Raw genomic sequence first — 57,029 nt, 5'->3', positions numbered from 1 at the left:
CTCACGCTCCCACTCCCGCTCCCGCTGAGGCTGGAGGGCTCTCCCCCAACCTGCGCGTCCTCCTGACGCTCGCGGCGGCGACCGTCGCTCTCGCCGGGGTGTACTTCGCCCGAGAGGTGTTCGGGCCCGTCGCGCTCGCGATCGCGATCGTGGTGATCTGCGAGCCCCTCCGCCGACCACTCGATCGGCGCGGCTGGCCCCGGTGGGCCGGAACGACAGCCGTCATCGCCCTCGCCTACCTGATACTCCTGGCCATGGGCGCGTTGCTGTGGCTCGCGGGGACGCAGTTCGCTCGACTGATCAGCGACCTCACCTCCGAGGGCGGTCTGACCCGCGCCGCGGATCAGCTCATCTCTTCACTGCGATCCCTCGGGCTGGACGCGGAGTCGTCGGACGCTGCGGCCTCGGTTCTCGATCCCGCGACGCTGCTCGCCGTCGCGCGCAGCGTCGGCGGCACAGCGCTCAGCGTGGCCACCGCGCTGTTCTTCGTGTGCGCATACATCATCTTCATGGCCGTCGACGCCGCCCGCTACCGTCAAGCTCCCGTGCTCTTCGCAGCGAGCAAGGGTGCGACGATCGAGCGCATCGTGCGCCTCAACTCCGGCATCCGCAGGTACTACGTCGTGAACGCCACCTTCGGCGCCATCGTCGCGGTCCTCGACGGGCTCGCGCTGTGGTGGATGGGAATCCCGGTTCCGATCGTCTGGGCGATCCTCGCGTTCGTCACGAACTTCATCCCCAACATCGGGTTCGTCCTCGGACTCGTCCCACCGGCCATCCTCGCGTTCATCGTCGGCGACTGGCCTCTGCTCCTCGGCGTCATCGCCGTCTACTGCGTCGTCAACGTCGTGCTGCAGGTCCTCGTGCAGCCCAAGTTCGTCAGCGACGCCGTCGACCTGAGCCTCACACTGAGCTTCCTGTCGGTGATCTTCTGGACCTTCATCATCGGACCGCTCGGAGCGATCCTGTCCATTCCGCTCACCCTGCTCGTGCGCACTCTGGTGCTCGAAGGCGATCCGAGCACGACATGGCTTCGGTGGCTCTCCGGTGACCGGAATGCGGTTCCTTCAGAGGAGCACCCCGCAGAGGAGCGACCTGCGACGAGACCCCGGCGTCGACGGTCCGCACGCGACCTCCGATCAGGCGACCGCTAGGACACGGCCTCCGTCAATCGGATGCGCCGCTCCCCGGCGCTGCATCTGCGGCCGCTGCGTCCTCGTCCCGGCGTGGCTTGGCGCCCGCACCGGCGCCGAGCGAGATCGTCGAGAGCAATCCGAGCGACAGGAACCCCGCCGCCGTCCACGCGGCGAACCGGGTGCCGTCGGAGAACGCCGACTTCGCATCGTCTGCGATCTCGGCGGTCTCGGGCTGCGCCTCGAGCCCGCTGATCGCCGCGCCGGCGCTGTCGACGACGGACGACACGATCTGATCGCGTTGCTCGACCGGAAGCCCCCGTGCATCGAGTGACGATGAGAGGATCCCGGCCGTGCTCGTGAACAGCACGGTCCCGAGCACGGCGACACCGAGAGCAGCACCGAGCTGGCGCGACGTCGACTGGGTGCCCGACGCCGCGCCGCTGTCATCGACCGGCACGTCGGCGAGCACGACACCCGTCAGCTGAGCTGTGGCGAGGCCGACACCGAGTCCGTAGACGAAGAGGAACGGGATGAGGGGCACCCACGACGCGTCTGGGGCGATGACGAAGCCGACGCCTGCGACGCCGATGATCTCGGCCAGAAGTCCCGCCCGCACGACCCAGACCGGAGCGATCTTGCCGCTCGCCGCGCCCGCCGCACCGCTGGCCACGAACGACCCGCCGGCCAGGGCGAGCAGCAGCAGGCCCGTCTGCAGCGCATCGAACCCCAGGACGAACTGCAGCCACAACGGCAGCGCGAGGATGATGCCGAACTCGCCCAGAGACACCACTGTCGCCGCTATGTTGCCGTTGCGGAACGACGGAATGGAGAACAGACGCAGGGCGAGAAGGGTCGACCTGCCGCGGCGCTCCCGGTGCACGCCCCACGCGATGAAGGCGACGAGGGCGACGACGGCCAGCGCGAAGGCGAACGGGATCGGAGACACGTCCGACGGCCAGGTCCAGTCGCCGATCTGCAGACGCTGGTCGACGAGCCACCACCCGTAGGTACGCCCCTCGATCAGACCGAACACGAGACTCGCCATCGTGATCACCGCGAGGATCGCTCCGACGACGTCGATCTTCGACGTCCGATCGCTGCGCGATTCGGCGACCGTGAGCAGCACCCCGATGATGATGACGATCCCGAGCGGGATGTTGATGCCGAAAGCCCAGCGCCAGGAGAACGCCGTCGTCAGCCATCCCCCGAGCAGAGGGCCCACAGCTGCCATACCGCCGATCGTCGAGCCCCACACCGCGAAGGCGATGCCGCGCTCGCGGCCTCGGAACGTCGCATTGATGATCGACAGTGTCGTCGGCAGGATCATCGCCCCGCCGACTCCCTGCGCGAGACGGGCGAGGATCAGCATCCCGCCGTCCGCTGCGAACGCCGCGAGCACCGAGGACGCCGCGAAGACGACGACGCCGATGAGCATCACGCGCCGTCGTCCGAAACGATCCGCCAGACTGCCGAACACGAGGAGCAGGGCGGCGAACACCAGCGTGTACGCCTCCTGCACCCACTGCACCTGGGTCGAGGTGATACCCAGATCGTCGACGATCGCCGGAATCGCCACATTCACGATCGTCGAATCGACGATGATCAGCGACACGGCAATGCTGATGAAGACCAGGCCCACCCAGCGCAGGCGAATGTAGCGTTCCATGACTACTAGCCTAGCTAGCAATTAGACAGGTGTCACGAATCTGCTCACCGCCTCTGAGCCGCAATCAGTCGGCGTGCGTCTCCGCGGCCGGACGATCGACGATCCTCCGAACACCGCCCCTGGCGAGCATGAGCACGATGATGAGCGCGGTCACCTGCAAGAACCCACCCAGATACACGGCGTCACCGAAGACCCACGCCACGATCTCGAGCACGAGGAACTTGCTACCGGGAAGGACGAGGAGCAACGCGGCGACGTTCAGCACTCTGACCCAGCGGCTGTGCGTGCCGCGGATGCGCGCCATGATGCGCTTCTTCACGTAGAGCACTCCCTCGAGCACGACCTTGAGCAGCACCGCCGTCAGCAGGCGAGAAGGAATGACTCGGAGATGACCTCGGGGAACAGCTGGATGAAGACGCCGAGCACCACGAGGTAGACGAAGATGTCGACGAGGTCGACGGGACGGAGCCGCACGGCCTCATCGTAGCGAGGACTCGAACACGATTAGATTGTGCACAATCTAATCGTGTGCAATGCTTGAGAGATGGCCGTGACCGATGAGATGGTGTGCTTCTCGCTGTATTCCGCAGCCCGAGCGACGACGCAGGCCTACCGAGCCCTCCTCGCACCCTGGGGTCTCACCTACCCGCAGTACCTGGTGCTCGCGATCCTCTGGATGGAGGGCGAGCAGACGATCGGGTCGCTGGGCGACGCGATGCAGCTCGATTCGGGCACCCTCTCCCCCCTCGTGCGTCGCCTCGAGCAGGCGGGCTACGTGATCCGAGCCCGCAGCTCTGCCGATGAGCGGGTCGTCACGGTGGGGCTGACCGAGGCGGGCACGGCGCTGCGCACCGAGGTCGCGCCTGTCCACACCACGATCGCAGCCCTCGCCGGAATGCAGGACGACGACCAGCGTCACCGCCTGATCGCCGAGCTGCAGGAGCTCACCGGGCGGCTGCAGAAGACAGGCGCCACCCCGCACCCGTGACGCGCACACCGCGCGCCGACTGACCACAACCGGAAGGAATCCACACCATGGAAGCTCTCTACACCGCCGAGGCCCTCGCCACAGGAGCCGGCCGCGACGGCCGCGTCGCCACGAGCGAAGGCAACCTCGAGCTCGACCTCGCCATCCCCAAGGAGATGGGCGGCAGCGGAGACGGCGCCAACCCCGAGCAGCTGTTCGCCGCCGGTTACGCCGCGTGCTTCCACTCCGCACTGCAGTCGGTCGCCCGCACGCAGAAGGTGAAGATCTCCGACTCGTCGGTCGGTGCCCGCGTGCAGATCGGATCCAACGGCGAGGGCGGTTTCGGGCTCGCCGTGCAGCTCGAGGTCGTCATCCCCGACCTCCCCCACGAACAGGCCCAGGCACTCGCGGACGCCGCCCACAAGGTGTGCCCCTACTCCAACGCGACCCGCGGCAACATCGACGTCGAGATCACCGTCACCGACGACTGATCCACCCCGAACATCCCCCACGATCGATCCCACGAGGAGACACAATGCGCGCACTCACCCATGACACCTTCGGCGATCCCGAACAGGTTCTGACCGTCACCGAACGCCCCACCCCCGAGCCCGGCCCGGGTCAGGTGCGGCTGAAGATCGTGCTGTCGCCGATCCACAACCACGACCTCTGGACCATCCGGGGCACCTACGGCTTCAAGCCCGAGCTGCCCGCGGCATCCGGCACCGAGGCCCTCGGCATCGTCGACGCTCTCGGCGAGGGCGTCGACAGCCTGGCAGTCGGACAGCGGGTCGCCACCGGCGGCACGTTCGGCGCCTGGGCCGAGTACGTGGTCGCGAACGCCGCAGGTCTCATCCCGGTTCCCGAGTCGCTGAGCGACGAGAGCGCGGCACAGCTCGTCTCGATGCCGTTCAGCACCATCAGCCTGCTGCAGTTCCTGGGGGCCGAGAAGGGCGACTGGATCGTCCAGAACGCGGCGAACGGCGCGGTCGGACGCATGCTCGCCCAGCTCGGCGCCGCTCGTGGCGTCAATGTCATCGGCCTCGTGCGCCGCTCGGCCGGCGTCGACGAACTCCGCGAACAGGGCATCGAGAACGTCGTCTCGACCGACGACGACGGCTGGCGCGAGCAGGTCGCCGAGATCACCGGCGGCGCGCACATCGCCTTCGGCATCGACTCCGTGGGCGGATCGTCTGCGGGAGACGTGCTGTCGCTCCTCGGCGAGGGCGGCACACTCGTCGCTTTCGGCGCCATGAACTCGCCCACGATGGAGATCGCCTCGGGAGACGTCATCTTCAAGCAGGCGACCGTCAAGGGCTTCTGGGGCAGCAAGGTCATCCAGACGATGGATGCCGCCACCCGCGGCGCTCTGTTCGGCGAACTCATCCAGCGCGTCAGCGACGGCACCCTGACCCTGCCGGTCGCCGGGGTCTTCGACGCCGCAGATGCGGCCGACGCTGTGCGCGCGAGCAACACCGCCGGCCGCGTGGGCAAGGTGCTTCTGAAGTTCTGATCTCGGCGAGGCGCAGGGTGTTGCGCATTACTTGACAGTGGCAATTAATGCCGCATACGCTGACGGTGACATCGAAATCGATCGAACACACCGGAGTGCGATGACCGACACACTGCGCCTCACCTGGGACGCCCCCGCCACCCAGTGGGAGGAGGCGACTCCACTCGGCAACGGCCGCATCGGCGCCATGTCATTCGGCGGGCCGGGCGGTCGCTATCAGCTCAACGACTCGACGATCTGGTCGGGGACACCCGACGGCCCCGCGCGCGCACTGCAGAACGTGCGCGCGAAGGGCGCCGGCCCCGAACGTCTCGCGGCGGTTCGCGAGGCACTCAGCGCCGGTGACGTGCGCATCGCCGAGGACCTCCTCATGGCCTTCGAGGGTCCCTACTCCCAGGAGTTCCTGCCCCTCGCCGACCTGCACGTCCGCGTGCACGAAGCCGATGAGGATGCCGACCTGTCCGCTCCGTGCCGCGTCCTCGATCTCGACTCGGCGACGCTCACCGAGACACTCCGGACCCCGAACGGGGACGTCATCCGTCGATCCTGGATCTCGGCTCCGGCACAGGTCCTGATCATCGAGCTCACCTCGACCGTCGAGTTCGCGGCGACCATCGAGCTGTCCACGCCCCTGCGCGGTCGCATCGTCGATGCGCACGATGCGCACGACGCCCTCGTCCTCGACGTCCAGGCGCCGATCGACGGCGCTCCGCTGCACGAGGACTCGGTCGATCCCCTGCGCTGCACCGATGACGACACCGAGTTCGATGCCTATGCGGCCGTCGCCGTGTCGCTCGACTCGGACGGCGAGGTGCGTCGAACCGGCGATCACCTCATCGTCCGCCATGCCCGCCGCCTGCTGATCGCCCTGTCCACATCGTCGCGCGCCGGTTTGTGGTGGGCCGACGCCGACGGGGACTGGCGGACCGCCTCTCGGGAGGCGATCCGGGATCGCGCACGAGCGAGAGCGGAGACCGCGGCTCAGCGCGACGTCTCCGCCCTCTTCGCCGAGCACGTCGCCGACCGGCGACGCATCACTCGGGCGCGATTCGCGATCGGCAGTCGGCGTGAGGGCGAGTGGAGCGTCGACCGCGATGTCCTTCACGGCTCCGACCCTCTGCTGCGCGCGACCGTCGCCGCCGAGTTCGGGATGTACCTCCTCGCCTCCAGCTCTCGCGCAGGCAGCCCCGCCGCGAACCTGCAGGGCATCTGGAACGACCAGCTGCAGCCCGCCTGGTCGTCGAACTACACGATCAACATCAACACCGAGATGAACTACTGGGCGGCTCCGATGCTGCTCGACCCCGATGCGCTCGAGCCGCTCCTCTCGCTCGTCGAGCTGCTCGCACGCACGGGCACCGACACCGCGCGCGAGCTCTACGGGGCGCGCGGGTGGGTCGCCCACCACAACAGCGACGTCTGGGGCTGGAGCCTGCCCGTGGGCGACGGCCACGGCGCCGCGAGCTGGGCGATCTGGATGATGGGCGGAGTATGGCTCACCCACAATCTGTGGGACGCGTACGAGTTCGGCGGAGACACCGAGCTGCTGCGCGCACGGATCTGGCCGCTGATGCGCGGTGCGGTGGAATTCTGTCTCGACTGGCTCGTGCCGGGTGCCGACGGCCACCTGGGCGCCTCCCCCTCGACTGCGCCCGAGAACTCCTACGTCGCCGCCGACGGCCGGCCGACTCCCCTCGGCCTGACCGCGACCTCGGACCTCAGCCTCATCGGCTCGCTGTTCGAGCGCGCACTCGTCGCGATCGATGCGCTCGGCCTCGACGATGCGCTCGAAGCCGAGGTGAGAGAGGCGCTCGCAGCTCTCGCACCTCTGCAGATCGGCTCAGACGGGCGCCTGCTCGAATGGTCCGCGGAGGTCGAAGAGCACGAACCTCTGCATCGGCACCTCTCCCCCGTCGTCGGGCTGTTCCCCCTCGACCTGGTGACACCCGAGCGCACCCCCGAGCTGTTCGACGCCTCCGTGCGGCTGATCGACGCCCGCGGTCCCGGCGCGATGGGCTGGTCGTGGGCCTGGAAGGTGGCACTGCGCGCCCGAGCACGGCAGGGCGAGGTCGCCGCCTCGCTGCTCGAGGAGGCACTCACCCCGTTCGACGGCGACGCCACCCGGCACGGCCCGGTCGACGGGTCGGAGTGGGGCGGCCTTCTGCCCAACCTGTTCAGCACGCATCCGCCGTTCCAGATCGACGGCAACCTCGGCTTTCCTGCCGCGATCGCCGAGATGCTCGTGCAGAGCCACGGCGGCACGGTCCGCCTGCTTCCCGCGCTCCCCCTCTCGTGGGATCACGGAGACGTCCAGGGCATGGCTGTGCGCCCCGGCCTCGTGCTCGACATCGCCTGGGTGGGCGGGCGGGTGACCTCCGGCATCCTCCGCAATCCCGGTGACCACGACAGGCACGTCACCGTCTCGGATGACGACCGGGTGGCGGAGATCCTGGTGCCCGCCGGCGGGCAGGTCGACCTCGCGCGTCACGGTTTCGGCTCTGTCGAGGCAGACGAGGCGGAGTCCCGTGCACGGTGAGACGCGTCTCATCGACGCGCCCACCACTCAGACCGAGCCCGAGGATTTCGACGTCTTCTGGGCGGACACGATCGAGAAGACCCGCAGCCGTCCCCTCGATCTCACCGTCACCGCGCACCCCACGCGCCTCACGCAGATCGATGTGTTCGACGTGTCGTTCCGAGGATTCGGCGGAACACCCATCCGCGCCTGGCTGCGCGTGCCGCACGGCGCCGCAGGACCACTTCCGGGGCTGGTGCAGTTCTTCGGCTACGGCAACGGCCGTGGCCACGCACTGCGCGATCTGCGATGGGCATCGGCCGGCTACGCCCACCTCGTCGTCGACGCCCGCGGCCAGGGGCACGGCGACACCGACGACGACCACGCCGACGGCGGCCCCTCGGCCGGCGGTTTCCTCACCCGCGGCATCCGCTCGCGCGAGGAGTACTACTACCGCCGGGTCTATGCGGATGCCGTGCGAGCCGTCGACGCCCTCCGCGCCATCGACCTCGTCGACGCCGAACGAGTCGGTGCAGTCGGGGCGAGCCAGGGCGGGGGGATCGCGCTCGCGATCGCCGGCCTCGTGCCGGACCTTGCCGCCGTGATCGTGCAGGCCCCGTTCCTCTGCGAGCTCGACCGGGCGGCGGTGCTGAGCCCCGAGCATCCGTACGCGCTGCTCACGCAGTACTTCGCCGACCGTCGCAATGACACCCCGGCCGCTCTCGAGACTCTTCGGTATTTCGACGGCATCACCCATGCGAAGCGCGCGAACGCCCCGGCGCTGCTCAGCACGGGACTCCTCGACGGCATCGCACCACCCGACACGGTGCTTCCCGCGTTCACCGCATACGGCGGCCCCAAGACCGTGGTGCTCTGGCCGTACAACGGACACGAAGCCGGCGGAGACCTCGACGAGGAGAACGCGCTGGAGTTCGCAGCCGAGCATCTCGGTGCGCGCGCGCCCGACCGCCTCGCGGCGGATTCGCTACGATAGCCGACACGACCCGAAGGACCCGATGGACCACGACACCGTAGCGCGTACCACCCTGATCCGCTCGGCGTCCGACGCGGGATCCCGGGTCTTCGAGACGATCCTGACGCGCAGCCCCATCAGCAGGATCGACATCGCCCGCCAGACCGGACTGTCCCAGGCCGCCGTCACGAAGGCCGTCGCCCCGCTCGTCGCCGCCGGCCTCGTCGATGCACCGCCGGCCTCGCACCGCGACGGCACCCCCGGGCGGCCCGTGAGCCCGGTGTCCATCGTCCTCGAGGCGATGGTCATGATCGGCGTCAAGGTCAACGTCGACGAGGTCATCGCCGTCGCCACGGACCTCGCGACCACCGTGCTGGCCAGCGAGCGGCGCGCCCTCCCCGCCGACGATCCCGGCACCGTGATCGAGACGATCTCCGAGATCGTCGATGCCCTCGAGACCCAGCTCGGGGCGAGCGCCTCGGCGATCGCCGGCATCGGCGTCGCCGTCTCGGGCGACGTCGACAGCTCCACCGGCATCGTGCGCGAGTCGAACATCATGGGCTGGGCCGATGTGTCGCTCGGAGACCTCCTGCAGGAGCGCCTTCCCTGGCCCGTCACCGTGGAGAACGACGTCCATGCCCTGACGATCGGCGAGCACTGGTTCGGAGTCGGTCTCGGCACCGCATCCTTCGCCATCGTCACGATCGGACGCGGCATCGGCAGCGGCCTGCACCTCAACGGCGAGGTCGTCAGCGGCGCGTTCGGCGTCGCGGGTGAGATCGGCCACCTGCCGCTCGCCGACCCGTCTCTCGTCTGCCCGTGCGGCCGCCGCGGCTGCGTCGAGGCGGCCGCATCGACGGGCGCGATCGAGTCAGCCGTATCGGCCGCCCTCGGACGCCCGATCGCCATCGATGAGGCCGTGGCCCTCGCCCATGCGGGCGACCCTGACGCCGATGCCGCGTTCCGAGAAGCCGCCCGCCTCATCGGCACGGCGATCGCCACCCTCGTGAACCTCACCGGCCCTGAGGTCGTCATCATCGGCGGAGAGGGCGTCTCCGACTTCGATCTCTTCGAGAAGACGCTGCACGATGCGTTCGACGCGCACGCGTTCGGCGCTGCGGCGCGCTGCCGCATCCTGACCCGGCCCCACACGTTCGAGGACTGGGCGCGAGGCGCATCCGCCGCCGCCATCCAGTCGCTCGTGCGCTGACCGTCGGCCACAGCTCTTCGACCGGAGGGAGCGGATGCCGTCGGCATCCGCTCCCTCCGCTGCGCATCCGCTCCTGCGACGGCCAGACGCAGAAGTGCGCGAGACGGATGATCCGTCCCGCGCACCTCATGGTCGATCAGAGTGCGTCGTAGGCCGCCTGCAGCAGCTCCAGGTAGCGTGCGAGTCCGAGCCCCTCGATGTCGGCGACGTAGGCGTCCCACGCGGCGTCGTCTGCGATGTCGCGCTGTCCGGTGACGAACTCCGCCTGCGCCTGCGTGATGTAGGTGGCGATGTTCGTCTGCAGCTCCGCGAGCTCGGCAGAGGTCTCGAGGTCGGGCCACAGCTTCTCGACCGGGAAGAGCACGCTCTCGTCGGGTGCGAACGGCTCGTACTCCTGCGTCGCATAGAGCAGACGTCGCTCGTAGCCGTCCGGCGTGTAGATGTCCTCAGGCACCACCTGCGCGTTGCGGAACTCGAGCGAGTCCCAGTACTGCGACATCGAACGCCACGCGGCATTGGAGGTCTCGTCGTAGGTGACGGGACGGAAGGTCGGCTCGAGCTCCGGGTCGAGCGCGAGATCGCCCTCTTCAGCCGGCACCCAGGCCTCGCCCTCGGGCCCCATGGACGCGCGGATCTGCCCCTCGTCCGTGGCGAGGTAGTCGAGCAGCTTGATCGCCTCGATGCGCTCCTCCTCGGTCGACTTGTTCGTGAGGGCGAAGGTCCCCACCGGGTTCACGGGCGATCGCCAGGTGGCGAGCTGCGTGCCGTCCGGTCCTGCGAGGGGTGCCACCGCGTCGTAGTTCTTGTCGCGACCGTCCGGCGAGTCCGCCGAGACGAAGACGTAGGGGTGCAGAGTGACGGCGGAGCCGAGGATCTGCGCATCCGCACTGTCACCGAGCGCCTTCAGCGCGTCGCCGTTCTGAGTGAACGCCGCCGTGTCGAGCAGCCCCTCCTGGGCGAGCGTGGTGATGTACTCGAGCCCTGCGCGCCAGCTGTCCGAGGTGGCGTTCAGCACGACCTCGTCGCCGTCGAGCACGAGCGGCGGCGGACTGGACGGCCCGCCGACGGGTGCATAGGTGAAGGCGTTCATCAGGTAGTTGATGATGGGCTCCGACGCCGATCCGCTCAGCGGCACCTCGTCGGCCGCGCCGTTGCCGTTCGGGTCGCCGTCCTTGAAGGCACGCAGCACCGTGCGCAGCTCCTCGGTGGTGGTCGGCTGCTCGAGTCCCAGCGCGTCAAGCCACGTCGTGTTCATCCAGAGCTTCGACGGGTAGCTGCAGTGGAAGCACTCGCTCCACTGGGTGATGGCGTAGATGTGACCGTCCGGCGCGGTGACCGACTGCTCCCAGTCGGGTTTCTCCTCGAAGCGCTTCTTGAGGTTCGGCGCGTGCTCCTCGATCAGGTCCTCCAAGGGCATGAGCACGCCCTGTTGGCCGTATTTGAGGATCTCGTTGCGTGAGAATCCGTCGACCCACGGCACGAGGAAGTAGGCGTCCGGATAGTCACCGCTGGCGAGAGAGATCTGGCGCTTCTCTCCCGCGACGCTGCCGTCGTAGGTGGTGGTCTGCCAGTCGAAGTCGATGTCGAACTTCTTCTCGACCTCCTGGGTGAAGAGGTTGTCCTTGAGCGAGCCGTTCTCGCCCTGTGGGCCGAATGCGACCAGCTGGCCGTTGTCGTCGCTCGACGGGGTGCAGGCGGCGAGCGCCAGTCCCGTCGCGACGACGGTGACCGCTGCGATCGCCCCTCGTGTGATGCGGTGTGTCATTGCCGGAATCTCCTTTGACCGGTTCAGGTGTGCGGGTGTGTGTGGTGGGTCTGAGTGGGGTCTGATCAGCCTTTGACGGCGCCGACCATGATCCCCTTGCTGAAGTGCTTCGCGACGAACGGGTAGACGATGAGCATCGGGACCGTCGCGATGATCACGGTCGAGTACTTCAGCAGGTCTGCGAGCTCTCTGCGCTCGAGCTGTGCAGCGAGATCGCCACCGCCTCCGCCGTCGTTGAGGATGAGGATGCCTCGGAGCACCAGCTGCAGCGGCTGCAGATCGGCGTCGCGCAGGTAGAGGAGGGCGTCGAAGTACGAGTTCCACTGCATGATGGCGTACATCAGCGCGATGACCGCGAGGAGAGGCTTCGCGAGCGGCAGCACGATGGTCCAGAGGATCCGCAGTTCGCTCGCGCCGTCCAGCTGCGCGGCCTCGTACACCTCGTCGGGGATCGACGTCCGGAAGTAGACCATCGCGATGATCACCTGCCAGACACCGATCGCGTTGGGGAGGAGCATCGACCATCGCGTGTCGAGCAGACCGAGCGACTGCACCACGATGTACATCGGGATGACTCCGCCCGAGAACAGCATCGTGAACACGACGCCTCCGGTGAGCGTCTTGCGGCCGAAGAGGTTGGCCCGCGACAACGGGTAGGCGATGGCGACGGTGCCGGCGACGCTGATGATGGTGCCGGCCACGGTGTAGAACACCGAGTTGCCGAATCCTCGGAGAATCGCCGGGTTGTTGAGCGCCTCCGTGTAGCCGCGGAGCGTGAACTCGACGGGCCAGAACAGCACACGCCCGGATGAGACCGCCTGGGGACTCGAGAACGAGCTGGCGACGATGTTCAGCAGGGGCAGGAGCACGACGAGCAGGAAGACCGTGAGCAGCAGGTAGGCGGCGATCACGAAGACGCGATCCGCGCGGGTCTCTTTGACCTTCACGCCGGAGGTCAGGGGGTCGCGCCGGCGCCGACCGCGTCCTCTGCCGGACGAGACGACGATCTCCTCGGTGAGGAGAGGCTGTTCTCTGATCACAGTGCTCACCACAACCCGCTTCCGGTCACTCGCTTGGATATGCCGTTGACGACGAGCAGCAGCAGCAGGCTGATGACGGCGTTGAAGAGCCCGATGGTGGCTCCGAGGCTGAAGTTCGCATTGAGAATGCCCGTCTTGTAGACGTAGGTCGGGATGATCTCCGAGGTCGAGAGATTGAGCGCGTTCTGCAACAGGAACGCCTTCTCGAATCCGATCGCCATGATGTTGCCGACACCGAGGATCAGGATGATCGTGGCGGTGGGCAGGAGCGAGGGGAGGTCGACGTACCAGATCTTCTGCAGTCGCGAGGCGCCGTCGATCTTCGCGGCCTCATAGAGCGAGGTGTCGACCGAGGCCAGAGCCGCGAGGTAGATGACGGCCGAGTAGCCGGTCGTCGTCCAGATGTCGGTCGCCACGTAGATGTGGCGGAAGAAGTCGGCACTCGCCAGCAGGTCGACCTGTCCCGCACCGAAGAAGCTGAGAGTGCGCCCGAGGATCCCCACTCTCGGTGACAACAGCAGGATCGTCATCGACACGATCACGACCGTCGAGATGAAGTACGGGGCGTAGGTCACGAGCTGCACGGTGCGCGTGAAGAACCGCAGCCTGACCTCGTTCAGCATGATCGCGAGGATGATCGGAAGAGGGAAGCTCGCGATGAGTGTATATACCGCGAGGATGAAGGTGTTGCCGATCAGCTTGGGGAACACCGGGTTGCGGAACAGGGCCGCGAAGTTGTCGAACCCGACCCACGGGCTCCCCCACACCCCATCGATCGGGTTGTAGTTCTTGAACGCGATCACAGCGTTGGCCATCGGCACGTACCGGAACACGATGAACCAGATCACGGGCAGTAACAGCAGCAGGTACAGCTGCCAGTATCGGCGCAGACTGCGGGCGAACCGGGAACGTGCGTCGGTACGTCGAGGAGCCGGCGTCGAGACCTCGACCGGTGGTGCGTGCTCAGCACTGAGCTTCATGATCGCCCTCCCAGGGCAGGGTTACTTTACGTCGTAATAAAATCACGCGCAGCGAAAAAAGTAAACGCCGACTTTTGTGGCGGAGATTTCTGCGGATCGCTTGCACCCCCCTCGCAAACGTGATTTATTGACGTTGTCAAGTAACTACCGGAGGGTCTTATCCCATGACTTCCCGTGCCGACACCGTCGTCGCACTCCGCGCCTCAGGCGTCGCATTCGTTCTCCAGATCGCCGTCCCCATCCCCCGTGTCCTGCACTGGGGCGCAGACCTCGGCGAGTCCACAGCGGCGACGGCATATGCGCTCGCGCTGACCGCCAGCCCCGCTCAGCTCAACAACTCCCCCGACATCCCCCGCTCGTTCTCCGCTCTGCCCACGGAGTACGAGGGCTGGTCAGGAACACCCGCACTGTCCGGACACGCGCAGGGCCGCGCGACGACGCCGCGACCACGGCTCGTTCGGCACGACGCGGTCATCCCGTCAGACGGAGTCGGCGGCCGCATCGCGCTCGAGTTCGAGGACGAGGTCTGCGGCATCCGCACCGAGCTGCGGTATCACCTCGACGCACACGGAGTGCTCGCCGTCGACGCCTCCCTGACCAGGGCCGCAGAACTCAGCCCGCGGATCGGAGACACCGCGTATACGGTCGGCGCGTTCCTCGCCCTGCTTCCCCTTCCCGAACGCGCGACGGAGATCCTGGATTTCACGGGCAAGTGGTGTCGTGAGCGGTCTCCGCAGAGGTCGCCGTTCGGGTTCGGAACACACCTGCGGTCCGCACACCGTGGCAAGCCCGGCCATGACTCTCCCTTCCTCTTCGCGGCCGGCACCGAGGGCTTCGGATTCGGTCACGGCGAGATCTGGGCCGTGCACCTCGCATGGAGCGGCGAGCAGCAGTACCTCGCTGAGCGCCTTCCCGAGGGCGCCGGGGCATTCAGCTCGGTCCTCGGCGCCGGCGAGGACCTGCACCCCGGCGAGATCATCCTCGAGGACGGCGAGCGCTATGACGCGCCGACCGCCCTGTTCGTCTGGTCAGACGACGGCCTCGACGCGATCAGCGATCGACTGCACCGGCGGCTTCGCGCGCGGGACTCGCACCCGCGCGGCCCGCGCCCGTTGGTCCTCAACACCTGGGAGGCCGTCTACTTCGATCACGACCTCGCCCGCCTGACTGCCCTGATCGAGAGGGCTGCAGAGGTGGGCGTCGAGCGCATCGTCCTCGACGACGGCTGGTTCCGCGGCCGACGGGAGGCGGATGCCGGCCTCGGCGACTGGTTCGTCGATGAGGACGTCTGGCCGCAGGGACTCAGCCCGCTGGTCGATGTCGTCCGCGCACACGGCATGCAGTTCGGCCTGTGGTTCGAACCCGAGATGATCAACCTCGACTCCGACCTCGCCCGGTCGCATCCTGACTGGGTCCTCGGGCCCGCCGAAGGGTTCGGGCCCGAATCCCGATCACAGCACGTGCTGGACATCGCCAGGCCCGAGGCATACGACTACCTTCTCGAACGCATCGACGCGCTGGTCCGCGAGCATTCGATCGACTACCTCAAGTGGGACCACAACCGCGACCTCCTCGAGGCGGTGAGTCGCGGCACCGATGGCGATCGTCCGAGTGTGCATCGGCAGACCGAAGCGCTATACCGGCTGCTCGATGAGCTCCGCCTGCGCCACCCGGAGCTCGAGATCGAGACGTGCTCGGGTGGCGGCGGTCGGGTCGACCTCGGAATCCTCGACCGCACCGACCGCGTGTGGGCATCCGACTGCAACGATCCGGTCGAGCGGATCCAGATCGAACGGTGGACGCGCACGATCGTGCCACCCGAACTGATCGGATCTCACCTCGGGGCCGCTCGCTCGCACACCACGGCGCGGACCACCGATCTGTCGTTCCGTCTCGCCACCTCGCTCACGGCTCACGCCGGCATCGAGCAGGACCTCACATCGGTGGACGACGACGAGCTGGCCGCCATCGCCCGCTGGGCCGGCATGTACCGGGAGTTCCGCGACCTGCTGCACAGCGGTCGCGTGGTGAACGCAGACCTCGCCGATCAGGCGACCTCGCTCTCGGGGATAGTCGCCCAAGACGGTTCCGCGGCGCTGTTCACGTGGAGCAGGTTCGCGACCTCGGCGGCGGGTCAGTCGGGTCGAGTGCGCTTCCCCGGGCTCGATGCGCACGCGGCGTACAGCGTCCGGATCCGCGAGGACCTCGGCTCCGCGAGTCGGCACGGGGGCGACCCCGTGTGGGTGACCACCGCTCTGGCGGGCGCGATCGACGTGCCGGGAGTGGTCCTGAGCACTGTGGGGGTTCCTCTCCCGACCCTCAACGCGCAGCAGGCGATGCTCATCGAGATCCGGCGCACCGACAGCTGACACCCCGATTCTTCCTTCCCATCCACACGACAGAGCAGTCGAACGAGAGGAAAGCAATGAAGACCCATCGACAGAGAAGGCGAGCGGCCTCGATCACCGGGGCACTCGCCGCAACCGCACTCGTCCTGAGTCTCGCCCCCGGCGCGACCTGGGCGACCGCGGCGACGCCCACCCCGACGCCTGCGCCGGAAGCGACCCCGGTCTCCACGCCGTCACCACCCGCGGAGGACTCTCCCGAGACGCCGCCCCCGGCGGAGGAATCCCCCGAGACCACGCCCCCGACGGAGGATCCGACGCCGACGGAATCCTCCGAGCCCGCCCCCTCGGCCTCGCCCGATTCCACCCAGGCGCCGCCGGCGAAGGAGGCGGCGAAAGCCACGTCGGACGCCGACGACGGGATCTCCGAGCTGTCCGCGAAGCCCTACATGGGCTGGAGCAGCTACAGCATGCAGGTCTACGAGGGCGGCCAGTGGATCACCGCCGATCAGATCATGGCGCAGTCCGATGCCATGCACGACAAGCTGCAGGACTTCGGCTACGAATACATCAACATCGACGCAGGGTGGAACGGCGGCCAGGACGAGTACGGACGCCCGATACCCAGCACGACGCTGTTCCCCGACGGGCTGGATGCCGTGATCGACCACGTGCACGGCAACGGCCAGAAGGTCGGCCTGTACCTCATCCCCGGCATGAGCCTGGAGACCGCTCAGAAGGCGCTTCCGATCCACAACGCGCCGGGCTGCACCACCGAGAACCTGCTCAAGCAGCCCCTGCAGCAGGGCGACTACTGGGGCTTCGGCTACCGCTTGGATTTCGACAACCCCTGCACGCAGAAGTACATCGACTCGATCGCCGACCTGCTCGGCGAGTGGGGTGTGGACTTCATCAAGTTCGACAGCGTGACGCCCGGATCCGGCATCGGCGACCTCTCGATGGATGCTCGCGAGGAGGTGGCCGCCTGGTCTGAGGCTCTCGAACGCAACGGCATCTGGTTCGAGCTGTCGTGGGCGGTCGACATCAACTACGCCGACTACTGGAAGCAGTACGCCGACGGCTGGCGCATCGACTGGGACGTCGAGTGCTATTGCGGCGACGAGGCGCTGACGACCTGGGAGAACGTCGCGCGTCTGTTCCCGCGGCTCTCCGACTGGTGGCGCCACGCCGGACCCGCCGGATGGAACGACCTCGACTCCCTCAATGTCGGAAACGGCAGGATGGACGGCCTCACCCGCGACGAACGGCGCACGGCGACGACACTGTGGGCGACATCTGCCGCCCCGATGTACCTCGGCAACGACCTCACGAACCTCGACGAGTTCGGCCTCGACCTGATCACCAATCGCGAGGTCATAGCCGTGAATCAGGCGGGTGTCCCCGCGCGACCGGTCTTGACCGGCACGAAGCAGCAGGTCTGGTACGCACTCAACCCCGATGGCACATATACGGTCGCGCTGTACAACCTCGGTCGTGCAGACGCCGACATCACCGTCGACTGGTCTGACATCGGTCTCGACGGATCCGCGAAGATCCGCGACCTCTGGGCCGGCAAGAACCTGGGCACGGAGGCCGACGGCTTCACAGCCGAGAGCGTGCCGATCCATGGTGTGCGTCTGCTGAAGGTGACGCCAGCGAAGCAGGCCGTGCTCACGGTGAACGATGATTCGCTGCGCGTCGGCTACGACGGAGACTGGATCCGCAACGACGGCAACGAAGTCCCGGCGACATCGCAGCCGTTCACCGTCGCCGTGTCCGACACCCCGGGGGGTGGCACGCCCACCCCGCCCGCCACAGGTCTCACGGTGACGCTGAACGACGACGATGCACGCATCGGCTACAGCGGCTCGTGGGGGGACAGCAACAATCGAGGACTCGGCGATCACGGCGACGATGTGCACTACGCAGAGACCAACGGAGCGGCGTTCGAGTACACGTTCCAAGGCACCGGCATCCAATACGTCACCGAGAAGCACGAGTCGCAGGGAGAGGTCGAGATCTACCTCGACGGTCAGCTCGTGGAGACCGTGGACACGTCGCTTCCTGCGGCGGACGGCCGACTCTCGCAGCAGGTCGTCTACGGCGTCGCCGACCTCGCGAGCGGGAGCCACACCCTGCGTGCGGTGAAGAAGTCCGGCTCCTTCATGCTCCTCGACAAGCTGGTCGTCACGCTCGACAGCCAGCTGAGCACGACCTCGGGAGCCTTCAACAAGGCCGCGCCCGCCGATGTCGCCGTCGACGTGCTGCGGGATCCCGGCGAGCTCGCCTCGATCAGCGTCGCCGGCGATGCGCTCGAGCGCGACGTCGACTTCACGCTGTCAGGCAGCACGGTCACGATCCGCTCGTCGTACCTTGCGACGCTTCCCGTCGGCGATACGACCCTGGACTTCGACTTCACGGGAGACCACCTCGATGACGTGCACGCCACCGTGGCTGACGGAGCGTCCGTGGCATTCAGCTTCCGCGGAACCGGCGTCTCGTGGATCGGTCCGAAGGGCCCTGACCAGGGCACGGTCGACGTCTACATCGACGACAAGAAGGTCGAGAGCATCGATACTCACAACGAATCGCGCGTCTCGACCCAGGAGCTGTTCTCCGTCTCGGGTCTGAAAGACAAGGAGCACACGATCAAGATCGTGAAGACGTCGGGAGACGTGCTGCGCACGGACGTGTTCCGGTACACGGTCAAGAAGGTCGGCTGATCACCGCCGGGGCGGGCCTCGCGCCCGCCCCGGCAGCACCGTGCGCCTCTCGGATGTCCGCGCCCGGGTGCATACTCTGCGGCATGGAGATCACACTCGCACAGCCCGCGGGACTCGTCGTGAGCCCCGCATTCAGTCATGTCGCCGTCGTCCCCCCAGGGGCCACGACGATCCACATCGGCGGCCAGAACGGCGTCGACGAGACCGGCGCGCTCGTCTCGGCGGATGCCGCCGAGCAGTCGCTCCGAGCGGTTCAGAACGCCCGCATCGCCCTCGAGTCAGCCGGCGCGAGCCTCGACGACGTCATCAGCTGGACCATCTACATCCATCAGGATGCTGATCTGCGCGCTGCCTACGGCGCCGTCGCATCCACGCTCGCGCGCGACGGCGCCCCTCCCCTGGTGACCGCAGCCCTGGTGGCCGGTCTCGGCGTCCCCGGAGCAGTGATCGAGGTGAGCGCGATCGCCGCTGTCATCCGCGAATGACCTGACCCGGCGTCAGCTGTTCAGATTCTGCCCCGCACCGGCGTCCGCTCGGCCGAGTCGCCGCCCTCCGGCATGGCCATCTCGGCGCGAACACCGAGCAGTCGCACCTCACGGTCGTGGTCGAGCGTGTCACCGAGAGCGAGAGCCGCATCGACGACCTCGGCCCGCTCGGTCGTCGGCTCTGACAGCTTGCGACCGAAGGTCTTCGTCTCGAACGGTGCGTAACGCACCTTGAGGTGCACGCGGACGACCGCGCGCCCCTCGGAGGCGCAGTCGTCGAAGGCCTGCCCGGCCAGATCGACCAGCGCCGACCGCACCTCCGCGGGCGTCGTGAGGTTCTGCTGGAAGGTCGTCTCACGGCTGTGGCTGCGTGCCACCCAGGGGGTGCTGTCGACCACGGCAGGTCCGAGACCCGACCCCAGACCGTGATACCAGACGCCCATCCGGGGACCGAACTCCGCGGTGAGCTGGCCCTCATCGGCCTCAGCCAGCTCACGGACGGTCGTGATGCCGTGGGCTGCGAGTCGCTTCTGCACCTTCGGCCCCACACCCCAGAGCCCCCGCGTGGGCTTGTCTCCCATCACCTCGAACCAGTTGTCGGCGGTCAGCCGGAACACGCCTCGGGGCTTGCCGAACTCGGTGGCGATCTTGGCGCGCACCTTGTTGTCTCCGATACCGACCGAGCAGTGCAGCCCGGTCGCCTCGAGCACCGCGCTCTGAGCGAGGCGCGCGATCCCCTCGGGATCGTCCGTCGTGACGCCGAGGAAGCACTCGTCCCAGCCGATGACCTCGAGCACCACCCCTGGCAGCGCGCGCAGCGTCGACATCACCTCCGTCGACGCCGACTCGTAGGCGTCGTGGTCCACCGGAAGGAAGACAGCGTTCTCGGGGGCCTTGCGCGCCGCGATCCTCAACGGCATCCCGGATCCGATGCCGAACTCGCGCGCCTCGTACGACGCCGTCGACACGACGGCTCGCTCCGTGGGATCCCCCCTGCCGCCGACTATGAGGGGAATCCCCGCGAGCTCGGGTCTGCGCAGCACCTCGACCGCAGCGATGAACTGGTCCATGTCCACGTGCAGAACCCAGTCGCTCATGCATCGAGTGTGGCCCGTGGCACTCGGGAAGTCACCCCTCGCACACGATCAGCGTGCGGTGCTCAGCTGATCGAGATGCCGATCGCCGTCGCGATCACGGCGAGCAGCGGCAGAGTGCCCTGCATCGCGGCCGCCCGCAGCTTGGTGCGGTCGGAGAGCACGAGCACCAGTGCTGCGGCGAGCATCATCCCCGTGCCGGCGAAGACCAGAGTCAGCCCGATCGTCGTGAGGCCGATGATCACGAACCCGACGCCGAGCAGCGCGGTCAGCGCCAGGAACAGGTTGTAGAAGCCCTGATTGAAGGCGAGGGCCTTCATCGTGACGGCGTCGGCCTCGCTGGCGACGCCGAAGATCCTCCTCGTCTCGGGTTCGGTCCACTTGAGCGATTCGAGCGCGAAGATGAAGACGTGGAAGGCGGCAGCGGCCGCGGCGAGGACGAGTCCGACGATGAGCATGACTCGATGGTATCGACCCTCGCGTGCCGTCAGATCAGGAAGATCGGCAGCAGCCCGGGGTTGTGCGCGTGCACGAGCACGGCGAAGACGACAGCGTCGAACAGCAGATGCACGGTCACGACATAGGCGAGCGAGTGCGTCCGCATGAAGATGAACCCCTGCAGAAGCGCGAACGGGATCGTGAGCAGCGGACCCCACTCGCGGTAGCCGAGCTCCCACAGGAAGGAGACGAACACGATCATCTGCAGCACGTTGGCGAGGGCATCGGGAAAGTGTCTGCGCAGCAGTGCGAACACGGTGCAGATGAAGAACAGCTCGTCCCAGATGCCGACTGCGCCGACGCCGACGAACAGCCGCGCGATGAGCTCGGGCGAGTCGACGACCGGCCAGTTCTGATAGACCCCGCTCGTGATGAAGTAGAAGGGCAGGATCAGCCAGCCGAGCACCAGGACCGCCACCAGCCAGCCCCATTGCAGGCGCCCCCATCGCCGGTGTGCACGCCAGGGGAAACCGATCGCCCGATCTCGGAAGACGAAGCGCGAGACGACGTACGGCACGGCGACCGCGCCTCCGAGCGCCAGCGTGAAGCGCAGCATCGCCGGGTTGTCGAGCTCCGCCGCCAGCGGGATGACGCTCACGATGAGCATTCCGAGCGCGATCAAAGAGAGGTCCCGGGTGAGCGAAGGCCGACGACTCACGCCGATCACGCGAGCGCTCTCAGGCCGCGCGCCGACGGTCGCCGTCTGATCCGGGGACGAGGGCACACGCCGTTCGACCAGCCAGGCGGCGCCGACGCCGAGCGCGAGCAGCGCCCAGCCGAGCCAGGCGATCTGCACGACGAAGAACGCCGGTGCCGCAAGGCACACGAGCAGCGCAGGTGCGACGGCGGGCCAGGTGGTCGACGTGCGCTGGATGTCGATCACGCGCGCGGCTTCCGCCGATATACGAGATCGCGGATGTCGCGTCCCTTGGCGATCCCCTTGCGCTCGAAAGCCGTCATGACTCGTCCGTCGAACCGCTCCGCCCAGTCACCGTCGAAAGCGCGCTCGAACAGCGGCTCGTCGTCGAGCACGTCGCGCATCTGGAGGGCGTAGTCCTCCCAGTCGGTCGCCAGGCGGAGGAGACCTCCGTCGCGAAGCGCGCGGGCGGCGGTGTCACCGAACCCCTGGCGGACGAGCCGGCGTTTGGTGTGCTTCTTCTTGTGCCACGGGTCGGGGAAGAAGATCCAGACCTCCGCTGCGGCTTCTTCGGGCAGGTAAGACGAGAGCACCTCCGGCGCATTCGCCTCGACCACACGCACGTTGCGTGCGCCCTCGCGGTCGGCATCGAGCATCGTCCTCGCCAGCCCGGCGCGAAAGACCTCGACGGCGAGGAAGTCGTCATCGGGGCGCGACGACGCCGCAGCGACGATGGCGTGCCCCTGGCCGGATCCGATCTCGACGTACAGATCGGCCGTCCGCCCGTATTCGACGGTCGGGTCGAGCCTCGCTTCAGGGTGCACCGAGGTCCACGCGACATCACGAGGGACGTCCAGGAGGTAGTGCGGTCCGAGCTCTTCGAACGCGCGTTCCTGCGCGTCGGACATCCGGCCGCTGCGGCGCACGAAGGAGACCGGTTCGTCGCGGAAGGTTCCGGGTTCGGGCATGCTTCCAGGGTAGTCGGCGGCGATCGACGCCACAGACCGCGGATCAGGGCGCGGGCGCAGTGACGAAGTCGATCAGCTCTTCGACCCGGCCGAGGAGCGCGGGCTCGAGATCGCGATACGTGTGCACCTTCGACAGGATGTGCTGCCAGGCCCGACCGGTGTCGCCCTGCGTCTCGTATGGCCAGCCGAACGCACGACAGATCCCGGTCTTCCAGTCCGTCCCCCGGGGGATCTCCGGCCACTTCGCGATTCCGAGAGCCCGCGGGGTGACGCACTGCCAGACGTCGACGAACGGATGGCCGACGATGCGTACGTGTTTTCCATGCGGTCCGCGCGCGACCGCATCGGCGACGCGCGACTCCTTCGACCCCGGCACGAGATGGTCGACGAGCACCCCGTAGCGCCGGGAGGCGGTCGGCGGCTCGGCGGCGAGCAGCTCATCGAGCAGATCGACTCCCTGCAGGAACTCGACGACCACGCCCTCGACCCGCAGATCTGCGCCCCACACCTTCTCGACGAGCTCGGCGTCGTGCTTGCCCTCCACCAGGATGCGGCTGGGCAGTGCGACCCTGGCTCGCTGGTCGGCGGCCACGAAGGATCCGGATGCCGTGCGCCGGAGTCCCTGCTCCTTCGCTGCGGGGACGGTGAGGCGCACAGGCGATCCGTCGATCAGGAACCCGCCGCCCAGGGGGAAGAGTCGCTTGCGCCCGACTCGGTCTTCGAGCTCGACGTTGCCGCCCTGCACCCGCGTGACCGCTCCGCAGAATCCGTCCTGTGCGACCTCGACGACGAGATCGAGCTCGGCGGCAACCTGAGGAACCGGCTTCGCTGCGCGCTCCCGCCAGCCGGCCGCGAGCACATCAGATCCATACCTGTCGTCCATGCCATCCAGCGTATGTGTCTCCGCTGAGGGCGAACGGCTATCCCCGCTCGGAAGCTGTCGCGTGTCGGTCTCAGTGCATAGACTCGTGCCATGGGGCTCGGCTGCCGGTCGGAGGGAACACGATGAAGACACGGTGGCTCGCGCTGGCCGCGCTGACCGCGGCAGCGGCCGCAGGGGCGTTCTCCGCCTCGGCCGCGTCTGCGACCGATCCGGTCACTCTCGACTCGGGGTACGTGACCGACGACGCCGACGTCCTCAGCGCGAGCGAAGAGGATGCTGTCGAGGCGCGACTCCAGACGCTCAGCGACAACTCCTCTTCCGACCTCTTCGTCGTCCTCGTCGACGACTTCACCTCGCCGTCCGACAACGTCGCCTGGGCCGACACCGTCGCAGAGAGCAACAACCTCGGCTCCGAGCAGAATCTTCTCGCCATCGCGGTGGATGGACGCAGCTACTACATCTCGGCCGCCCCCGACGGTCCGCTCAGCGACAGCAAGCTCGACGATGTCGAAGACAAGATCCAGGGCCTGGCCGCACAGGAGGACTGGGAGGGCATGATCGTCCTCGCTGCCGACGAGATCGAGGGTGACGGCGGGGCGGGCGCTCTGCGAGCCACCCTGATCGTGGTCGCTGTCATCGCACTCGGCCTCGTCGTGTGGCTCGTCATCGCGCTCGTACGCCGCTCGCGGAGGAACGCCGAGATCCGCAGGCGCGGGGCCATGCCGGAGAAGCCCGATCCGAACGATCCGTTCTCGACTCTGACCGACGAGCAGGTGCAGACGCAGGCAGGTGCTGCCCTCGTGCAGGCCGACGATGCGATCACCTCGAGCCGGGAAGAGCTCGGCTTCGCCGTCGCACAGTTCGGCGAAGCGGCCACCTCGGCGTTCACCGGCGCAGTCGAGACCGCCAAGGCCAAGATGTCGGAGGCCTTCGATCTCAAGCAGAAGCTCGACGACGAGATCGAGGACACCGTCCACGATCGTCGCGCGTGGCACATCCGCATCATCCAGATCTGTGACGAGATCGACGATGTTCTCGACGAGAACACCGAGGCGTTCGACGCCCTTCGCAAGCTCGAGCAGAATGCACCGCAGGAGCTCGAGCGAGTGAAGGGTGAGAGGGCAGCGCTCCAGCCTCTCCTCGACGGCGCGGCTGCTGCTCTCTCGGCCCTCGCCGACACCTACGACTCGACGGCTCTGTCGACCGTCGCAGACAACCCGGCGCAGGCCCAGGAGCGCGCGCTGCTCGCAGACCGTTCGATCGAAGCCGCAGCACAGGCGATCGCCGCGGGAAGGTCGGGCGAGGCCGCCTTCGCGATCCGCACGGCCGAGCAGTCCGTCGCACAGGCGGCTCAGCTGGTTCAGGCGATCACCGCGCTCGGCTCCGAGCTGACGGACATCGAAGCGCAGGCGCAGGCCCTGGTGACCGAGCTGCAGGCAGACGTCGCCGCCGCGCAGCAGCTGCCAGACCCTGACGGAGCGATCGCCTCGGTCGCCACGGCGACCGTCCGCCAGCTGCAGCTGGCCCAGACCGGCCTCGCCGGAGCCTCACGCGACCCCCGGCGGGTGCTCGACGCCCTCACTGCCGCGAACACGCAGATCGATGCCGCGATCGCCCAGGGCACACAAGCGGCGGAGCGTACCCGCCGAGCGCAGCAGATGCTCGAGCAGACGCTGACCCAGGCCGGCTCCGAGATCCGCGCGACCCGTGACTACATCGAGACGCGCCGCGGCACGGTCGGGTCGACCGCACGCACCCGGCTGTCGCAGGCCGAGGCCTCCCTCACCCAGGCACTGAACCTGCGCGCGACCGACCCCGTGGCGGCGCTCACCGAAGCCGGTCGCTCGCTCGATCTCGTCCGTCAGGCCACGTCGTCCGCGCAGGCCGACGTCGAGGCGATGAATCCGAGCCGGTACCAGAACGACAGCTGGGGCGGCGGAGGCGGCAGCATCTTCGGCGGATCCGGTTCCGGCGGCTCCGGCCTCGGCGGCGACATCCTCGGCGGCATCATCGGCGGTCTGCTCTCCGGTGGTGGGGGCGGCGGTGGCTCCTCCCGCAGCAGCAGCTGGCGCTCCAGCGGAGGCGGCGGTTTCCGCAGCTCCGGTTTCGGCGGAGGCGGCGGCAGCCGCTCCAGTGGCCGCAGCGGCCGTTCGGGAGGGCGACGCTTCTGAACCGCACACACATCGACCCCAGACATCGAGTCCGACCCTCTGAAAGGAACCACGCATGACCAAGCAGTCCATCTTCGGACGTATCTCGACCCTCGTCCGCGCGAACATCAACTCCCTCCTGGACTCTGCGGAAGACCCGCAGAAGATGATCGACCAGCTGGTTCGCGACTACACGAACAGCATCGCCGATGCGGAGTCGGCCATCGCAGAGACCATCGGCAACCTGCGCCTGCTCGAGCGCGACCACGAAGAAGACGTCCAGGCGGCCACCGAGTGGGGCAACAAGGCCCTCGCCGCCAGCCGCAAGGCCGACGAGATGCGCACCAAGGGCGACGCGGCCGACGCCGACAAGTTCGACAACCTCGCGAAGATCGCTCTTCAGCGTCAGATCAGCGCCGAGCGCGAGGCGACCGGGGCCGAGCCCCAGATCGCGGCACAGACCGAGATCGTCGACAAGCTCAAGTCCGGCCTCAACGGCATGAAGGACAAGCTCGGCGAGCTCAAGAACAAGCGCAGCGAGCTGCTCGCCCGCGCGAAGGTCGCCGAGGCGCAGACGAAGGTCCAGGACGCGGTCTCGTCGATCAACGTCCTCGACCCCACCAGCGAGCTGGGCCGTTTCGAAGACAAGGTCCGCCGCCAGGAGGCCCTTGCCCAGGGCAAGATCGAACTCGCGGCCTCCAGCCTCGACGCGCAGTTCGAGAGCCTCGAAGACCTCGGTGAGCTCACTGAGGTCGAGGCTCGTCTCGCCGAGCTGAAGGCGGGCGGCTCCGCCCCTCGTCAGGCCATCGAAGGCTCCTGATACACCTGCGGGTGCCTCGGATCCTCGTGTCCGAGGCACCCGCTCCTCTTCACAGCTGGAGGCACCCATGGTGCGTTTCCTCGTCGTCCCGCAATGGCAGGGCTCCCCTGCCCCGCGCGCGATGCTCCTCGTCGACGGCGCCTCGGCGATCGCCGGCGACCTTCCGCGCGCAGCCACCACCGTGCTCGATGTGCCGGTGGAGGCGGGTGAGTCCCTGGGCACGGGCGTTCGACGCCTCAGCGCGCTTCTTCGCACCAGAGAACTCGTCGAGGCGAGCATGACGGCCGACACGGTGATCATCGGCGGCGACTGCAGCGTGACGGTCGCCGCCCTGGCGGCTCTTCCCGGCGGCACCGATGACCTCGCAGTCGTGTGGTGCGACGCGCATGCCGATATGCACACGCCCGACACCTCCCCCTCCGGCGCGTTCTCGGGCATGGCGCTCCGAGCCGTGCTGGGCGAGGGAGAACCTCAGCTCACGCTCGCGCCCGGAATCGCACGCGATCGAGTGGTCACGGTGGGCATGCGCAATCTCGACGATGCCGAGGTCACTGCTCTCGACGGACTCACGCAGCTCTCCGTCGAAGATCTCGACTCGCCTGATGCCCTGGCCGACGCGGTCGAGGCGACCGGCGCACGCCGCGTATGGGTGCACATCGACGTCGACGTGCTCGACCCCGCCGAGATCGCCGGCGTCTCCTCCCCTGCCCCGTTCGGGCTCGCGCCTGCGGCCCTCAGCGCAGCGATCCGCGCGCTGCGATCACGTGTGCCGCTGGCCGGCGCGACCATCGCCGGATTCGCCCCCCGGTCGCCCGCCGATGCGGTCGACGACCTGGGAGCGCTGCTCCGCCTCGTCGGTGCGGTCGCATGACGGCTGACTGGCGGCCCGCTGCCGAGCTCGCCTTGGCGCGCGGTCGACGACTCGACCGGAGAATCCCCTCGTTCCTCCTCCGCTCGCCGGTCAGCCGGATCGGATACTGGTGGGGCACGGCCGTCGGCTGGATCTGGGGCTCACTGTGGAGCACGGGCCCCGTGGAACGACGAGCAGGCCTCTGGGTGTTCCGAGGGATGCCGAACTGGACGTTCAATCGCGGCGGGGTCTGCGTGGGCGGCTGCTTCCTCACCGGTGACGCCCGACCCAGCGACGCGATGCTGCGCCACGAGGCGGTGCACAAAGCACAGTGGCTGCGCTATGGATTCCTGCTTCCGGTGCTCTATCTCTTCGCAGGCCGGGATCCCCTGCACAACCGCTTCGAGATCGAAGCGGGGCTCGAAGACGGCAACTACGTCCGCCGCAGCCGCCCTCAGCCGTAGACGGGCAGCCGTAGACGGGCAGAGCCCTGATCCGTAGAGGGCAGAGCTCTCAGCTGCACACAGGCAGAGCCCTCAGCCGTAGACGGGCGGAGCCCTCAGTCGTAGACGGGCAGAGCCCTCAGCCGTAGACGGGCAGAGCCCTCAGCCGTAGACGGGCGGAGCCCTCAGCGGTCGACGGGAAGAAGTCCGAACCGTTCGGGGGCGTAGATCTGAGCGGGCTGGATGTCGAGGGTGCCGGTCAGGTGCTCGACGATGTCGGCCGTGCCGAGGTAGCCGCCGAGAAGGGTGATGTGGGTCTCGAGCTCGTCGTCGCAGAGCATCTCGTCAGCCCAGGCGCAGGTTGCTCGCGCGAGCGCCTGTCCGGGCGCGCAGGCCCGTCCGGTTCCGGGTGCTCCCGATCGCTGGGCTCGAGCGAGCCAGGTGACGGTCATGCGTCCGGGAGCGTCGATCACGCCGATGTCCGATGCGTCGGCGACCTCGATGAAGATCCGGCCCGATGCGCACAGCGGCAGAGTCGTGAGGAAGACCTCGAGTTCGGCGAGCGAATGCTCGTCGGCGGTCACCAGGTGGTGAGCGCGACGACGTGCGGCGCGGCGCTCGGCACGCGTGCTGCGGGTCTCGAGGAAGGTCTCCATGATGCATCCATCATACAGGACGCGAAGGGTTGCCTAACCTTGCTCAGTTACTTCTTCCACGAGCGCCGCCCGAAGAGCCTCGAGCTCCTGATCCGTCATGCCGTTCGCACGGAGATAGCCGGCGGCCGAGCCCCACCGCTCGTCGACCTGCTCGAGCAGCGCCCTCATTACGGGCGCAGGCGACTGCGTGGCCAACGCGACCGCGTGCACCGCCTGCGGATGCTGCGACCTCAGGTACGCGGCGATGCGATGCGACCGCTCGGCCGGCAGCAGCGACTCCGTGAGTGCATAGTCCTCGATGATCGCCTCTCGGTCGGCGCCCACCGCGGCGAGCGCCAGGGCCACCGTCACCCCGGTGCGATCCTTGCCCACCGTGCAGTGGACCAGGGTCGGCTCGCCCGCGGCGATGATACGGATGGCGGCGACGAGCCGCTCTCCGCTCTCCTCGAGGAGATGAAGATAGAGGTCTTCCAGGCTCGTATCGGTCTCGAAGAACGAACGCACGGATCCGAGGAAGAGTGGAAGGTGGGTGGTGTCCGGCCCTTCGATCTCGGTCGGCTCCGCGGCGACCTCTTCGCCGTCGCGGAGGTCGACGATGTGCGCGACACGACGACGAACCTCGTTCACGCCCGCCGTGGTGGCGGCGGAGAGCTGGCCCGACCGCAGCAGCATCCCCGAACGGATCCGCCCGCCGTCTGCGGGCAGTCCGCCGACGTCGCGGAAGTTGTTGACGCCGTCGATGTCGAGGACGCTCATGCCTGCGCCTGTGGGGCGCGGGGCGGGACGGGGTATCGTCCGGCGATGACGACCCGGTTGAAGGCGTTGATCGAGACGCACGCCCAGCTCAGTGCCGCGTACTCCTTCTCGGTGAAGACTCCTCCGACGCGGTCGTAGACCTCGTCGGAGATGCCCTCTTCGGAGATGAACGTGAAAGCCTCCGCGAGCTCGAGCGCGGCCTCCTCCCGGTCGCTGAAGACGTCGCTCTCACGCCAGGTCGCGATCTGCATCAGCGTGTCCGTGTCGAGGCCGGCCTTGAGGGCCCTGTCGACGTGCAGGCGCGTGCAGTAGCTGCATCCGTTCAGCTGCGAGGAGTGGATCATCACGATCTCCTTGAGCCGATCGTCGATGCCGTTCGCTGCACAGATGTCACCGACCGTACGGGCGAAGGCGTCGAGGGCCTGATAGGCCGCTGGCTCGGTCTTGGAGAGGTGCACTCGCGTCTCGCTCATGCCTCAATGATATTCCGTTGCGCAATCGTCCCGGCGAGTCGCTTTCCACCCAGGCAAATGCAGAATGACAGCAGTCGTCCGCATCCAGCTTGCGCTATGACAGGCTCAACCGCAACCTGTGTTGACACATTGCTCCTGCATTTCCACACTGCCCCGAGAACAGAGCAGAATATGCAGGTGGCGATCGACACCAGCGAGTTCAGCTATCTTCCCGCACAGGCGCAGGCGATGGGGGTCCCCGTGCCATCCGTCCGACGCGTGACGCTGCCCCTCCCCGACGGCCGTCACGTCAGCGCTCTGCAGTACGGCGAAGAGACGCCCCGTGTCACGCTGCTGCACGGCGCGGGCCTCAACGCGCACACGTGGGACACGACGGTGCTCGCCCTTCAGCAGCCGGTGCTCGCGATCGACCTCGCCGGACACGGCGATTCATCATGGCGCAGCGACGTCGACTACACCCCTCGCACGCTCGCGATCGACGTCGCGGCAGCACTCGACGCCTGGACCGACGGAGCGCAGCTGGTCGTGGGCCAGTCGCTCGGCGGCCTCACCGGCGCCGCCCTCGCTGCAGCCCGCCCCGACCTCGTGTCCGAGCTGATCGTCGTCGACATCACCCCTGGCATCGACACCTCTGCCGGACCAGCCGCCCTGCGCGAGTTCTACGCAGGGCCCACCGATTTCGAGACGCGCGACGAGCTCGTCGACCGCGCGATCTCCTTCGGGTTCGGGGGCGCCCGCTCCGACACCGAGCGTGGGGTGTTCCTCAACACCCGCGTTCGCGACGACGGCCGCGTCGAGTGGAAGCACCATTTCGCGCATCTCGCCGCTCAGACACTGGCAGCCCACGGCCCCGGAGACGACTCGGCGCCGTCACTGCTCCACACGACCGGATGGCAGGATCTGTCGAAGACGACGGCCCCGGTGACGCTCGTCCGCGCCATCGACGGCTTCGTGAGCGAGGCGGATGCGAAGGAGTTCGGCGAGCGCCTGCCCCACGCCCGCGTCACCGCCGTCCACGCCACGCACAACGTCCAGGAGACCGCACCCGCCGAGCTGGCGTCGCTGATCTCCTCATCCCTCGCTTCTCGCGGAATGTGACGTTCCGTTCCACATTCCGCCCTCACCGCCCCGACACATCCCTAGGCTCGATCCAACGGCACACAGCAACTGCCGCACCGAGAGGAAACAACCCATGTTCCGACGTACGCGACGACTCGCGCTGATCTCCGCGATCGCGGCGAGCGCCATCGTCCTCACTGCCTGCGCAGGTGCCGCAGAGCCCGAGACCACCGAACCGGTCGGAGAGCCTGATCCGGACGCGACGCTGCAGGTCGGCCTCGTCCTCGAGCCCACCAACCTCGACATCCGTCACACCAGCGGCGCAGCGCTGGAGCAGATCCTGATCGACAACATCTACGAGGGTCTCATCAGCCGCACGCAGGAGAACGAGATCGTGCCGCGACTCGCCTCCGACTACGAGGTCTCCGAAGACGGACTCACCTACACGTTCACGCTGAACGAGGGCATCACCTTCCACAGCGGAACCGCACTCACCTCCGCCGATGTGGTCGCCTCCTACGAGGCTGTGCGCACGGACGCGACGCTGCAGGGCAATGCCGAGTTCGCCTCAGTGGCCTCGATCACCGCACCGGACCCGACCACGGTGCAGATCGTGCTGACGGCGCCGAACCAGAACTTCCTGTTCTCGCTGACCGGTCCTGCCGGTCTCGTGTTCCAGACCGGCGATACGACCGATCTCAAGACGGCCGAGAACGGCACGGGTCCCTTCACCCTCACGCGGTGGAACAAGGGCAGCGCCATCACGTTCGCCCGCAACGAGGCCTACTGGGGCGAGCCTGCGGGCGTCGCCGAGGTCGAGTTCCAGTACATCCCTGACTTCACGGCCGGGGTGAACGCTGCTCTCGATGGCGGCGTCCAGGTGCTCACAGCGGTGGATCCGAATCTCGCCCCGCAGCTCGAGGAGTCCGGCGACTTCACTCTGACGACCGGCCGCACCACCGACAAGGCGACGCTCGCGTTCAACAACGCCAAGGCGCCCCTCGACGACGTCCGGGTGCGCGAAGCGCTGCGTCTCGCGATCGACCACGAGGCTCTCGTCGAGGCCGTCGGCGCGGGGTCGACCCTCTACGGACCCATTCCCGAACTGGACCCCGGTTACGAAGACCTCTCCGACGTCGTCTCCTACGACCCGGAGAAGGCCAAGGAGCTGCTCGCCGAGGCTGGGCAGGAAGACCTCGAGCTCACCCTGACGATCCCGAACTTCTATGGAACGACGGTTCCGAAGGTTCTCATCTCCGATTTCCAGAAGGTCGGAGTCACCCTCGACGTCGACTCGGTCGAGTTCCCGGCCTGGCTGGAGGACGTCTACACCAACCACGACTACGACCTGAGCTTCGTGCTGCACGTCGAGCCGCGCGACTTCGGCAACTTCGCGAATCCCGAGTACTACTTCGGCTACGACAACGCCGAGGTGCAGAGCCTCTACACCGAGGCGCTGGCCGAGGTCGACCCCGACAAGTCCGCGGACCTGCTCGCCGAGGCGGCGCGGATCGTCTCCGAGGACCACGCGGCGGATTGGCTGTACAACGGCGCGACGATCACGGCCGTGAGCCCGCTGGTGACCGGGTTCCCCGAGGACTCGATCAACTCGCGCATCAACCTGGCCGGCGTCACCGTGGCCACCGAGAAGTGATGACGCGCACTTCGTGATCCGCTACGCGCTCGTCCGAGGAGCCCTGCTCATCGCAGGGCTCCTCGTGTCGAGTGCGGTGATCTTCCTCACCTTGCGCGTCTTCCCCGGCGACGTCGCGCAGCTGATCGCCGGCACCCAGGCCTCCCCCGCCGAGGTCGAGGCGCTCCGAGAGGCGCTGGGCCTCAACCGTCCCCTCCCCGCGCAATACGCCGAGTGGATCGGGGGCCTCTTCCGCGGTGATCTCGGCACGTCTCTGCTCTCCGGTGCATCGGTCGGCGAGGAGCTGCTCGAGAAGGCGCAGGTCACGGTTCCCCTCGGCATCCTCGCCCTCCTGATCGCCGTGCTCATCGCGGTGCCGTTCGGCATCCTGTCGGCCGTGCGGCGCGGCGGCCGCGGAGGCACCGCCCTCAGCGTCGGCGCACAGGCCCTCGCCGCCGTGCCGGTCGTCTGGGCGGGGATGATGCTCATCGTCGTCTTCTCGGTCTGGCTCGGCTGGCTTCCGCCGCAGGGGTTTCCCCGCACGGGGTGGAGCACGCCGTGGAAGGCGATCGAGTCGCTCCTCCTGCCCGCTCTCACGATCGGCATCGTCGAGGGGGCGATGCTCATGCGGTTCGTCCGCAGCGCCACCCTGCAGGCGGCGGGCCAGGACTTCGTCCGCACGGCGGCAGCCAAGGGTCTCACCCGCACCCGCGCTCTCATCTCGCACGGCATCCCCGCAGTGGGCCTGTCGATCATCACCGTGCTGGGACTCCAGATCGCCGGGATCATCGTCGGGTCTGTCGTCATCGAACAGCTCTTCACACTTCCCGGGATCGGACGGATGCTGGTGGCGGACGTCGGCACCCGAGACCTCATCAAGGTGCAGAGCGAACTCCTCGTCCTCACCGGATTCGTGCTCGTGGTCGGATTCCTCGTCGACTTGATCCATCGCGCGATCGATCCGCGCCAGAGGGAGGCCTGATGCCCGGCTGGCTTCCGAGACTGGCGCGATCCGCCACAGGTCGATTCGGCTTGATCGTCGTCGCCGTCGTCGCGCTCACCGCACTCGTCTCGCTGTTCTGGACGCCGTTCGATCCCCAGGAGTCCGACCTGCGCGCTCGCTGGTCGGTCCCGAGCTGGCCCCATCTGCTCGGCACCGACGACACGGGCCGTGACATCCTCAGCCTGCTCATGGCAGGTGCTCGCACGACGGTCTTCGTCAGCATCGGCGCCGGCGTCATCGCGACCTTGGTCGGCATCTCCCTGGCCGCGCTCGGAGCGCTCACCGCCCGCTGGCTGCGAGAGACGGTGGCAGTGCTCGTCGACATCCTGATCGCCTTCCCCGTGCTGCTGATCGCCATGATGATCTCGTCGGTCTGGGGCGGCTCGCTGTGGGTGGTGATCTGGTCGGTCGGCATCGGCTTCGGCGTCAACATCGCCCGCGTCACGAGGCCCGAGCTGCGCCGCGTGCAGCAGAGCGACTTCGTCCTCGCCGCTCGGGCGTCCGGCCTCACGACCGGACAGAGCCTCGCTCGCCACCTCCTTCCGAACGTCGCCCCCGTGTTCATCGTGCAGCTCTCGTGGTCGATGGCGGTCGCGGTGCTCGCCGAGGCCGGCCTGTCGTACCTCGGTTTCGGCGCCTCGGTCACGGAGCCGAGCTGGGGCCTCCTGCTCGCCGACCTGCAGCGATACATCGGCGTGCATCCGCTCTCGGTCATCTGGCCGGGCCTCGCGATCACGATCACCGTGCTGGCGCTCAACCTCCTCGGTGACGGCCTGCGCGAGGCCACCGACCCCACGCTGCGTCACCGCGCGGCCGAGATCCACACACCGGCGGTGATCGCATGACCCTCGAGGTGACGGACCTCGTCGTCCGCATCGACGGACGCCCCGTCGTCGACGGCATCTCATTCGAGGTGCCGGACGGATCCCGTCTCGGCCTGATCGGCGAGTCCGGCTCGGGCAAGTCGCTCACGGCCCTCGCGGTGCTCGGTCTGCTCCCCGAGGGTGCGGTCGCGAGCGGCAGCATCCGCTGGAACGGCACAGAGCTGATCGGACTCCCTGACCGCGAGCTCGCGAGACTGCGCGGAGACGAGATCGGGATCGTGTTCCAGGAGCCCCGCACCGCCCTGAACCCGATCCGCACCATCGGCAGGCAGATCGCCGAGTCGATCCGCATCCACGAGGGCATCGGTCGGCGAGAAGCCCGCGAGCGTGCGATCCAGGAGGCCGCACGCGTGCGGCTGCCCGACCCCGCATCGATCGTCGACCGCTTTCCGCATCAGCTGTCCGGCGGTCAGCGGCAGCGTGTCGCGATCGCGATCGCGCTCGCGTGCCGGCCACGCCTGCTCATCGCCGATGAGCCGACGACCGCTCTCGACGTCACCATCCAGGCCGAGATCCTGTCGCTGCTGCTGAACCTCGTCGAGGAACAGGGCATGTCCCTCATGTTCATCACCCACGACCTGGCGGTGCTCGCACAGGTCGCGACTCAGGGCGTCGTGCTCGAAGAAGGTCGGGTCGTCGAGGCTGCACCCGTGAGCACGCTCCTCACCGCTCCGGCGTCGCCGATCACGCAGGAGCTCCTCCGCGACGCCACCGCGACGCTCTGGCGTCCTGAGGGAGGCGCGCGATGAGTCTCATCGAGGCGCGGTCGCTGCGGCGCGACTTCGTGATCCCCAAGCGTTCGACGTTCGAGCGCACCCGGCTGCAGACCGCGCTGGCACCGACCGATCTCGACATCGTCGAGGGGTCGTCCGTCGGCATCATCGGCGAGTCCGGATCGGGCAAGTCCACCCTCGTCAGGCTGCTTCTCGGTCTCGACCGCCCGACGTCCGGCACCGTCGCGGTCGACGGGAGAACGGTGGATGCCACGGCATCCGCGCGGTCCCTGCACTGGCTGCGCCGTCAGACCGGTCTCGTGTTCCAAGACCCCTACGCATCGCTGGACCCGAGGATGACCGCGGCGCAGATCGTCCGCGAGCCGCTGTGGGCGCTCGGCATCGACGAAGATCACCGAGCCAGGGTGCGCGAAGTGCTCGAGCAGGTGGGTCTGGAGCCCGAGATGGGCGATCGATACCCGCACGAATTCTCCGGAGGGCAGCGGCAGCGCATCGCGTTGGCGAGGGCCATCGTCCACCGGCCGCGCATCCTCGTCGGCGACGAGCCGCTGTCGGCGCTCGATGTGACCGTCCGCGCTCAGATCCTCGAGCTCCTGATCGAGCTGCGACGCACCGCAGACCTCACGCTCGTCCTGGTGTCCCATGACATCGGCGTGGTGCAGAACCTCTGCGACACCGTGATCGTGATGAAGGACGGGAGCGTCGTCGAGCGAGGAACCACCGCAGACGTGCTGCTGCGTCCGACGCAGGACTACACGAAGACGCTGCTCGCGGCGATCCCGGTGATCCCCGCTCCTCCGGCGTGAGCGCGGCTCTCAGCGACCGGAGCCCGTGCTGAAGAACTTCCGTCGACGGCTCGGGCGCAGGGCGCGTCGCATGTAGACGGTGCCGAGGTCGCGGCCGAACTTGTGTCCGACTCGACCCATGCGCCCGGCTTCGACGAATCCGAGCTTCGCGTGCAGACGAATCGACGCGTCTGCCTTGGTGTCGCTGATCACGGCCACCATCTCGCGGATGCCGAGCTGCTCGCATGCGTCGATGAGCGCCTGCAGCAGTGCGACTCCGAGTCCTTTGCCGCCGGCCCCCGGTCCGAGGTAGATCGAGTCCTCGACGGTGTACCGATAGGCGTTCTTGCCCGCCCACGGCTGCGCCAGCGCATACCCGATCACGACTCCCGCCGGCGAGACCGCCACCAGGAAGGGCAGGCCCAGCTTGCTCAGCAGCGCGAACTTCTCCCGCCAATAGGGGATGCTGCTGCGCCGTTCATCGAGGGTGACGACCGAGTTGCTGACGAAATGGTTGTAGATCTCGCGCACGTACGGCAGATCGCCTGACCGTGCGGGGCGGATCGCGTACGAGAACACCTCGGGTTCCGGCTGCGGGCGCAGATGGCGCGGCAGCACACGGCGGCGATCACCGGGCTCGAACTGCATGCGATCAGCTTAGAGGGGGCTCGCCGCCGATGCGCCAGTCGACCGGGCTCGCACCGAGCCCTTCGAGCAGCTCGTTCGCCCGGGAGAACGGGCGGGAGCCGAAGAACCCCCGACGGGCGGACAGCGGCGACGGATGCGCTGACACGATCACAGGGGTGTCGCCGAGCAGCGGCTGGAGGTTCGCGGCGTCCTTTCCCCAGAGGATCGCGACGAGCGGCTGGTCACGAGCGACGAGAGCGCGGATCGCGAGCTCGGTGACCTGCTCCCACCCCCAGCGGCGATGGGATCCGGCCTCGCCAGGACGCACCGTCAGCACGCGGTTCAGCAGCAGCACCCCCTGGTCGCTCCACGCGGTCAGGTCCCCGTGCGGCGCCGGAGGGATGCCGAGGTCGCTCTCGAGCTCGGCGTAGATGTTGCCGAGACTGCGCGGCAGGGGGCGCACGTCTCGGTCGACCGCGAAAGACAGGCCGATCGGATGCCCGGGAGTCGGATAGGGGTCCTGACCGGTGATGAGCACCTTGACGTCCGAGAGCGGGCGTTCGAACGCACGGAGCACATGATCCCCTGCGGGAAGATAGCCCCGCCCCGCAGCCTGCTCGTCGCGCAGTCGCTCGCCGAGAGCGGTGATCGTCTGCTGAGCCGGCGCCAGTGCGTCGGCCCACCCCGGATCGATGAGACCGTCGTCGGCGAGCTCGGCAAGAGTTCGCGCAGTCATCGTTCAGTCGATCGGTCGCACGCGCAGCGGTCCGCGGGCGAGCAGATGATTCGCGGACTGCGCGACGGGTCGCATCGTGATGAGGTCGAGGTTCACGTGGCCGGGAGCATCCAGCGCGTAGGCGATCACGTCGGCGACGTCTTCCGCCTGCAGCGGCGCCTCGACGCCCGAGTACACGGCCTCCGCGGCGACCGAGTCGCCGCCCAGCCGGTTGAGCGTGAACTCCTCGGTGTGCACCATGCCGGGGGCGATCTCGGCGACTCGGATCGGCTCGCCGTTCAGCTCGAGTCGGAGCGCGTGCACCAGCATCGCCTGCGCGGCCTTGGCCGCGTTGTAGCCGCCTCCGCCGGGGTAGGCCACCTGTGCGGCCGTCGACGTCACGAACACGGTGTCGGCGTGCCCGTCCGCCGCGGCCGCCCGCCTCAGCAGGGGCAGGAGACCGGCGACCAGTCGCTGGCTCGAGAGCACGTTGGCGTCGTACATCCACTGCCAGTCGTCGATCGAGGCGTTCTCGACGCGGTCCGTCCCCCGTGCTCCGCCGGCGACCTGCACGAGCGCATGCACGGGCCCCGAGGCCTCGAGCTCCGTGACCAGCGCTGCCACGGCATCCGGGTCGGTCAGGTCGCACGCGATCGTCGAGGCACCCGTCTCCGCCGAGAGCGCCGCCAACCGGGACGCACGTCGTGCGACTCCGACGACTCCCCAGCCGCGCGCGCGCAGCGCACGCACCGTGGCCTGTCCGATACCCGAGCTCGCACCTGTCACGACTGCACGCCTGTTCACCATGCCTCCACCGTACGATGTTCCGGCCACTATCTCGCCTCGCGCACCGCCACGTCGCGCTTTCGGGCCGACGATGCGGTCGTCTCGGGCGATCTCGCCCCGCTTGTGAGCACCACCGCGACACCGATCCCGCACAGGATGAACCCTCCGACCGTGACGACCGTCATCGGCTCTCCCAGCAGGATGCTGCCGGCGAGTGACGTCGCCGGGGCGATCAGGAAGAGCAGAGCCTGCAACGCCGTGATCCCCACCCGCCGCAGCAACCACCAGTACAGGCCGTAGGCGGCGAGTGTCGGGAACACCGCGGTGAGCGCGACGGCGAGCCAGAACGAGGCCGACGCCGGCGGGAGCAGGGTTCCGGTCACCACCGCGATGACGAGCAGCAGCACCGCGGTCACCGTCACATGGATGGTCAGGGTGAGGAGCACGCCGCTCTTCACCGCCGACTTCCGCTGCAGCAGGGTGCCGATGATGAGGCAGACCATCGCCACGGCCGGCAGCAGATACGCCATCGCAGGCGCCTCGGAGGACCCGAACTGAGAGCGCACCACGAGGAGCACGCCGACCGCTCCGATCACGAGCCCTGCCCATTGCGCACCTCGCACTCGCAGACCGAGCACTGGTCCGACGAGGACGGCCACGACGAGTGGCTGCACCGCGTCGATCAGCGCCACCGTGCCTGTGGCGATGCCGGCCGCCACGGCGCCGTAGACCGCGACACAGTATCCGAACTGCGCGAAGAGTCCGATCGTGGCCTGCGTGCGCACGTCGCGAATGTTCAGCCCCTTCGCTGCGCCCGAGAGACGGAGCACGGCGAGGAGAAGGACGGCCAGCGGCACGAACCGCCACACGAGGAGCGTGAGCGGCGACACGTCCACCGTGGCGTACGCAGGAATGATGAATCCCGAACTCCAGGTCACGATGAAGGCCACGGCGGCGGCGACAGTGACCACCGAACGAAGTATACCGATCTGTTTACTCATGTGTTGACTATACAGACTGGTATAGTCAAATTCATGACGCAGCCCGTTCCCGAGCTCGCCCCGCTCACCCCCGGAGGGCAGCGCGTTCTCGACGCCGCCTCGCGGCTCTTCTACGAACGCGGCATCCATGCGGTCGGAGTGGACACGATCGCCGAGGTGGCCGGAGTCACGAAGAAGACGCTCTACGACCGCTTCGGATCGAAGGAGGCGCTCGTCGTCTCCTACCTCCAGCACCGCGACGCTCGGTGGCGCGACCACGTGGCCGCCCACCTCTCCCGCGTTCCCGAGCCCGGCCCTGATCGTGTGCTCGCGATCTTCGACGCCGCCATCACCTGGTCCGACGAGAACAGCCCGAAGGGATGCAGCGCGATCAACGCGCGCGCGGAGATCGGAGACGGCAACGACGACCACCCTGTGTTCCCCGAGGTGTCACGTCAGAAGGCCTGGCTGCTCGACGTGTTCGAGGAACTCTGCGCCGAAGCGGGAATGCCCGATCCCCGTGCGATGGCGCAGGCGATGATGCTGCTGTACGAGGGTGCGATCGTGACGGTCGGGATGACGACGTTCGCCGAACCGTTCGTGATCGCGCGCACGTGGGCGGGGCGACTGCTCGGTCAGGCCTGATCCCCGGCTCGTCGGCCCGCGGGTTCAGCCCGACTTCATTACGTCACATTTCCCACCCGCTGTTGACAGCCTCCGATATTCCGTACTGTCGCACCAACGACATCAGTCGAACCGACCTTCCAACAGTTCCAGGGGGAACACATGTCCGCACCCGAGACCTGGCGTTTCGAGACGAAGCAGATCCACTCCGGAGCTGCTCCCGACCCGGTGACCAAGGCCCGCGCAACGCCCATCTACCAGACCACGTCCTACGTGTTCGACAGTGCCGACCACGCGGCGAACCTGTTCGCTCTGGCCGAGTTCGGCAACATCTACACCCGCATCCAGAACCCGACCCAGGACGTCCTGGAGCAGCGCCTCGCGGCACTCGAGGGGGGCACCGGCGCCCTCGTCCTCGCCAGCGGTCAGGCTGCATCGACGTTCGCCGTGCTCAACATCGCCGAGGCCGGCGACCACATCGTGTCATCGAGCTCGATCTACGGCGGCACCTACAACCTGTTCAAGTACACGCTCGCGAAGCTCGGCATCGAGGTCACGTTCGTCGAGAACCAGGACGACCCCGAGGAGTGGCGCCGCGCCATCCGCCCGAACACCAAGCTGTTCTTCGCGGAGACCATCGGCAACCCGCAGATCAACATCCTCGACATCCGCACCGTCGCAGACGTGGCGCACGAGGGCGGCGTGCCGCTGATCGTGGACAACACGATCGCTACCCCGTACCTGATCCGCCCGTTCGAGCACGGCGCCGACATCGTCGTGCACTCCGTGACGAAGTTCCTCGGCGGCCACGGCACCACCATCGGCGGCGCGATCATCGACGGCGGCACCTTCGAGTGGTCGAAGAACGTCGAGAAGTTCCCCGGGCTCACCGTGCCCGACCCCTCGTACCACGGCGCCAGCTACACCGCTGCCGTCGGCGACCCGCTCGCCTACATCATCAAGGCCCGCGTGCAGCTGCTCCGTGACCTCGGCTCGGCCATCGCACCGCAGAGCGCCTGGAACCTCATCCAGGGCATCGAGACCCTCTCGCTGCGCATCGAGCGCCACGTGCAGAACGCCCAGGAGATCGCCGAGTGGCTCGACGGCCGCGACGATGTCGCGTCGGTCAACTACTCGGGCCTGCCCTCCTCACCCTGGTACGCCAAGGCGAACCACTACGCCCCCAAGGGCGTCGGAGCGGTGCTGTCCTTCGAGCTCAAGGGCGGCGTCGAGGCCGGTCGCGAGTTCGTGAACAGCCTGTCGCTCTTCAGCCACCTCGCGAACATCGGCGACGTGCGCTCGCTCGTGATCCACCCGGCGTCGACCACGCACGCACAGCTCACTCCCGAGCAGCAGCTCACCGCCGGCGTCACGCCCGGCCTCGTGCGTCTGTCGGTCGGCATCGAGAACATCGACGACCTCAAGGCAGACCTCGACGAGGCGCTCGGCGCGGCTCGCCGTGTGTCGGAGGCCGCTCGGGCCTGACCGTCCGTCGACACTGCAGGTGCCCTGGGCTTCGGCTCGGGGCATCTGCTCGTTCGGGGCACGCACGGCCCGTGCACAGACAGCTCCGTCGACAATGGGAAGCCTGCCCGAGGAGCCCACGATCACCGCCACGACGAATTCGCCGACACACCGACGCTCGAACGCGCGCGCGGGGCGCATCATCGCCGTCACAGGCCTCGTGGTGCTGATCATGATCGTGGGCGTCTGGATCCCTGGAGTCGTGGGAACCGCGGCCGCCGCGCTCCTTCCCTGGAGCGGCCTCGCGCTCGGAGTCCTGTCGACGATCGCACTGATCCGCGCCCGCCGCGTCGTCCTGGTGCTGCTCGTGCCCATCCTCGTCTGGGTGCTGGCGATCGCACCCTCCACCCCCGGTTTCGCATCGGGTGCCCCCGACCAGACGCCCACCGTCGAGATCGTCAGCCAGAACGTGCGCGCGCACTCCGGCGGTGCAGCGGAATCCGCAGCAGACCTCGCCGCGTCCGGTGCCGACGTCATCGCGCTGACGGAACTCGACGCCGACAGCCTCGCCGCCGCCCGTGACACGCTCGCCGCCGACTACCCGCACTCCTACGCGATCGGCACGGTCGCCGTCTGGAGCCGCCTCCCCATCGCCGATGCCCAGGCGCTGTCGCTCGGTCTCGACTGGAAGCGCGCGCTGCGCGTGGTGGTGAACGCGCCTGATGCGGACGTCGCCGTCTACGTCATGCATGCGGCCTCCGTGCGGCCAGGAGTGCAGGACGACCGAGACGCGATGCTGTCCGGTATCGCCGATGCCGTCGCTGCAGACCCCGCCGAATCGATCGTCGTCATCGGCGACTTCAACGCCGCCTCCGCCGACCCGGCACTGGGTGCCGTGCGGTCGCAGCTCGACTGGGTCCGACCGACCGACGGCACCCTCGGGTTCACCTGGCCCGCCGCTCTGCCGCTGGCCAGGATCGACCACGTCTTCGTGCGCGGCCTGGCCGTGCGCAGCTCCACGACGATGCGGGCCGGCAGCAGCGACCACCTGGCGACCGTGACGACGCTCGGCTTCTGAGGCCGCGCACGGCGGATCCGCCGGCGGCACACCCGGGTCCGTAACGTGCGTCCGACGAGTCGCGTGCCAGGCGAGAATGGGAGCATGGACTGGCAGACGACCTCTGAAGACACGGTGCCCTCGGCGCCCGTGACGGAGGCCGACGTGCGTCTGCTTCGCGCACGACCACCGGCGACCGGCGCGTGGCGCGACGGAGACCCGGCGGGCGGACGCAGCTTCGCCTCGTTCGGCGCCTTCGCGACCGAGAGCGGCGCAGAGCTCCCCGGCATCCGTCTCGCGTTCGAGACGTGGGGCGAGCTGAACGACGCCCGCGACAACGCGATCCTGGTGCTCCACGCGCTCACCGGCGACAGCCACGTGCGCGGCGGCGCCGGAGCGGGGCACCCCACCGCAGGCTGGTGGGAGGACGTGACCGGGCCCGGAGGGCCGCTCGACACCGACCGGTGGTTCGTCATCGCGCCGAACATGCTCGGCGGCTGCCAGGGCTCCACGGGACCCGCCAGCATCGCGCCCTCCGGATACGAGTGGGCCTCCCGCTTCCCCTATCTGACCATCCGCGACCAGGTCGCAGCCCAGGTGCGCCTCGCAGATTCCCTCGGGATCGACACCTGGGCCGCCGTGATCGGCGGATCCATGGGCGGGATGCACGCCCTCGAATGGGCCGTCACGCACCCTGATCGCGTCGCCCGCCTCGCAGTGCTCTCCTCCCCGCCCGTCACCACTGCCGATCAGATCGCCCTGAACACGGTGCAGCTCGAGACCATCCGCATGGACCCGAGGTTCCAGGGCGGCGAGTACTACGACCTGGCCGACGGCGACGGTCCGCACCGCGGCCTGGCGCTCGCCCGACGCATGGCGCTGCTGAACTACCGCAGCCCGATCGAGCTCAACCAGCGGTTCCAGCGTTCGTGGCAGTCCGGGGTGTCTCCTCTCGGTCACGGCGGTCGCTTCGCCGTCGAGTCGTACCTCGACTTCCACGGCAACAAGTTCACCCGCCGTTTCGACGCGAACAGCTACATCACCCTCGTCGAGGCCATGAACTCGCACGACGTCGGCCGTGACCGCGGTGGCGTCGAAGAGGCGCTGCGCGCCGTGACGGCCACGACACTCGTGCTGGGGATCGACAGCGACCGGCTCTTCCCCGTCGACGGCCAGCACCGCATCGCCCGCAGCATCCCGAACACCCTCGACGGCCCCGAAGCGGTGGTGCTGACCAGCGACTTCGGTCACGATGGATTCCTCATCGAGACAGAGGCGGTCGGCAGCAATCTCCGACGGCTGCTCGCGAGCTAGCTCTCGTCGATCGTCCAGGGCAGCGAACCGGTGCGCAGCCGCACACCGTCCCACTCGAAGTCCCTGCCCTGCGGCGTTTCGACCACTCGGGTCGAGAAGTGCTGCGCCACCCCTCCGGAGGCGAGCGCGGCATCGACCGAGGAGAATCGGCCGAGCTGGTGCAGGGTGACCCAGGTCGGAGGGAAGAGCGTCCACTCCCCCGTCGCGTGTCGCGACAGGGCTTCTGCCGGGCTCAGCCACACCACGTCGACGACTTCGTCGACCGAGAACCGCGGTTCGTCGTCGGGCGCTGAGGCGAGGAAGAACCAGGTCCGGATGCGAATGGGTGCCTCGACCGGCGGCTGCCAGCGCGACAGCAGCACGGGATCGCTGATGATCAGGCCGACCTCCTCGGCTGTCTCGCGAACCGCCGCCCTGCGCGCATCGTCACTCTCATCCGCCCCCTCTCGGCGGTCGGACGGCTCCGCCTTGCCGCCGGGGAACACCCACGCCCCCGCGAACGAGCCGCGATCGGGCCGACGCATCAGCAGCACGGCGAAGCCCTCGGGCGTCGGACGCAGCAGCACGGCTGTCCCGGCGACGGGCAGATCGTCGAGGTCGGTCACAGCCTCACTCTACGAGGCGGAGCACCGCTCACGCCGCCGTGAGCACCGGTCTGCGCGCCTCCGAGCGATACGACAGCAGGGCGATCAGGAGGCCGGCGACTGCGAGCGCCGCACCCGTCCAGGACGGCGCGACGAAGCCCCATCCGGCGGCGATCACCATGCCGCCGAGGAATGCGCCGAGGCTGTTGCCGATGTTCAGCGCAGAGTGGTTCATCGCAGCGGCGATCGACTGGTTGTCTCCGGCGACATCCATCAGCCGGGTCTGGATCGTCGGGCTCAGCACCGAAGACACGAAGCCGACCACGAACACGAGCAGCGCGAGGGTGACGATCCAGAATGCGAGCACGGCGAGGAGGGCGAAGACCACAGCCATCGCGGCAAGTCCGAAGAGCAGCGTGCGTCGCAGGTCGATGTCCGCGAGGTGTCCGCCGACGAGGTTGCCCGCTGTCATCCCGAGCCCCATCAGCACCAGCACGATCGGCACCGCCCACTCGGGCGAGCCGGCCACCTCGGTCACCAGCGGCGCGATGTAGCTGTAGACCGCGAAGAAGCCGCCGAAGCCGATCGCGCCGACACCGAGTGTGAACCAGACCTGGGGAATGCGGAAGACACCGAGCTCCTCGCGCATGGTCCGCCCGGGCGAGCCGGGATGTGCGGGCACGAAGAACGCGATGCACACCGTCGCCAGGGCGAAGACGAGCGTCACGACCGCGAAGGCCGCCCGCCATCCCCAGAGCTGACCGAGGAACGTTCCCAGCGGCACTCCCACCACGTTCGCCACGGTCAGACCTGTGAGGATGAAGGCGACGCCCTTGGCGCGGTTGCCCGGCCCCATGACGTCCGCCGCGACCAGGGCGCCGATGCCGAAGTAGGCACCGTGCGGCAGACCGGCGAGGAACCGTGACGCACCCACGAGTTCGAAGGTCGGCAGGAACACCGTGAGCGCGTTGAACACGGTCAGCGCCAGCGCCAGGCCGATCATGACCCGGTGCCGGGGGTAGCGGGCGACGAACCCGGCGATCGTCGGAGCACCGACGACCACGCCGAGCGCGTAGAGCGAGATCAGCCACCCTGCCTGACTCAGCGCGTCTTCAGGGCTGGAGGCCCACAGCGTGGGCAGCAGCTCGTCGGCGATGTTGGGCAGCAGGCCCATGACGACGAATTCGGTCATGCCGATGCCGAAGCTGCCTATGGCGAGGGAGAGGAGCGCCCACTTCGCCGCACCCCTCGATTCAGTCGAGGGATTCACCCGTCGAGTCTACGGGGTGTCCGCGTCGTCGATCGCCGCCTCGAGCCGCTCGATCTTCGCGTCGAGCTCTCCGGTGTAGCCGGGCCGGATGTCGGCCTTGAGCACGAGAGACACTCGCGAGCCGAAGGGCATCACGGCTTCGGTGGCGCGCTTGACGACATCCATCACAGAGTCCCAGTCCGGGCCCTCGATCTCGGTGAACATGCTGGTCGTGCGGTGCGGCAGGCCCGACTCCCGCACGACGCGGACGGCGGCGGCGACCGCATCGTGGACCGACGCGTCGGAGCGCTCGGCTCCGTCGGAGGGGACGCCGCTGGGTGCGACGGAGAAGGCGATCAGCATGGTTTCACTCCCGGGTGGTGGACGAACGATGGGCGGGCACGCGGACGAGGGCGCGGATGCCGACGGCGAGGAGCACGACGAGCACGATGTTGCGCAGAGTCAGGATGGCGACGGGCAGCGTCTCTGCACGCAGCAGCGCGTCGTAGCTCAGTGGATAGATCAGGCAGGTGAGCGCGCACAGCGCGAGCACGAGCAGCGCAGGCGCGGCCGCTCGCGTGCGGTCGAGAACGAGCCAGAGGACGGCCGGAGCGATAAGCCACGTCTGGAACTGCGGAGAGCCGACCTTGTTCGCGACGATCAGGGTCGTCACGAGACTCAGCGCGAGCGGAGGGAACAGCCGTGCGAAGGATGCCCCGCGTGATGCCTTCAGCGCGCCGATGACGGTGATCACGACGACGAAGACAGCCATCAGGGGTGTGAGCACAGCACTCACGGCATCCGCGCCCTGCGCGCTGATCTGGAAGGTCAGGATGTCGAAGCTGTACTCGATGCGGGCAGCCCCGGCGATCGCGAGCCACAGGAACGGGCTCGCGGCCACTGCCTCGATCTGCAGACCGCGGCCGGTCTGCTCTGTCAGGAATCCGAAGATCTCGGCATCGGCTCCGAAGGCGACCAGCACGACGACGACGGCTGCCGATACGGCTGCGGCCGTGAGCAGAACGCGCATCCGACTTCGGGCTGCCACGACGGCTGCGACCAGCAGCGCGCCCGGCCAGATCTTGATCCAGGCGCCGATCGCCAGCAGCGCTGCCGCGGCAGCGGGGCGGCGACCCAGCCAGAGTCCGCCGATCACCGCGAGCGGCACCGTGATCGCGTCGATGCGGTACATCGCGATCGGTCCCAGCAGAAGCAGGGCGGTGATCCAGAACCAGGCGGCCATCCGCCGAGGCTGCGACGGCGAACGCCCGACGAGCACAGCGAAGGCGATCGCATCGAGCACCGTGACGAGCACCGCCCACGCGATCAGGTACGCCCCGGAGGCGCCCATCACCGCGATGAGCGGTGTCGACAGGATCTTCGCGAGCAGCATGGGCACGAGCGCGAGCTGCGGATAGACCCACGTCTCGGTGACTCCGACGATCGCTCCACCCGACAGCGCCGCCGACGACCACGGTTCGTACACGAGCACCACGTCGCCCATCGGCTGGCTCGGATACAGCCAGCCGGCGACCGCCGTGAAGAGGTGCACGAGTCCGAACGCGCTCCACAGCACGACGAGACGCATCAAGAAGGTGTGACTCACGCGACGACGTCCGAGAATGCGCGAGGCAGCGCCTCTGCGACATCGAGCGCCACGATCGGATGTCCCGTCGCGCGGCCATCCGCGCCCGCACCAGCGGCGAGGACACCGGCATGACCATGCAACCACGCGGCCGCGGCTGCGACCTCAGCCAGCGGTGCGTCGGCGTTCGCGGCGAGGAGCGCCCCGAGCATGCCGCCCAGGACATCGCCGGTGCCCGCAGTCGCGAGCCAGCCGGTGCCCGCCTCCACCCGGATCAGGTGTCCGTCCGGATCCGCGATCAGCGTCTGTGCGCCCTTGAGCAGCACGACGGCGCCGACCTCGTGCGCCACCCGGGCGACGGCGTCGGCGCGGTCGTCGCGGGTGCCGTGTCCGAGCTGATCCTGCAGGCGCTCGAACTCACGGCCGTGCGGCGTCAGCACGCGCGGGGCACGACTGCCTCGCGCCAGGTCGAGCGCCCCCGCGTCGACGACCACCGGCACCTGCCCGTCGAGCAGGTCGAGCAGCTCGCGCTCCGTCTCGGGGCTCCTCGCGGTATCCGTCCCTGATCCGATCACCCAGGCGCCGACACGCGCGCCCGCGATGCTCGGGCTGACCACGGTCTCGGGGCGTCGTGCGATCACGGCATCCGCGGCTCGGCCGTCGCCGACGTAGCGCACGAAGCCTGCACCGACGCGCCACGCCGCCTCGACACCGAGCACCGCGGCACCCGGATAAGCGGACGATCCGGTGCGCAGGCCGACGACGCCCCGGGAGTACTTGTCGTCATCCGCGCCTGGCACGCGCAGGAAGCGTGCGGTGTCTTCGCGGAACCAGTCACGTGCGTCGGGCATGACTCCACGTTAGTGCGGCGGCCCGCACCGCCCCACCCGGCCGGTAGCGTCTAGGGGTGAGCATTCTCTTCTCCCCGCTGAGCATCCGTTCCGTCACGTTCCGCAACCGGCTCTGGGTGTCTCCCATGTGCATGTACAGCGCGATCGACGGCGTCGTCCAGGAATGGCACCACACCCACCTCGCCCAGTTCGCCTCCGGCGGAGCCGGTCTGATCGTCGCCGAGGCGACAGCCGTCGTCCCCGAGGGCCGCATCTCGCCACGGGATGCCGGCCTCTGGAACGACGAGCAACGCGACGCGTGGGCGCCGGTCGTCGAGGCGATCCATTCACGTGGCGCCGTCGCGGGCATCCAGCTCGCGCACGCCGGCCGCAAGGCGTCGACCTGGTGGCCCTGGGCCGACGCGCGCGGATCGGTACCGGCGGCGGACGGCGGATGGACGACCACCGCGCCCTCCGACATCGCCTTCGATGGCTTCGCGGAGCCTGCGGCGCTCGATCAGGACGGCATCGACGCCGTCGTCGAAGGCTTCGCGAGCGCGACCCGCCGTGCCCTCGACGCCGGCTTCGACGTGCTCGAGGTGCACGGTGCGCACGGATACCTGCTGCACCAGTTCCTCTCTCCGCTCTCGAATCTGCGAGACGACGAGTACGGCGGCTCTCTCGAGAACCGCGCTCGACTGCTCCTCCGGGTGGTGGGCGCGATCCGCGAGGTCGCCGGAGACGGGGTGCCCGTCTTCGTGCGTATCTCGGCGACCGATCATGCCGAGGGCGGATTCACCCCCGACGAAGCGGCGATCGTGAGCGGCTGGGCGACCGAGCACGGAGCCGACCTCATCGATGTCTCCAGCGGCGGGCTCGTGGCGCATCAGCAGATCAGCGTGTTCCCCGGATACCAGGTACCGCTGGCCGAGAACGTGCGCCAGGGCGGACGCATCCCCGTGTCGGCGGTCGGACTGATCACCGCCGCCGAACAGGCGGAGCAGGTGCTCGCCGACGGTGCGGCCGATGCGATCTTCGCGGGTCGCGAGTGGCTGCGCGACCCGCACTTCGCGCTCAGGGCCGCCCATGAGCTCGGCGCCGAGATCACCTGGCCGCCGCAGTACGAGCGGGCGCGCTGGCGCTGATCGCCACCCCGCACAGAAGCCCCCGGGTCCGCATGGACTCGGGGGCTTCTCGGTCATCGCGGATCAGTGACCGCGAATACGACGGGTCGCGTCCTGCACCTCGCCCACGAGCTCCTCGAGGATGTCCTCGAGGAAGAGCACGGCAGTCGTGCGACCCTGGGAGTCCCGCACCTTCGCCAGGTGACGCCCTGCGCGGCGCATCACGGCGAGAGCGTCCTCCAGATCGGTGTCCTCCTGCACCGGGACCATATGGTTGATGCGCTTCGAGGGCAGCGGCTCGACCAGCTTCTCGGCAGCACCGGGTCCGTCGGACGCCCGCAGGATGTCCTTGAGGTGGACGTATCCGACAGGGGTTCCCTCGTCGTCGACGATCACGTATCGGGAGAACCCGTAGCGGGCGACGGCCTTCTCGACGTCATCCGGAGTCGCGGACTGCGGAAGCGTCACGAGATCGCTGAGCGGAACAGCCACATCGCGAGCCTTCTTGTCTGTGAACTCCACCGCTGCCGCCACAGTGCCCGCCGTGTCGGTGAGCACGCCCTCTCGCCGGGACTGATCGACGATCGTCGCGACCTCGTCGAGCGTGAACGTCGATGCGGCCTCGTTCTTCGGCTCGACCCGGAACAGCCGGAGCACGCCGTTGGCCGCCGCGTTCAGCAGCCAGATCACCGGCATGAAGATCTTCGACACCATCACGAGGGGCGGCGCGAGGATGAGCACCGCGCGCTCCGGAACCGAGAACGCGAGGTTCTTCGGCACCATCTCGCCGAACACCACGTGCAGGAACGACACGATCAGCAGAGCGATCGCGAACGACACGGCATCGACGACGCCGTCCGACCAGCCGAGCGCGTGCAGCGGCACGGCGAGCAGGTGATGGATCGCGGGTTCGGAGACGTTCAGGATCAGCAGCGAGCAGATCGTGATGCCCAGCTGCGAGGTCGCGAGCATGAGCGTCGCATGCTCCATCGCGAAGAGCGCGGTCTTGGCGGCGCGCGACCCGCGGTCGGCCTTGGGCTCGATCTGCGACCGGCGTGCGGAGATCACCGCGAACTCGGCGCCGACGAAGAACGCGTTCGCCACGAGCAGCACGACCAGCCAGGCCAGTCCTCCCCAGTCGTTCATCGTCCGACCACCTCTGCGGGAAGATCCTGATTCGGGACGTAGCGGATGCGGTCGACGCGACGACCGTCCATGCGGACCACCTGGAGCTTGCCCGTGTCGAGGTCGACCTCGTCACCCACCGACGGCACGCGCTCGAGGACGCTCATGACGTAGCCGGCCACGGTGTCGTACACGTCACCCTCCGGAACCTCCACCCCTGCTCTGCGTCGCAACTCGTCCGGCCGCAGCTCTCCGGGGAAGGTGATGCCGTCTCGCCCGCGGACGACTCCGGCGCGCGTGCGGTCGTGCTCGTCGGAGACCTCGCCCACGAGCTCCTCCACCAGGTCCTCCAGCGTGACGAGACCGGCGGTGCCGCCGTACTCGTCGACCACGACGGCCAGCTGGTATCCGCGGGCTCTGAGCTCGGAGATGAGCGCGTCGACGTGCACGGTCTCCGGGACGCGGAGCGGATCGGTCGAGAGCGCGCCGACCGGCACCTCGCCTCGTCGATCACGCGGGACGGAGATCGCGGCCTTCAGGTGCACGACACCCGTGATGTCGTCGAGGTCGTCGTCGTACACGGGAAAACGGCTGTGTCCGGTCCGGCGGGCGAGCTGGATGACGTCATCGGCCGAGTCGCCGACCGCGAGGGCGTGCATGCTAGGACGAGCCGTCATCACGTCGGCGGCCGTCAGGCGGGAGAACGTCAGCGTCCGATCGAGCAGGCTCGCGGTGTCGGCTTCGAGCAGTCCGGCACTCGCCGAGCGACGCACGAGAGAAGAGAGCTCCTCGGCGCTGCGCGCACCGGACAGCTCTTCCTTCGGCTCGATGCCCATGCTCCGCAGGACCCCGTTCGCACTGCCGTTGAGCACCACGACGGCCGGCTTGAAGACGGTCGTGAACGCGACCTGGAACGGCATGACGAGCTTCGCGGTCGCGAGCGGCAGCGCCAGGGCGAAATTCTTGGGCACCAGCTCACCGAGAATCATCGACAGCACGGTGGCGACCAGCATCGCGACGATCGTGGCGATCGGACCGACGGCCGCCTCAGGGATGCTCCATGCGACGAGAGTCGGGCCGAGGAGGTTGGAGAGCGCCGGCTCCATCGTGTACCCGGTCAAAAGCGTGGTCAGGGTGATGCCCAGCTGAGCGGACGAGAGATGGGTCGAGGTGTGCCTGAGCGCGCTGATGGTCAGCGACAGACGGGATTCGCCGCGGGCCTGACGGGCCTCGAGATCGGCACGGTCGAGATTGACCAGGGCGAACTCGCTCGCGACGAACAGCCCGGTGCCCACGGTGAGCAGAAGCCCCACGCCCAAGAGGATGTAATCCATCAGTCGTTCCTCCCGAGACGGGGAGGCAGGCAATGGGGCGATGTACTACAACTGGGAGGGTCGTCCATGGTGTCCACGATTCTACGGGATCGCAGTGGGTCGGAGCGCGGACGACTACCAGCTGACCGGGAGGGCCTTGCCCTCTTCGTATCCGGCGGCGGACTGCAGCCCGACGAGCGCCCGTTCGTGGAACTCGGGCACCGACGATGCCCCGGCATAGGTGAACGACGAGCGCACGCCCGATGTGATCATGTCGAGCAGGTCCTCGAGTCCTGGGCGCAGCGGGTCGAGGTAGATCTTCGAGGACGAGATCCCTTCTGCGAATAGCTCCTTGCGGGCACGCTCATACGCATCGAGACGGCCGAACCGAGCCTGCACCGCCTTCGTGGAGGCCATGCCCCAGGATTCCTTGTAGATGCGGCCCTCGGCGTCGCTCTGCAGCTCGCCCGGCGCCTCGATCGTCCCCGCGAACCAGGAGCCGACCATCACGGACGCGGCGCCCGCGGCGAGCGCGAGCGCCACGTCGCGCGGATACCGCACTCCCCCGTCCGCCCAGACGTGAGCGCCGAGCTCCCGGGCGGCCTCGGCCGTCTCGAGCACAGCGGAGAACTGCGGGCGGCCGACGGCCGTCATCATGCGCGTCGTGCACATCGCGCCCGGCCCCACGCCGACCTTGAGGATGGAGGCGCCGGCCTCGACGAGGTCCTTGACGCCGTCGGCGGTGACGATGTTGCCGGCCACGATCGGGATGCCGAGATTCAGCGCGGCGACGGCGCTCAGCGCGCGCAGCATCCCCTCCTGGTGTCCGTGCGCCGTGTCCACCACGAGCACATCGACGCCCGCGTCGGCGAGGGCCTTCGCCTTGGACGCGACGTCTCCGTTGATGCCCACCGCCGCCGCGACGGCGAGGCGGCCGTCGCCGTCCATCGCCGGGCGATACAGCGTCGACCGCAGGGCACTGCGCGCGCTGAGCGTTCCGACGAGGTGCCCGTGGTGCGTGATCGTCACCATGTCGACGCCCGCGTCGGTGATCACGTCGAAGGCATGACGCTCTGATCCGATGTCATCCGCATCGAGAGACGGCGTGCCGGCGTGCACCAGATCGCCCAGCTGTGCATCCGGGAGCGCAGTGGCCAGCCGCGTCGCCGGCAGGACACCGAGAATACGCTCGGCATCGTACGGAGCTCCGCCCGTGGCCACGACGATGCCGTGACCTGCGGTCGCAGGCATCAGCCGGAGTGCGTCCGACACCGATGCCTCAGGAGGCAGCACGATCGGCGTGTCCCACAGCACCGGCTGCGCCTTGACGTCGCGGATCGCAGCATCGAGACCCTGCAACGGCATGTCCTGAGGGAGCACTCCGAGTCCGCCACGCCGCGCGAGCACCGCCGCGAGCCGGGGGCCGGTCACGGAGTTCATGTTCGAGGCCACGATCGGCAGGGTGGCCGGGGTGCCGTCCTGCGGGGCCAGATCGACCTGCAGACGGCTGGTGACGGCGGATCGTCGCGGCACGAGGAACACGTCGGAATAGGTCAGATCGACTGCGGGTGACTCACCGGAGAACTCCATACCCCCACGGTACTCAGATAGCGGCGTCGAGGGCGCATGCCTTCGACGAATGCGCGAGGAAACACGTTAGGCTTGGAAGTCGAGAGTGTGCGGGCCCGGACGCATCACGCGTCCTGCTGTGCATACGTGGACTTCAGCGATGAAAGAGGGCGATCGAGCGTGTCGAACCAGGTGACCGGCGTCGGGGGCGACGGGGGGTTCGGAGCCAATTCCTGGCTCGTGGAAGAGCTCTACGAGCAGTACAAGGTGAACCGCGACTCCGTCGACAAGGAGTGGTGGCCCATCCTCGAGAAGTACCAGTCGGATGCCGCGACCGGCACCGCGGCTCCCGCGCCCGCTGCCGAGCAGCCCGCGCATCCGGTGACAGCCCCCATCCCCGTCATCGGCGCACAGCCCGTGGCGCGGACCACGACCAAGCCTGCCGCCGCGGCGCCGATTCCGGCGCAGGCCCCGAAGCCCGCGGCGAAGGCCGAGGCACCGGAGTCGGCAGATCCCGTCGAGGAAGACAAGGTCACGCCGCTCCGCGGTCTGCCCAAGACCCTCGCCGCGAACATGGACGAGTCTCTGACCGTCCCCACCGCGACCAGCGTCCGCACGGTGCCCGCGAAGCTGATGATCGACAACCGCATCGTCATCAACAACCACATGGCGCGCACCCGCGGCGGCAAGATCAGCTTCACTCACCTCATCGGCTGGGCGCTCATCCGCACGCTCGACGAGTTCCGCAGCCAGAACGTCTTCTACGCCGAGATCGACGGCAAGCCCTCGGTCGTGGCACCCGCGCACGTCAACCTCGGCATCGCCATCGACCTGCCGAAGCCCGACGGCACGCGCGCACTCATGGTACCCAGCATCAAGCGCGCCGACACGTTGACGTTCAGCGAGTACCTCGTCGCATACGAGGACCTCGTCACGCGCGCCCGCAACAACAAGCTGACGGCCGCAGACTTCCAGGGCACGACCGTGTCGCTGACCAACCCCGGCGGCATCGGCACCGTGCACTCCGTCCCCCGCCTCATGAAGGGGCAGGGATGCATCATCGGCGCCGGTGCGCTCGAGTACCCGGCGGAATTCCAGGGAGCGAGCGAGAAGACGCTCAACGAGCTCGCGATCGGCAAGACCATCACGCTGACGAGCACGTACGACCACCGCGTCATCCAGGGCGCCGGCTCCGGCGAGTTCCTCAAGAAGGTGCACGAGCTGCTGATCGGGCAGCGCGGCTTCTACGACGACATCTTCGCTGCTCTCCGCATCCCGTACTCGCCGATCCGCTGGAACCCCGACATCGCGGTCGACCTCGCCGAGCGCGTCGACAAGCAGTCCCGCGTGCAGGAGCTCATCAACTCGTTCCGGGTGCGCGGACACCTGATGGCCGACATCGACCCGCTCGAGTACGTCCAGCGCTCGCACCCCGACCTCGAGATCGAGAGCCACGGCCTCACCTTCTGGGACCTCGACCGCGAGTTCGTCACCGGCGGGTTCGGCGGCCGACGGGTCGCGAAGCTCCGCGACATCCTCGGCGTCCTGCGCGACTCGTACTGCCGCACGCTCGGCATCGAGTACATGCACATCCAGGACCCGGAGCAGCGTCGCTGGTTCCAGGAGAAGGTCGAGGTCAAGTACCAGAAGCCCGGCCATGACGAGCAGCTGCGGGTCCTCCGCAAGCTCAACGAGGCCGAGGCCTTCGAGACCTTCCTGCAGACCAAGTTCGTCGGTCAGAAGCGATTCTCGCTCGAGGGCGGCGAGTCGCTCGTCCCGCTGCTCGACGAGATCCTCCAGGGTGCGGCCACCTCCGGCCTCGAGGGCGCCGCGATCGGCATGGCGCACCGCGGCCGTCTGAACGTGCTGACCAACATCGCCGGCAAGACCTACGGCCACGTGTTCCAGGAGTTCGAGGGCACGCAGACCCCCGGCAACCAGCGCGGCTCCGGCGATGTGAAGTACCACCTCGGCACCGAGGGCACCTTCGTCGCCGACGACGGATCCGAGCTCCCGGTCTACCTCGCCGCGAACCCGTCTCACCTCGAGACCGTGGACGGCGTCCTCGAGGGCATCGTCCGCGCCAAGCAGGACCGCAAACCGATCGGTACTTTCGCCTGGCTGCCGATCCTGGTGCACGGCGACGCGGCGTTCGCCGGGCAAGGTGTGGTCGTCGAGACTCTGCAGATGTCTCAGCTGCGCGGATACCGCACCGGCGGCACGATCCACGTCGTCGTCAACAACCAGGTCGGCTTCACCACCCTCCCCAACGATTCGCGCAGCTCGGTGTATTCGACGGATGTCGCGAAGACGATCCAGGCGCCGGTGTTCCATGTGAACGGCGACGACCCCGAAGCCGTCATCCACGTCGCGCAGCTCGCTTTCGAGTACCGCGAGCGGTTCCACCGCGACGTCGTCATCGACCTCGTCTGCTACCGACGCCGCGGGCACAACGAGGGAGACGACCCCTCGATGACGCAGCCGCTGATGACGGATCTGATCCAGGCGAAGCGATCGGTGCGTAAGCTCTACACCGAGTCGCTCGTCGGTCGCGGCGACATCACCGAAGAGGAGTACGACGAGGCCAAGGCGGACTTCCAGAACCGTCTGGAGATCGCGTTCGCCGAGACCCACGCTGCAGAGACCGGCGCCAACCCGGTCGCTCAGGACCTGCCTCCGGCTGACGAGCAGGTCGGCGCCCCGGAGATCACCGGAGTCTCGAACGAGGTCATCCAGCTCATCGGCGACGCGTTCGTGAACAAGCCCGAGGGCTTCACCGTTCACCCGAAGCTCCAGCAGCAGCTCGAGAAGCGTCTCGACATGAGCCGCAACGGGAACATCGACTGGGGCTTCGGCGAGCTGCTCGCCTTCGGTTCGCTCCTCGTCGAGGGCACGCCCGTGCGGCTCGCGGGGCAGGACTCGCGGCGCGGCACGTTCGTGCAGCGTCACGCGACACTGCACGACCGCGCGAACGGCCAGGAGTGGCTGCCGCTGTCGAACCTGTCAGAGTCCCAGGGGCGCTTCTTCGTCTACGACTCGCTCCTGAGCGAGTACGCCGCGCTCGGCTTCGAGTACGGCTACTCGGTCGAGGCTCCAGAGGCACTCGTGCTGTGGGAAGCCCAGTTCGGCGACTTCGTGAACGGCGCCCAGTCGGTCATCGACGAGTACATCTCGGCGGCCGAACAGAAGTGGGGACAGCAGTCCAGCGTCACCCTGCTCCTCCCCCACGGCTACGAGGGCCAGGGACCGGACCACTCGTCGTCGCGCATCGAGCGCTTCCTGCAGATGTGCGCGCAGGACAACATGATCGTCTCGCGCCCCTCGACGCCCGCGTCGTACTTCCACCTGCTGCGCCGTCAGGCCTACGCCCGTCCGCGCAAGCCGCTCATCGTATTCACCCCGAAGGCCATGCTGCGCCTGCGAGGTGCGACGAGCCCTGTCGAGGCCTTCACCCAGGGCCGCTTCGAGCCCGTGCTCGACGACAACCGCGGTCTCGACCGCAACGCGGTGAAGCGCGTGCTCGTGCACTCGGGCAAGGTCCACTGGGATCTCAAGGCCGAGCTCGACAAGAACCCGAACCCCGAGATCGCGCTGGTCAGGCTCGAGCAGCTGTACCCGACGCCGATCGACGGTCTGAAGGCCATCACCGACTCGTACCCGAACGCCGAGCTGGTGTGGGTGCAGGAAGAGCCGGAGAACCAGGGGGCTTGGCCGTTCCTTGCTCTCGCATTCGCCGATGTGCCCGGGGACCGCAGCTTCCGCCCGGTGTCGCGTCCCGCGTCGGCATCGCCGGCGACCGGCTCGTCGAAGGTGCACGCGGCCGAACAGGCGAAGCTCCTGCGAGACGCCCTCACCATCAGCTGACGGCTGTCGGAGAAAACGGAGAGGGGCTCACGGCGATGCCGTGAGCCCCTCTCTGTGCAGTCCGTCGTCGCGGCGGGCGGCGCTCAGTACCAGATGCCCAGGAGCGGGGCATCTGCTGTGCGGAACGCATCGTCGAGCACTGCCGCCGTCTCCATCGATGCGTGCAGACGGCCGGCCGCGCGGAGCCTAACAGCGCTGACCCCGCCCGCGTAGATCGACGAGAGAGCCCCCACGCCGAGAATGACGTCGGCCTCTGCGCCGTCGTCGACCCGTGTGACATCCGCCGTACCGTCGGCACCCGAGGTCAGTCGCCACGAGCCTTCGGCGAAACCGAGAGGATCCTCGACTCGGAACACCACATCGAGGGGCGCACGATATGTGCGGGCGCTGAGCGCAGCGGGCACGTCGAGGAGGCGCAGCCACCCGTGATCGTGAGGGGTGAGGTCCACGCCTCGCTGGTCGGTGACGAGCCAGGTGATCGGATCGTCGATCGGGCGCAGGTCGACCACCACCTTCGACACCAGGTCGTGCTGCAGAGCGAATCTCCAGAGCGCGGCCAGGGCATCCGTCGTGGT

52 protein-coding genes (1 of these 52 running past the window's edge) are annotated in these 57,029 nt (G+C 68.3%); 26 read left to right on the top strand and 26 right to left on the bottom strand.

All coding sequences use genetic code 11. The features are described 5' to 3' along the window. A protein-coding gene (locus ASF87_RS12960) for an AI-2E family transporter (RefSeq protein ID WP_082508945.1) crosses the window boundary here: on the top strand, positions 1-1,154 show its 3' portion. 49 nt of this gene lie to the left of the window's left edge; the window shows 1,154 of its 1,203 coding nt (coding positions 50-1,203); the start codon falls outside the window, past its left edge; it ends in the stop codon at positions 1,152-1,154. Positions 1,155-1,167: 13 nt separating this feature from the next. Here the strand turns inward: ASF87_RS12960 and ASF87_RS12955 are convergent, their stop codons facing one another. Continuing rightward, a complete protein-coding gene (locus ASF87_RS12955) occupies positions 1,168-2,802 on the bottom strand; it encodes a DHA2 family efflux MFS transporter permease subunit (RefSeq protein WP_056376540.1) in 1,635 nt (544 codons plus the stop codon). Positions 2,803-2,866: 64 nt separating this feature from the next. Beyond that, positions 2,867-3,157, bottom strand: coding sequence for a hypothetical protein (locus tag ASF87_RS12950; protein ID WP_235558960.1), 291 nt, complete (start codon positions 3,155-3,157; stop codon positions 2,867-2,869). A 189-nt stretch (positions 3,158-3,346) separates the two neighbouring features. Here ASF87_RS12950 and ASF87_RS12945 point away from each other — a divergent pair, with 189 nt between their 5' ends. The 6 genes from ASF87_RS12945 to ASF87_RS12920 all read left to right on the top strand — a co-directional run bounded on the left by ASF87_RS12945 (position 3,347) and on the right by ASF87_RS12920 (position 9,980). Then, positions 3,347-3,790 (top strand): MarR family winged helix-turn-helix transcriptional regulator, encoded by a 444-nt coding sequence (locus ASF87_RS12945; RefSeq protein WP_056376539.1) that lies wholly within the window; start codon positions 3,347-3,349, stop codon positions 3,788-3,790. Between the two features lie 47 nt (positions 3,791-3,837). Continuing rightward, positions 3,838-4,260 carry an organic hydroperoxide resistance protein gene (locus ASF87_RS12940; RefSeq protein ID WP_056376538.1) on the top strand — a complete coding sequence of 141 codons (423 nt, stop codon included), beginning with the start codon at positions 3,838-3,840 and terminating at the stop codon, positions 4,258-4,260. A gap of 44 nt (positions 4,261-4,304) precedes the next feature. Then, on the top strand, positions 4,305-5,282 hold the full coding sequence (locus ASF87_RS12935) for a zinc-binding dehydrogenase (RefSeq protein WP_042541873.1): 978 nt from the start codon (positions 4,305-4,307) through the stop codon (positions 5,280-5,282). A 100-nt stretch (positions 5,283-5,382) separates the two neighbouring features. Then, positions 5,383-7,818: a glycosyl hydrolase family 95 catalytic domain-containing protein gene (locus ASF87_RS12930; protein ID WP_056376537.1), complete on the top strand. Its 2,436-nt coding sequence runs from the start codon at positions 5,383-5,385 to the stop codon at positions 7,816-7,818. Beyond that, on the top strand, positions 7,808-8,791 hold the full coding sequence (locus ASF87_RS12925; protein ID WP_056376536.1) for an acetylxylan esterase: 984 nt from the start codon (positions 7,808-7,810) through the stop codon (positions 8,789-8,791). The genes ASF87_RS12930 and ASF87_RS12925 overlap by 11 nt, the downstream gene beginning before the upstream one ends. A gap of 22 nt (positions 8,792-8,813) precedes the next feature. Continuing rightward, complete coding sequence (locus ASF87_RS12920) at positions 8,814-9,980, top strand: ROK family transcriptional regulator (protein ID WP_056376535.1); 1,167 nt, start codon at positions 8,814-8,816, stop codon at positions 9,978-9,980. A gap of 136 nt (positions 9,981-10,116) precedes the next feature. On the opposite strand, the gene ASF87_RS12915 is transcribed toward ASF87_RS12920, so the two are convergent. The 3 genes from ASF87_RS12915 to ASF87_RS12905 form a co-directional block, all read right to left on the bottom strand. Next, the gene (locus ASF87_RS12915) at positions 10,117-11,745 is read right to left on the bottom strand and encodes an extracellular solute-binding protein (protein ID WP_056376534.1); all 1,629 of its coding nucleotides are present in this window, start codon (positions 11,743-11,745) and stop codon (positions 10,117-10,119) included. 65 nt (positions 11,746-11,810) lie between these two features. Next, positions 11,811-12,794, bottom strand: a complete 984-nt coding sequence (locus tag ASF87_RS12910) for a carbohydrate ABC transporter permease (protein ID WP_235558959.1) — start codon at positions 12,792-12,794, stop codon at positions 11,811-11,813. After that, positions 12,791-13,765 (bottom strand): ABC transporter permease, encoded by a 975-nt coding sequence (locus ASF87_RS12905; RefSeq protein ID WP_082508913.1) that lies wholly within the window; start codon positions 13,763-13,765, stop codon positions 12,791-12,793. Before ASF87_RS12905 ends, ASF87_RS12910 begins: the two co-directional genes overlap by 4 nt. 164 nt (positions 13,766-13,929) lie before the next feature. Between ASF87_RS12905 and ASF87_RS12900 the strand changes: the two genes are divergently transcribed. The 3 genes from ASF87_RS12900 to ASF87_RS12890 all read left to right on the top strand — a co-directional run bounded on the left by ASF87_RS12900 (position 13,930) and on the right by ASF87_RS12890 (position 19,318). Then, positions 13,930-16,134, top strand: a complete 2,205-nt coding sequence (locus ASF87_RS12900) for an alpha-galactosidase (protein WP_056376533.1) — start codon at positions 13,930-13,932, stop codon at positions 16,132-16,134. Between the two features lie 56 nt (positions 16,135-16,190). Next, on the top strand, positions 16,191-18,833 hold the full coding sequence (locus tag ASF87_RS12895; protein ID WP_082508912.1) for a X2-like carbohydrate binding domain-containing protein: 2,643 nt from the start codon (positions 16,191-16,193) through the stop codon (positions 18,831-18,833). 83 nt (positions 18,834-18,916) lie between these two features. Further along, on the top strand, positions 18,917-19,318 hold the full coding sequence (locus ASF87_RS12890; protein ID WP_042541878.1) for a RidA family protein: 402 nt from the start codon (positions 18,917-18,919) through the stop codon (positions 19,316-19,318). A 20-nt stretch (positions 19,319-19,338) separates the two neighbouring features. Here ASF87_RS12890 and ASF87_RS12885 read toward each other — a convergent pair whose 3' ends face one another. The 5 genes from ASF87_RS12885 to ASF87_RS12865 form a co-directional block, all read right to left on the bottom strand. Then, positions 19,339-20,415, bottom strand: a complete 1,077-nt coding sequence (locus tag ASF87_RS12885) for a DNA polymerase IV (RefSeq protein WP_056376532.1) — start codon at positions 20,413-20,415, stop codon at positions 19,339-19,341. A gap of 62 nt (positions 20,416-20,477) precedes the next feature. Further along, positions 20,478-20,870: a DUF1304 domain-containing protein gene (locus tag ASF87_RS12880; RefSeq protein WP_056376531.1), complete on the bottom strand. Its 393-nt coding sequence runs from the start codon at positions 20,868-20,870 to the stop codon at positions 20,478-20,480. Between the two features lie 29 nt (positions 20,871-20,899). After that, positions 20,900-21,793 (bottom strand): CPBP family intramembrane glutamic endopeptidase, encoded by an 894-nt coding sequence (locus ASF87_RS12875; protein ID WP_056376530.1) that lies wholly within the window; start codon positions 21,791-21,793, stop codon positions 20,900-20,902. Then, positions 21,790-22,515 carry a tRNA (guanosine(46)-N7)-methyltransferase TrmB gene (gene trmB, locus ASF87_RS12870; protein ID WP_056376996.1) on the bottom strand — a complete coding sequence of 242 codons (726 nt, stop codon included), beginning with the start codon at positions 22,513-22,515 and terminating at the stop codon, positions 21,790-21,792. Before trmB ends, ASF87_RS12875 begins: the two co-directional genes overlap by 4 nt. A 43-nt stretch (positions 22,516-22,558) precedes the next feature. Further along, positions 22,559-23,398: a DUF3097 domain-containing protein gene (locus ASF87_RS12865; protein WP_042541882.1), complete on the bottom strand. Its 840-nt coding sequence runs from the start codon at positions 23,396-23,398 to the stop codon at positions 22,559-22,561. 122 nt (positions 23,399-23,520) lie between these two features. On the opposite strand from ASF87_RS12865, the gene ASF87_RS12860 reads away from it, so the two are divergent. The 4 genes from ASF87_RS12860 to ASF87_RS12845 all read left to right on the top strand — a co-directional run bounded on the left by ASF87_RS12860 (position 23,521) and on the right by ASF87_RS12845 (position 27,682). After that, a complete protein-coding gene (locus ASF87_RS12860; protein ID WP_056376529.1) occupies positions 23,521-25,569 on the top strand; it encodes a TPM domain-containing protein in 2,049 nt (682 codons plus the stop codon). 55 nt (positions 25,570-25,624) lie between these two features. Next, complete coding sequence (locus ASF87_RS12855; protein ID WP_042541884.1) at positions 25,625-26,368, top strand: PspA/IM30 family protein; 744 nt, start codon at positions 25,625-25,627, stop codon at positions 26,366-26,368. A gap of 67 nt (positions 26,369-26,435) precedes the next feature. Beyond that, positions 26,436-27,239, top strand: a complete 804-nt coding sequence (locus ASF87_RS12850) for an arginase family protein (RefSeq protein ID WP_056376528.1) — start codon at positions 26,436-26,438, stop codon at positions 27,237-27,239. Continuing rightward, entirely contained in the window at positions 27,236-27,682 is a 447-nt protein-coding gene (locus ASF87_RS12845; protein WP_042541886.1) for a hypothetical protein, read from the top strand. Before ASF87_RS12850 ends, ASF87_RS12845 begins: the two co-directional genes overlap by 4 nt. 164 nt (positions 27,683-27,846) lie before the next feature. On the opposite strand, the gene ASF87_RS12840 is transcribed toward ASF87_RS12845, so the two are convergent. From ASF87_RS12840 to ASF87_RS12830, 3 genes are read right to left on the bottom strand one after another with little or no spacing between them, the layout of a single operon-like run. Then, positions 27,847-28,317 (bottom strand): SIP domain-containing protein, encoded by a 471-nt coding sequence (locus tag ASF87_RS12840; protein WP_042541887.1) that lies wholly within the window; start codon positions 28,315-28,317, stop codon positions 27,847-27,849. Between the two features lie 33 nt (positions 28,318-28,350). Further along, positions 28,351-29,073, bottom strand: coding sequence for a tyrosine-protein phosphatase (locus ASF87_RS12835; RefSeq protein WP_056376527.1), 723 nt, complete (start codon positions 29,071-29,073; stop codon positions 28,351-28,353). Continuing rightward, on the bottom strand, positions 29,070-29,546 hold the full coding sequence (locus ASF87_RS12830) for a carboxymuconolactone decarboxylase family protein (RefSeq protein ID WP_056376526.1): 477 nt from the start codon (positions 29,544-29,546) through the stop codon (positions 29,070-29,072). The genes ASF87_RS12835 and ASF87_RS12830 overlap by 4 nt, the downstream gene beginning before the upstream one ends. Positions 29,547-29,717: 171 nt before the next feature. Between ASF87_RS12830 and ASF87_RS12825 the strand changes: the two genes are divergently transcribed. From ASF87_RS12825 to ASF87_RS12800, 6 genes are all read left to right on the top strand, one after another. Further along, positions 29,718-30,644 carry an alpha/beta fold hydrolase gene (locus tag ASF87_RS12825; RefSeq protein WP_056376525.1) on the top strand — a complete coding sequence of 309 codons (927 nt, stop codon included), beginning with the start codon at positions 29,718-29,720 and terminating at the stop codon, positions 30,642-30,644. 94 nt (positions 30,645-30,738) lie between these two features. Next, positions 30,739-32,259: an ABC transporter substrate-binding protein gene (locus tag ASF87_RS12820; protein WP_056376524.1), complete on the top strand. Its 1,521-nt coding sequence runs from the start codon at positions 30,739-30,741 to the stop codon at positions 32,257-32,259. A gap of 13 nt (positions 32,260-32,272) precedes the next feature. Beyond that, positions 32,273-33,220 (top strand): ABC transporter permease, encoded by a 948-nt coding sequence (locus ASF87_RS12815; RefSeq protein WP_056376523.1) that lies wholly within the window; start codon positions 32,273-32,275, stop codon positions 33,218-33,220. Next, positions 33,220-34,086: an ABC transporter permease gene (locus tag ASF87_RS12810; protein ID WP_056376522.1), complete on the top strand. Its 867-nt coding sequence runs from the start codon at positions 33,220-33,222 to the stop codon at positions 34,084-34,086. Before ASF87_RS12815 ends, ASF87_RS12810 begins: the two co-directional genes overlap by 1 nt. After that, the gene (locus tag ASF87_RS12805) at positions 34,083-34,874 is read left to right on the top strand and encodes an ATP-binding cassette domain-containing protein (protein ID WP_056376521.1); all 792 of its coding nucleotides are present in this window, start codon (positions 34,083-34,085) and stop codon (positions 34,872-34,874) included. The genes ASF87_RS12810 and ASF87_RS12805 overlap by 4 nt, the downstream gene beginning before the upstream one ends. Further along, positions 34,871-35,665, top strand: a complete 795-nt coding sequence (locus ASF87_RS12800; RefSeq protein ID WP_082508911.1) for an ABC transporter ATP-binding protein — start codon at positions 34,871-34,873, stop codon at positions 35,663-35,665. Before ASF87_RS12805 ends, ASF87_RS12800 begins: the two co-directional genes overlap by 4 nt. 9 nt (positions 35,666-35,674) lie before the next feature. Here the strand turns inward: ASF87_RS12800 and ASF87_RS12795 are convergent, their stop codons facing one another. Genes ASF87_RS12795 through ASF87_RS12780 form a run of 4 tightly spaced genes read right to left on the bottom strand, consistent with a single transcriptional unit; the run spans position 35,675 to position 38,773 of the window. After that, on the bottom strand, positions 35,675-36,292 hold the full coding sequence (locus tag ASF87_RS12795; protein ID WP_056376520.1) for a GNAT family N-acetyltransferase: 618 nt from the start codon (positions 36,290-36,292) through the stop codon (positions 35,675-35,677). 4 nt (positions 36,293-36,296) lie between these two features. Next, on the bottom strand, positions 36,297-37,007 hold the full coding sequence (locus ASF87_RS12790; RefSeq protein WP_056376519.1) for a uracil-DNA glycosylase: 711 nt from the start codon (positions 37,005-37,007) through the stop codon (positions 36,297-36,299). Between the two features lie 3 nt (positions 37,008-37,010). Next, the gene (locus ASF87_RS12785) at positions 37,011-37,793 is read right to left on the bottom strand and encodes an SDR family oxidoreductase (protein ID WP_042541897.1); all 783 of its coding nucleotides are present in this window, start codon (positions 37,791-37,793) and stop codon (positions 37,011-37,013) included. A gap of 26 nt (positions 37,794-37,819) precedes the next feature. Beyond that, entirely contained in the window at positions 37,820-38,773 is a 954-nt protein-coding gene (locus ASF87_RS12780; RefSeq protein ID WP_056376518.1) for a DMT family transporter, read from the bottom strand. A gap of 33 nt (positions 38,774-38,806) precedes the next feature. On the opposite strand from ASF87_RS12780, the gene ASF87_RS12775 reads away from it, so the two are divergent. The 4 genes from ASF87_RS12775 to metX all read left to right on the top strand — a co-directional run bounded on the left by ASF87_RS12775 (position 38,807) and on the right by metX (position 43,211). Then, the gene (locus ASF87_RS12775) at positions 38,807-39,397 is read left to right on the top strand and encodes a TetR/AcrR family transcriptional regulator (RefSeq protein ID WP_056376517.1); all 591 of its coding nucleotides are present in this window, start codon (positions 38,807-38,809) and stop codon (positions 39,395-39,397) included. 141 nt (positions 39,398-39,538) lie between these two features. Beyond that, positions 39,539-40,861, top strand: a complete 1,323-nt coding sequence (locus tag ASF87_RS12770; protein WP_042541900.1) for a bifunctional o-acetylhomoserine/o-acetylserine sulfhydrylase — start codon at positions 39,539-39,541, stop codon at positions 40,859-40,861. Positions 40,862-40,955: 94 nt separating this feature from the next. Next, on the top strand, positions 40,956-41,918 hold the full coding sequence (locus ASF87_RS12765) for an endonuclease/exonuclease/phosphatase family protein (protein ID WP_056376516.1): 963 nt from the start codon (positions 40,956-40,958) through the stop codon (positions 41,916-41,918). Between the two features lie 84 nt (positions 41,919-42,002). Further along, a complete protein-coding gene (metX, locus tag ASF87_RS12760) occupies positions 42,003-43,211 on the top strand; it encodes a homoserine O-acetyltransferase MetX (RefSeq protein ID WP_056376515.1) in 1,209 nt (402 codons plus the stop codon). Here metX and ASF87_RS12755 read toward each other — a convergent pair. From ASF87_RS12755 to ASF87_RS12735, 5 genes are read right to left on the bottom strand one after another with little or no spacing between them, the layout of a single operon-like run. Continuing rightward, positions 43,208-43,816: an NUDIX hydrolase gene (locus tag ASF87_RS12755; protein ID WP_056376514.1), complete on the bottom strand. Its 609-nt coding sequence runs from the start codon at positions 43,814-43,816 to the stop codon at positions 43,208-43,210. The genes metX and ASF87_RS12755 overlap by 4 nt on opposite strands. 28 nt (positions 43,817-43,844) lie before the next feature. After that, entirely contained in the window at positions 43,845-45,065 is a 1,221-nt protein-coding gene (locus tag ASF87_RS12750; RefSeq protein ID WP_056376513.1) for an MFS transporter, read from the bottom strand. 9 nt (positions 45,066-45,074) lie between these two features. Next, positions 45,075-45,407 carry a thiamine-binding protein gene (locus ASF87_RS12745; RefSeq protein ID WP_042541904.1) on the bottom strand — a complete coding sequence of 111 codons (333 nt, stop codon included), beginning with the start codon at positions 45,405-45,407 and terminating at the stop codon, positions 45,075-45,077. Between the two features lie 4 nt (positions 45,408-45,411). Then, entirely contained in the window at positions 45,412-46,650 is a 1,239-nt protein-coding gene (locus ASF87_RS12740) for a hypothetical protein (protein WP_235558958.1), read from the bottom strand. Continuing rightward, complete coding sequence (locus ASF87_RS12735; RefSeq protein WP_056376512.1) at positions 46,647-47,480, bottom strand: NAD(P)H-hydrate dehydratase; 834 nt, start codon at positions 47,478-47,480, stop codon at positions 46,647-46,649. Before ASF87_RS12735 ends, ASF87_RS12740 begins: the two co-directional genes overlap by 4 nt. A gap of 56 nt (positions 47,481-47,536) precedes the next feature. Between ASF87_RS12735 and ASF87_RS12730 the strand changes: the two genes are divergently transcribed. After that, positions 47,537-48,604, top strand: a complete 1,068-nt coding sequence (locus tag ASF87_RS12730; protein WP_056376511.1) for an NADH:flavin oxidoreductase/NADH oxidase — start codon at positions 47,537-47,539, stop codon at positions 48,602-48,604. A gap of 63 nt (positions 48,605-48,667) precedes the next feature. On the opposite strand, the gene ASF87_RS12725 is transcribed toward ASF87_RS12730, so the two are convergent. From ASF87_RS12725 to ASF87_RS12715, 3 genes are all read right to left on the bottom strand, one after another. Continuing rightward, positions 48,668-49,729 (bottom strand): hemolysin family protein, encoded by a 1,062-nt coding sequence (locus tag ASF87_RS12725; protein WP_042541907.1) that lies wholly within the window; start codon positions 49,727-49,729, stop codon positions 48,668-48,670. Beyond that, positions 49,726-51,042, bottom strand: coding sequence for a hemolysin family protein (locus ASF87_RS12720; protein WP_056376510.1), 1,317 nt, complete (start codon positions 51,040-51,042; stop codon positions 49,726-49,728). Before ASF87_RS12720 ends, ASF87_RS12725 begins: the two co-directional genes overlap by 4 nt. Positions 51,043-51,156: 114 nt before the next feature. Continuing rightward, positions 51,157-52,611 carry a GuaB1 family IMP dehydrogenase-related protein gene (locus ASF87_RS12715; protein ID WP_056376509.1) on the bottom strand — a complete coding sequence of 485 codons (1,455 nt, stop codon included), beginning with the start codon at positions 52,609-52,611 and terminating at the stop codon, positions 51,157-51,159. Positions 52,612-52,770: 159 nt separating this feature from the next. Here ASF87_RS12715 and ASF87_RS12710 point away from each other — a divergent pair, with 159 nt between their 5' ends. Further along, positions 52,771-56,454, top strand: coding sequence for a multifunctional oxoglutarate decarboxylase/oxoglutarate dehydrogenase thiamine pyrophosphate-binding subunit/dihydrolipoyllysine-residue succinyltransferase subunit (locus ASF87_RS12710; protein ID WP_079112599.1), 3,684 nt, complete (start codon positions 52,771-52,773; stop codon positions 56,452-56,454). Between the two features lie 83 nt (positions 56,455-56,537). Here the strand turns inward: ASF87_RS12710 and ASF87_RS12705 are convergent. Further along, the coding region (locus tag ASF87_RS12705) for a sterol carrier protein domain-containing protein (RefSeq protein WP_200933758.1) at positions 56,538-57,029 on the bottom strand (492 nt) is incomplete at its 5' end.

This window comes from Microbacterium sp. Leaf161 (genome assembly GCF_001423645.1).
GTDB classification, from domain to species: Bacteria; Actinomycetota; Actinomycetes; order Actinomycetales; family Microbacteriaceae; genus Microbacterium; species Microbacterium forte.
This window is presented reverse-complemented; position numbering and strand designations above follow the sequence as displayed.

What these genes read in the sequence shown, in the direction of transcription:
- ASF87_RS12955 (WP_056376540.1), bottom strand. Translation starts at nt 2,802, where the DNA reads ATGGAACGCTACATTCGCCTGCGCTGGGTGGGCCTGGTCTTCATCAGC.
- ASF87_RS12945 (WP_056376539.1), top strand. Translation starts at nt 3,347, where the DNA reads ATGGCCGTGACCGATGAGATGGTGTGCTTCTCGCTGTATTCCGCAGCC.
- ASF87_RS12940 (WP_056376538.1), top strand. Translation starts at nt 3,838, where the DNA reads ATGGAAGCTCTCTACACCGCCGAGGCCCTCGCCACAGGAGCCGGCCGC.
- ASF87_RS12935 (WP_042541873.1), top strand. Translation starts at nt 4,305, where the DNA reads ATGCGCGCACTCACCCATGACACCTTCGGCGATCCCGAACAGGTTCTG.
- ASF87_RS12930 (WP_056376537.1), top strand. Translation starts at nt 5,383, where the DNA reads ATGACCGACACACTGCGCCTCACCTGGGACGCCCCCGCCACCCAGTGG.
- ASF87_RS12920 (WP_056376535.1), top strand. Translation starts at nt 8,814, where the DNA reads ATGGACCACGACACCGTAGCGCGTACCACCCTGATCCGCTCGGCGTCC.
- ASF87_RS12915 (WP_056376534.1), bottom strand. Translation starts at nt 11,745, where the DNA reads ATGACACACCGCATCACACGAGGGGCGATCGCAGCGGTCACCGTCGTC.
- ASF87_RS12905 (WP_082508913.1), bottom strand. Translation starts at nt 13,765, where the DNA reads ATGAAGCTCAGTGCTGAGCACGCACCACCGGTCGAGGTCTCGACGCCG.
- ASF87_RS12900 (WP_056376533.1), top strand. Translation starts at nt 13,930, where the DNA reads ATGACTTCCCGTGCCGACACCGTCGTCGCACTCCGCGCCTCAGGCGTC.
- ASF87_RS12895 (WP_082508912.1), top strand. Translation starts at nt 16,191, where the DNA reads ATGAAGACCCATCGACAGAGAAGGCGAGCGGCCTCGATCACCGGGGCA.
- ASF87_RS12890 (WP_042541878.1), top strand. Translation starts at nt 18,917, where the DNA reads ATGGAGATCACACTCGCACAGCCCGCGGGACTCGTCGTGAGCCCCGCA.
- ASF87_RS12885 (WP_056376532.1), bottom strand. Translation starts at nt 20,415, where the DNA reads ATGAGCGACTGGGTTCTGCACGTGGACATGGACCAGTTCATCGCTGCG.
- ASF87_RS12880 (WP_056376531.1), bottom strand. Translation starts at nt 20,870, where the DNA reads ATGCTCATCGTCGGACTCGTCCTCGCCGCGGCCGCTGCCGCCTTCCAC.
- trmB (WP_056376996.1), bottom strand. Translation starts at nt 22,515, where the DNA reads ATGCCCGAACCCGGAACCTTCCGCGACGAACCGGTCTCCTTCGTGCGC.
- ASF87_RS12865 (WP_042541882.1), bottom strand. Translation starts at nt 23,398, where the DNA reads ATGGACGACAGGTATGGATCTGATGTGCTCGCGGCCGGCTGGCGGGAG.
- ASF87_RS12860 (WP_056376529.1), top strand. Translation starts at nt 23,521, where the DNA reads ATGAAGACACGGTGGCTCGCGCTGGCCGCGCTGACCGCGGCAGCGGCC.
- ASF87_RS12855 (WP_042541884.1), top strand. Translation starts at nt 25,625, where the DNA reads ATGACCAAGCAGTCCATCTTCGGACGTATCTCGACCCTCGTCCGCGCG.
- ASF87_RS12850 (WP_056376528.1), top strand. Translation starts at nt 26,436, where the DNA reads ATGGTGCGTTTCCTCGTCGTCCCGCAATGGCAGGGCTCCCCTGCCCCG.
- ASF87_RS12845 (WP_042541886.1), top strand. Translation starts at nt 27,236, where the DNA reads ATGACGGCTGACTGGCGGCCCGCTGCCGAGCTCGCCTTGGCGCGCGGT.
- ASF87_RS12840 (WP_042541887.1), bottom strand. Translation starts at nt 28,317, where the DNA reads ATGGAGACCTTCCTCGAGACCCGCAGCACGCGTGCCGAGCGCCGCGCC.
- ASF87_RS12835 (WP_056376527.1), bottom strand. Translation starts at nt 29,073, where the DNA reads ATGAGCGTCCTCGACATCGACGGCGTCAACAACTTCCGCGACGTCGGC.
- ASF87_RS12830 (WP_056376526.1), bottom strand. Translation starts at nt 29,546, where the DNA reads ATGAGCGAGACGCGAGTGCACCTCTCCAAGACCGAGCCAGCGGCCTAT.
- ASF87_RS12825 (WP_056376525.1), top strand. Translation starts at nt 29,718, where the DNA reads ATGCAGGTGGCGATCGACACCAGCGAGTTCAGCTATCTTCCCGCACAG.
- ASF87_RS12820 (WP_056376524.1), top strand. Translation starts at nt 30,739, where the DNA reads ATGTTCCGACGTACGCGACGACTCGCGCTGATCTCCGCGATCGCGGCG.
- ASF87_RS12810 (WP_056376522.1), top strand. Translation starts at nt 33,220, where the DNA reads ATGCCCGGCTGGCTTCCGAGACTGGCGCGATCCGCCACAGGTCGATTC.
- ASF87_RS12805 (WP_056376521.1), top strand. Translation starts at nt 34,083, where the DNA reads ATGACCCTCGAGGTGACGGACCTCGTCGTCCGCATCGACGGACGCCCC.
- ASF87_RS12800 (WP_082508911.1), top strand. Translation starts at nt 34,871, where the DNA reads ATGAGTCTCATCGAGGCGCGGTCGCTGCGGCGCGACTTCGTGATCCCC.
- ASF87_RS12795 (WP_056376520.1), bottom strand. Translation starts at nt 36,292, where the DNA reads ATGCAGTTCGAGCCCGGTGATCGCCGCCGTGTGCTGCCGCGCCATCTG.
- ASF87_RS12790 (WP_056376519.1), bottom strand. Translation starts at nt 37,007, where the DNA reads ATGACTGCGCGAACTCTTGCCGAGCTCGCCGACGACGGTCTCATCGAT.
- ASF87_RS12785 (WP_042541897.1), bottom strand. Translation starts at nt 37,793, where the DNA reads ATGGTGAACAGGCGTGCAGTCGTGACAGGTGCGAGCTCGGGTATCGGA.
- ASF87_RS12780 (WP_056376518.1), bottom strand. Translation starts at nt 38,773, where the DNA reads ATGAGTAAACAGATCGGTATACTTCGTTCGGTGGTCACTGTCGCCGCC.
- ASF87_RS12775 (WP_056376517.1), top strand. Translation starts at nt 38,807, where the DNA reads ATGACGCAGCCCGTTCCCGAGCTCGCCCCGCTCACCCCCGGAGGGCAG.
- ASF87_RS12770 (WP_042541900.1), top strand. Translation starts at nt 39,539, where the DNA reads ATGTCCGCACCCGAGACCTGGCGTTTCGAGACGAAGCAGATCCACTCC.
- ASF87_RS12765 (WP_056376516.1), top strand. Translation starts at nt 40,956, where the DNA reads ATGGGAAGCCTGCCCGAGGAGCCCACGATCACCGCCACGACGAATTCG.
- metX (WP_056376515.1), top strand. Translation starts at nt 42,003, where the DNA reads ATGGACTGGCAGACGACCTCTGAAGACACGGTGCCCTCGGCGCCCGTG.
- ASF87_RS12745 (WP_042541904.1), bottom strand. Translation starts at nt 45,407, where the DNA reads ATGCTGATCGCCTTCTCCGTCGCACCCAGCGGCGTCCCCTCCGACGGA.
- ASF87_RS12735 (WP_056376512.1), bottom strand. Translation starts at nt 47,480, where the DNA reads ATGCCCGACGCACGTGACTGGTTCCGCGAAGACACCGCACGCTTCCTG.
- ASF87_RS12725 (WP_042541907.1), bottom strand. Translation starts at nt 49,729, where the DNA reads ATGAACGACTGGGGAGGACTGGCCTGGCTGGTCGTGCTGCTCGTGGCG.
- ASF87_RS12720 (WP_056376510.1), bottom strand. Translation starts at nt 51,042, where the DNA reads ATGGATTACATCCTCTTGGGCGTGGGGCTTCTGCTCACCGTGGGCACC.
- ASF87_RS12715 (WP_056376509.1), bottom strand. Translation starts at nt 52,611, where the DNA reads ATGGAGTTCTCCGGTGAGTCACCCGCAGTCGATCTGACCTATTCCGAC.